Raw genomic sequence first — 57,671 nt, forward strand, 5'->3', positions numbered from 1 at the left:
CGAAGCCCGGCCCTTCAAGTGGGCCAAGACCGCCGACCAGATCCTCGACCGCATCTGCCGCTACTGCGACAGGATCTCCGAACCGGATCACTAGGTCCGATGGCCCTTGTGAACGGCGCATGGCAGTCCCGTTGCATCCCCGCCGCACGCCTTCCCGGGGCGCCCGGACACCCGTACGTTCTTGCCCAGCGCAGCACCAAGGCCGTGTGCCCGAGTGGTTGAGGGACTCGCCTGCAAAGCGAGTTACGCCGGTTCGATTCCGGTCACGGCCTCAGCGAGGCGCGAGGGCCGCCCGGGGGATCTTCCCCGGGCGGCCCTCGCCTTTCAGTCGGCGGCCGGCAGGTCCTCGGCGCGTGCGGGGAGCCCGCCGTCATCCACGCACCGCAGCTCCTTGGCCACGGCGAGGGCTGCGGAGTGGGCGATGGCGAGGTAGTCGGGGCGGAGGACGGTCTCGCCTTTGCTGGCGTCCCATTGTTCGTGGAACAGGATCCTGATCCGCAGGGGAACGTTCTGCGTGGAGCCGACGCGGGGGCTGACGCAGTCGTATTCGAGGTGGACGACCTTGCGTTGACGGGTGGAGACCTGCACGCCCTGATCACTCGCCCCCGGAAAGTCGGACGAGTCCCCGGCGTGCTTGCTGTAAGCCGTGAACCTGATTAGGGCCGTCGCCAGACGAAATGGGACCGGCTGCGCCGCGATCTCGCAGGTCGCCTGGGGCATCTCACGGATCTTCCCGCCGGACCGATAGGCATCCTTCATCGCCTGGGCGACAGCCCGGACGTCTGGATTCCTTGTCTCGTCCCGGAGCAGGAACGTAGCGGATTCGAGGACCCTTTCCAGCGCCTTCCCGCCGTCGGCGGGGAAGAGCCCAGGGCAGACCTGGCCGACGGAAAGCCGTGGCGGCTCGGCGGCCTGCGTCGCCGGTTCCGGGCCGCCGGAAGAACAGCCCGCTCCTGCCGTACCGAGCATCGCCAACCCCGCCAGCGGTAGGCCCACCCGAGCACGGTTCAACTGACGTCCTTCGTCTGCGCCTCGTGGCCCTGCTGCTGGGCAATGGAGTTGCCCCTGGCGTAGCCGATGCGCATCGACTCCTCGAAGTCGTTGCCGAAGGTGCTGTTCGGGTCGATGCAATGGCGCGCCCTGAATGCCTTCATCGGTGCCTCGGCACTGTGCTCACCGGCTCGGAACATCGCCTTGTTGGCATCGTGCGTAGCACCGCCGATCTTGTCCTTGTGCTCCTCCTTGGCCTCGTCCGACCACTCGCCGATGACCTGCCCTGCCGCCTGCTCCACGAGGCCGGTACCCGTATCCACGGCCAAGGGGACGACGACGGCCGCCGCTCCGGCCGCTGCGGCCGTGGCGGGCAGGAAGGCCACACCGGCCGCGATGGCGGCCGTGGTGCCGAACTCGGCCCAGGCGGAGCTCTGCTCGTGAGCCTTCTCGTACACCTCGTGCTTCTTCTCGCCGACCTCCCTGACCTGTCCCGCCCGGGACTCGTCGAGGATGCCCTGCACCTCGGCGCTGGTACGGATCGTCGCGCGGGCCCTTCCCTCGTCGATCGTGCCGTCGTGCACCGCCCGGCCCTCCAGGACGCTCGCAGAGTAGACACGTTCGGCGGCGGAGACGGTGGCATAGGCATCAGGGTGCTGCCCCAGGGCGGCGAGCAGGTCGCGGGCTCCGTCGCGCGCGAACTCCGCGTGTGCTTGCGTGTCGCCTGGCACCGGGGCGAAGACGCTTTGTTTTCCGTCCCCGTTCAACGCTTGGTTGATATCGTCGATATATCCGGCGGTCATGTGTCCCAGGCTGTCCGCAAGGACCTCCTGGTGCTTGAGCAGCCCGGCATCGCCCCCGTACTTCAGCGCTGCCGCCTGCATGACCCTTGCCCCCTCCTCGGTCCGGTGGAGCTCCGGCTTGGGGTCGTCCCAGGCGTGGCCGAGGGTCGCCGCCTCCAGGGCGTGGCCCAGCGCGTCGGGCATGTACTTGTCGACCTTCGCCAGGTCGTCCGGGTTCATGCCCTCCATGTCGATGGTGGAGTGGTACTGCTCGCTGGCGAAGAAGTCGAGGTAGCTCTTGACCGGCTGCCCCTTGGCGTCCTTCCCGAGGTCCGCGACGCCTGCCTTCTCCGTCCCGTCGGCGTTGTAGGCGTGCGGCCCCCGCGACGGGTCGAAGAACTGTGCCGATGCCTCCGGGCTGTGTCCCAGCGCCTCCAGGAAGCTGACCACCGGGTCGTAGCCCGCGCCGTTGATGCCCGACGGGTTCAGCATGTTCCTGCCGTAGCCGTTGAGCTGGCGGGTGCCGCCGAAGAAGTCCGGGTCCTTCGCGTGGATCTGCGTCGCGTGTTCGGCGATCGGGACCAGGAACTTCGGGTCGTAGTTCCCGTAGCGCATGATCCCGCCGAGCAGCTGGTAGCCGTACGGGGGGTTCTGGTCGTTCCGGGCCAGGGGGATCTGCTGGGTGCCGAGCCTGCGCAGCTCCTGCGCGTAGCTGTCGGGCAGGTGCGGCTCGGTGCTGGAGCGGGTGGCGGTGGCCAGGTTGAAGCCCAGGTTCCGCTGGAGTTCCCGGACGTCCTTCAGCCGCTGCTCGTCGAGCTTGCCGTACTCGTACGTGTCGGTCGCCATGGTCCCGAAGAACTGGAGGGCGCCCTCGGGGCCGAGGTTCCGGTAGAAGGCGGTGGAGAACTCCGGGACCCTGGCGTTGTCGGCCAGCAGTTCGTTGAGTTCCACCAGCTCGGCGTGCGAGAGGGCGCGGCCCTTCCTCGCGAGGTCGGTGGCGCGGCCGGCCTGTTCGGCGGTGAGGCCGGCGTACTTCGGGGCGGCGAAATCGTGGTCCTTGGCCACGTTCGCGGCGAGGAGGCGGGCGAGGGACCGGTCGACGTCCTCGCAGGCGTCGATGGCGGCGTCCACCTTGGCCTGCCACAGGGGGCGGTTGACGCGGAGGGACTCCTGGTAGTCCGGGTCGTGGCGGGCCGCCTCGCGGTCCGCTTCGGTGGGGAGGGGCAGCGGCTCCACCTTCCCCCGGGCGTCGACCCGGAAGCCGGCGGCGGGCGCCTCCTCCTCGCTGATCCTCCTCAGGCGCTCGCGGGAGGACCTGAAGGTGTCGTGGCCCTGTGCGAGGGCCTGGTGGATGCCCTTGGCCTCCTTGGCGGCGTCCCCGAACTCCTTGGCCGTCCGGTCGACGAACGGCCGTGCCACGCCCGCCGTGACGCCGCTCCACTCGGCCTTGTCGGACTTGGCCTTCATGCCGTTGCGGGCGGCCTCGGCCAGCTCGTCCAGCTTGGCAGCCAGCACGTGCCAGTCGCGGACGGCGGTGGCGAGTTTGTCGATCGGGGCGTTCAGGACGTTCTCGTACGTCAGCACGGCCGCGCGGCCTTTCCTACGTGAGGTACTGCTCGATCTTGGACGAGGTGAACTCGGCGTAGAGCTGCTGCTCTTCCTTGGCGTGGGAGGAGAGGGAGTAGTTCAGGCCGTTGGAGATCTGGGCGCAGGCGGCGACGAGGGTCTTGACCTGGCTCTCCCAGCGGCTGTTCGCCTTGGCGAGGGCGGACCCGCTGGCGAAGCCCTCCCGGGAGAGGGCGCCGGCGGCTTCGGCGGAGGCGGTGGCGGCGTGCCGGCCGTCGGTCTGGAGGCGGGAGTGGAGGCGGTGGGCCTCGCTGCCGACGGCGCCGATGTGGTCCTGGTTGAGGGCGAGGTCGCTGCCGGTGGCTCCGCCGGTGTGGTCGAGGCGGAGGGAGGCGTTGGCCGTGGCGGTGGCGCGTGCGGCGGCCCATTCCTCGTCGAAGGACATCCCGTGCGCTCCACTCCCGTGCCGGTTCAGGTCAGCGTCTTGCCCTGCGGACGACGACTGCGGTGACGGCTCCGCCGATGAGGACGCAGGCCCCGAGTCCGAGGGCCAGCCAGGGTGGGGTGCCGCCGTCGCCCTTGTCTACCGCAGGGGCGGCCTGTGGCGCCCGTGGCGGGGTGGTCTTTCCCCCGGTCGAGGGAACGGGAGCGTCCCCGGCTGCCGCGGCGGCGAGATCCGGCAGCGGGTACACGTCCGGCGGGCCGGGGTCGCCGGGGGTGGGGAGGGCGATGCGGGGGCGGACCACTCCGTAGCCGACGTAGTCGTTGCGCTCGGCGCCGTCCACGGGCTTGCCGGCGGTGTTCAGGAGGACGCGGAGGATCTGGTTGTTCGTCCAGGTGGGGTGGACGGACCAGAGGAGGGCGGCGGAGGCCGATGCCAGGGCTGTGGCGTCGCTGGTGCCGTGGCTTGTGCAGAGCCCCGTCCCACCTGCACAGGCCGTGACAATGTCCATACCGGGTGCAGCCATATCAACCTGCGGTCCGTGCTGCGATTCTTTGGTAGCGGCACCATCTTTGCTCACGGCTGCCACGCCGACGACCCCGGGCGTTGCAGCCGGATATTCGACCCAGTTGACCGTACCTCCATCATTTCCCACGGCTGCAAAAATCAACTTCCCTTTCAAGATCGCATACTTGACAGCCTCAGCCCGAGCCCGGTCATCCTCGACCGCCCCAGCTTTCCCCAAGGAAATATTGATGACTTTCGCTTCCGAATCTGCGGCATACCGGATGGCGGAAACCCAAGATGGAGTAGATGCGCTCATCTCCTGAGGCACACGAATCGGGAGGATCATCGCTCCCGGCGCCAGCCCATAGGCACCACCACCGCTCGGATGCACGCCAGAACCGGCAATCATCGCCGCGATGCCTGTGCCGTGATTGCTGTAGTCATCGCGCTCGTTCCCCTCATACCCATCCCGACCTGCCGCAAAGTCCCTTCCGGGCAGAACCTGCCCCTCAAGCTCAGGGATCCGGGCAACACCGGTGTCAATCACGGCAACAATGACGCCCTCGCCAGTGCCGGTCTTCCAGATGCCTTCAGCCTTCATTGCATCGAGATGCCACTGCCTGTCCCGGACGTTCTCCGCATGCGCCGTAGCGACAGCGATCCCAGACAGAAGTAAGGCCACCACGAGCGAGGTCGCCTTCCGCATTCGCATCCAGGGCAATGTCCGTTCCACTCAGTCGATCACCGGCGGCACAATACGACGACTGCTCTGCCAAGTCCCCTCGTCCTCGGTGACGTAGTCAGGGCGCTCGCCTCGCCGGCTGCCGCGCCCCCTGCCCGCAGGCGAGGAGACTGCACCCCCATGGCCCACTGGACTGATGCCTGGCGCATTGCGCACAAGGCCGGAGCCACCCTGCGTGAACGACTGGCCGCTAGCGGCCTGGCTGCCGCCGAAACTGCCACCCATCACTCCGGGCATCACACGACTAGCGCCTGCGCGGGGCCCTTCTTCACCGATGACAATGCCGCACGGAACATTGCCTCTGGGCTTTCTCGCGGCGATCGGTGCGCCGCCCACGATCCCGCTATCGCGTGGCGGCAAAACCGGGACCGTCTTGCCACCGATCCCAGCGGGAAACCTCGTTGCGGGCTGCGATCCACCCGGAACCGTCGGCGTACCAACTGATGGAAGGGGCGGCGGGAACGCCCCGCTGGGAGAGTTCCCACCCGAACTGCCCGGCCCGACCCCGATGGGCGTATCGGGAGTCGCGTCTGAGCCTTTGACTGGAAGTCTGGCGACGTGATCAAGGTTCGCGCCCACACCACGGTCCGGCATCACCAGAGAATGCATGGATTCGGCACCACTTGGCGGAGACAGGGAGCTACCGCCTTGAAGTGGGCCGACGACTGAGCCTCCGGGATGGTGCCATGCACCCCCAGGTGCAGTCGCCGCATAACTCGGCCCCCCTGAGGTTCCTAGCCCGGGACGATCAATATAGGTCCCGCCATACCGCTCCTCTCCAGGCTCAAACACTCCCGGCGGTGGCGGGAACGTTGGGATTTGGGTGCGTTCCAGTTGGGTTGTTGATGTGTCGTAGGACTGGGCCAGCTTTGTTAGTTGTTGTACCGCCTGGTGCCGGTCCGCGGTTAGTTTTGCGTGGGCCGTGTGGGCGAGGGGGGTGGCGTCCGGGTCGTTGGGGTGGTGGCGGGTTGCGTCCAGGGTTGCGGCCGCTTGCGTGTCGTAGGCCGGGGTGTTGGCCCTGACCTCCACCATCGTCTGGGCCGCGTGCGTCATCCACCGGCCCGCCGCCTCGCCGTACCGGCCCAGCAGCAGCGTCGCGCTGCCCGCGCGGCTCACCCAGTCCTGGAAGGCGTGGGCGGCCTCGCCCTCCCAGCCCGTCACCCGGTGCCTCTTGAGGCTCTCGCCGATCTCGTCGATCGCCTTCGCCGCCTTCGTCAGCTGTGCGGCGCGCGCCCTGACCGCCTCCGGGTCGAGGGAGGCGATCATCGCGAGCAGCTGTTCGTGCGAGTAGCCCTCGAAGTCCGTCGCCGGCATCAGATCACGCCCTTCGACGTGCTCGGTGACGGCACGGGCGAGGGGGCCTGTCGTGCCAACGGGTCGCGGTCCGGGACGTAGTCCTGCTTGGAGCGGCCGATGAGGGCCCGCATCCTCGCCCGGGTCTCCTCGTCCACTCCCCCGTAGCCCTTGCCCGCCGTCAGGATCGCGATGCCCAGCGCCTCGATCTGGCCCGCCAGCCCCTGCGACAGCTGCTGGAGTCGGCCGTGCACCGTGCCGTAGGCCCTGGACAGCGCCTCCGCCTCCGCGAAGCCCCTGCCGAGGGCGCCGGCGGGGAGGGTGCCGTGGGCGAGTCTGCGGTGGTCCGCCTCCGAGCCGCCCAGGGTCCTCAGCAGGGCGTCGACCCGGTTCTTGCAGGCGGTCAGCGACTCGTACTCGACCTCCAGCGCCCTCGCCTGGAGCCTCAGCGCGTCCGCCACTCCCCCGGCGACACCGGCATTGTCCGCTGCCACGACGTTCTCCCCCGTCCGCACGCGTGCGTGTGTGCACCTTCCGGCATTCTAACGGTCGGTGACGGGGTGGGTGCGGGGAGTAGTCCTAGGAGGTGGGGGCCGCGACCGCCGCCGAGGGACGGATCGGGATCCTGTTGACCGGCCGCCCCGTCGCCGCGCGCACCGCCGAGGCCACCGCCGCCGGGGTCGTCACCACCGGGACCGCGCTCGCGGCCTTCGCGCCGAACGGGGCCACCACGTCCCGCTCCTCCACCAGCCGGACGATCCGCACCGCGGGGGCGTCCAGGGAGGTCGGCAGGGCGTAGCCCGTCAGGTCGGGGTGGCGGACGAGGCCGGCGACCGAGCGGAGGTTCTCCGTCAGGGCCGCGCCCACGCCCTGGGTGACGCCCGCCTCGATACGGGCCTCCAGCTGGCGGGGGTTGAGGATGCGGCCCACGTCCTGCGCGACGGCCAGCTCCACCACCCGGACCGTGCCCAGCTCGATGTCCACGTCGACCACCGCGCGGATCGCACAGAAGGCCAGGCCCACGAAGGCGTCGCCCTGGCCGTGGTCGTCGAGCGGCTCCGTCGGGTGCGGGCGGCACTGGGCCGTGGCCCAGAGCTCCTTGCCCTGTATGGCCTCCGTGACCGGCATGGAGAAGGCGCCGTCGTACGAGGTGATCCGGCCGTCGGCGATCTGGAGGAGTTCGGTCGACATGCCGAGCTTGTGGGCCATCGGCTGGAGCAGCTGGGTGCGGACCATCTTCGCGGCCCGTTCGACGGCCCCGCCCGAGACCCAGGTGTGGCGGCCGTGGGCGGAAGGACCGGCCGGCGGCTGGTCGGTGTCGACGGGGGCGGTGGCCACCTCGTCGACGCCCAGCACCTCCTGGACGATCTGCCGCGCGAGCGTGGCGAAGCCCTGGCCGGTGTCGACGGCCGCGCAGATGACGGTGGCGGTGCCGCCCACCACCTTCACGGTGGCGGTGGACACCTCGTCGGCGCCCTCGGCGCCGAGCATGTGGACCATGCCCACGCCGTACCCGACCCCGCGCCGCACCGCACCGGGCTCGCCCGCGCCCTCGGGGCCGCCGGGCAGCAGCCAGTCCTCCTCCGGGGAGTCCTTCGGGAGGGAGGGCAGCGGGAAGTCGCGTACGGCGCGCAGGAGTTCGGCCACCGGCGCCGGGCAGGTGACCGTCTGGCCGGTGGGGAGCAGGTCGCCGGTGGCGAGGACGTTGCGCAGGCGCAGCTCCGCGCCGTCGATGCCGAGGGCGGCCGCGAGCTTGTCCATCTGGCCCTCGTAGGCCGCGCAGACCTGCATGGCGCCCTCGCCCCGGACGTGGCCCGAGGGGGGGTTGTTCGTACGGACCGCCCAGCCCTCCACGAAGGCGTGCGGGACGACGTACGGGCCGCACGCGAAGGCCACGGCCGCCGCGAGGGACTCGGCGGAGGCGTCGGCGTAGGCGCCCGCGTCCATCAGGATCTGCGCCTCGACCTTGACCAGCCGGCCCTCGGCGTCCGCGTGGTGGCGGTAGCGCAGCAGGGTCGGGTGACGGTGGGCGTGGCCGAGGAAGGACTCCTCGCGGGTGGCGGCCAGCTTGACCGGGCAGCCCGTGCGCAGGGCGAGGAGGCCGAGCGGGAGCTGGAAGGCGGGGTCCTCGCGGTCGGCCGTCGCGCCGGGCACCCCGGTGACGACGACGCGGACGCGGTCCGGGTCGAGGCCGAAGCAGGCGGCGGCGAGGTCGCGGTCGGTGTGCGGGTCGGTGGAGGCGGTGTAGAGCTCGACGCCGCCGTCGGGACGGGGCACGGCGAGGCCGGCCTCGGCCCCGATGGGGGCCGGGTCCTGGCGGCCGATGCGGTAGAGGCCCTCGACGACGACCTCGCCGGTCGCCTCCGGGTCGCCGTAGCGCAGCGGGATGTGCCGGATCAGGTTGCCGTCCGGGTGGAGGGGGGCGGCGCCGAAGGCCTGCTCGGGGTCGGTGACGGCGTCGAGGAGCTCGTACTCGACGGCGATGGCCGCGGCCGCGAGGCGGGCCGTGTCGGGGTGGTCGGCGGCGACGGCGGCGATGGGCTCGCCGTGGTGGCGTACGACGTCGTGGGCGAAGACCGGACGGTCGGCGATGCGGCGGCCGTGGGTGGTGGCGCCGGGGACGTCGGCGTGGGTGATGACGGCGCGTACGCCGGGCATCTCGGCGGCGGCCGAGGTGTCGATGGAGCGGATGCGGGCGTGGGCGTGCGGGGAGCGCAGCACAGCGGCCCACAGCAGGCCTTCGGCCCACAGGTCGGCGGCGTAGGGGAAGGTGCCCTCGGTCTTGGCGCGGGTGTCCGCCGAGGGGACGGAGGCTCCGATTCCGCGCGCGGGGCGCTGCTGCTCGCCGCCGCCGTCACCGTCGCCGTCGGCGCCGACGTTGATCGTCGCCATGGTCATGGTGGTCGTGGTCGTGGTCGTGGTCGTCGCCGTGGCCGCGTCCTGCCCGCTCACGCCATGCCTCCGTTGTGGTGGATCCCGTTGGTGCCGTCGAAGCCGCCGGGGCCGGTGGGGCCGTCGAAGCCGCCGGGGCCGGCATGGCCGGTGTTCACGTCGAAGCCGCCGGTGCCGGGAGTGCCGTCGAAACCGTGCGCGCCCGGGGCGGTCCCGCCGGTGCCGCCGAACGCGTCGAACCCGTGGACACCGTCGAACCCGTTCGTCCCGTTGGTCCCGTTGTTCCCGTTGTTCCCGTCGTACCCGTTGGCCGCCTCGAACCCGTTGACCCCGTTGGCCGCCTCGAACCCGTGGGCCCCGCTGGTCCCGTCGAACCCGGGCGCGCCAGGAGCGGTCGCGCCGGACGCTCCGGTCGCGGCGAACCCGTCGAACCCGTGGGCCGCGGCGGTCCCGTCGGCCATCGGCATCCCGGCAGCCCCGTCGACCGCGCCGGTGGCGTCGAAGCCGTTGCCGCCCAGGGTGCCGTTCGGGCCGGGGGCCGCCGCGGCGAACGCACCGGAGGCGTCGAAGGCGTCGAAGGCGCCGGACGCCTCGAAGCCGTTGCCCCCCAGGGTCCCGTTGGGCCCGGGCGCCGCCGCGTCGAACGCGCCGGAGGTGTCGAACGCACCGGAGGTGTCGAAGGCGCCGGACGCCTCGAAGCCGTTGCCGCCCAGGGTGCCGTTCGGGCCGGGGGCCGCCGCGGCGAACGCGCCGGAGGCGTCGAAGCCGTTGCCGCCGAACGTGCCGTGCGGGCCCGGAGCCGGCGCGTCGAAGGCGTGTACGCCGCCCTCGCCCGGCTGCGCCTGGTGCGGGATGAGCGGCTCCGCGGGGGCCTCGGCCGTCTGCGCCGCGGCGGCCTCGCGCTCCGCGATGACCTCGCGGACCGCCTCGACCACGCCCTTGTAGCCCGAGCAGCGGCAGAGGTTGCCGCACAGCGCCTGCCGGGTCTCCAGCTCGCTGGGGGCGTGGTTGCCCTCCAGCAGGTCATGGATGGTCATGGCCATGCCGGGCACGCAGAACCCGCACTGCACCCCGCCCGACCTGCACAACGCCTGCTGTACGTCCGAGAGTTCCCCGTCCGTGGCCAGGCCCTCGACCGTGCGGACCTCGGACCCGGCCGCCGTCGCCGCCGGGACCAGGCAGGAGGCCACGAGCCGCCCGTCGACCTGGACCGCGCAGGCCCCGCACTCGCCCTGCGAGCAGCCGTCCTTGGCGCCGGCCAGGCCCAGCCGCTCGCGCAGCACGTAGAGCAGGGACTCGCCGATCCAGGCGCCGGTGACGGGCCGGTCGGCGCCGTTGACGCGCAGGACGTACGAAGCCGCCGGGTGCTCGTGGTGGGCGACGGCGGGGTGCCGCTCCTCCTCGTACGCCGCCTCCCCGAGCGGGAACTCCCCGGTGTCGTACGCGGCCGGTGCCGCCACGGCGCCGTCGGCGGCGTCGGCGGCTTCAGCGGCGTCGGCGGCTTCAGCGGCGTCCCCGTCCGGCGCGGGCGCGGCCTCCGCTTCGGCGGAGGCCGCGGCGGGCTCCTCCGCGAAGCCGTGCCCGTGCGCTCCGTCCGGGACCGGGACCGGGGCGGCCCCCGCCTCCGGTGCGGTGTCGGCGTCCTCGGCCTCCGCCGGGCGCGGCCGCTCGTCGCCGGCCGGCGGCTGCGCCGGGCCGTGGCCGTGGGAGGCCTCGATGTCCGGGGCGGCCTCCAGGACGGTCTCGGGCTCCGGCCCGGCCTGGGGGTGGCCCTCCGGCAGCGGGGTCCCGACACCGGGACCGCCGAGCACCCTCGGGCCGCGTCCCGCCGGCCCGTGCGCCCCCGGGGCACCGCTGCCCGGCAGTACGCCGGAGCTCAGCAGCGCCTCGGGCGCCGCCGCAGGGTCCGTACCCGGCCCGGCCGGCGCCCCGGGCGCCGCCCAGGGGGCCGCGGCCCCGCCCGGCAGGGTCACGGGGGCCTGGCCCCAGCCGGCGTCCAGGGCGCCGACCTGGAACTCGCCGGTCCCGCCGGCCATGTCGGCGGCCCCGGCCCCGGCCGCCCCGCCGGCCGGGTCCCCGGCGCCGGTCAGGTCGGCCGGGAGCGTCCAGTGCCCGGTGGCCGCGGGGTCCTCGTCCCGGTGCAGCGCGTCCGGGAACTGCCACTCGGCCGTCGCCCCCGGGTCCGGTTCGGCCTGCGGGTCGGCGTACTGCCGCAGGTGCGGCTCGGCGTGCTGCTCGGCGTGCTGCGCGGCCCCGTGGGCGCCCGCGTGGGAGGCCAGGTGGGGGCTCGGCTGCACGCCCGTGTGGGCGGCGTCGGGCTGGGCGCCGCCGTGGAACTCCGCCTGCGCCTCCGGCTCGGCCGCCGCGAAGGCGGCCGCCACCGACGCCGGGAGCGGGATGGAGGCCGGGATCGGCGCGCGGGCCGGCGCGGCCGCGCCGGGGGCCTGCGCGGGCGCCCCGCCCGCCTCGGGCCACTGGGCCGGCATCGTCCAGGTCCCGGTGGCGCTGGGGTCCGTACTGCCGGACGAACCCAGCGGCATGATCATCGGCGGCGGCACGAACCCGTGCCCGGGCGCCGCCAGGGGCTCGCCGGTGTCGAGCGCGTCCAGCATGTCCTGCGGCAGCTGTACGAAGGCGGTCGCGTCGGAGTCGTAGTCGCCCCCGTGCGGTACCGGCTCCCAGCCCCAGCCGGCCCCCGCGGCGCCGCCGTTCCCCGTGTTCCCCGTGTCCCCGGTCGTTCCGCTCACGTTCTCGTTCTCACTCATGAGGTCAGCGCCCTCCCCAGGGCCCTGCGCGCCAGCACGGCGACGGTCCGCCGCAGATGCAGTACTCCGGCGGAGACCTGCTGCCCCTGGTCGGGCACGCACGCCGCCGCGACGTACTCGCCGAAGGCCTCCAGGGCCTCCGGGGCCAGGCTCCGGTCCCCGTCCCAGTCGATCAGCGAGGCCACCCACTGCTCGGCCTCCAGCGGCCGCAGCGGCATCGGGGCCACCGCGCCGATCGCGCACCGCACGCCCCGGCGCGCGGGATCCAGCACGAGCCCCACGGACGCCACCGCCCGCCCCGGCCCGGTACGCCCCGTGGCCTTCAGGAAGACCTGCGGCGCGTGCAGCAGCGGCACCCGGACGAAGCCGATCAGCTCGCCCGGCCGCAGCATGTCCCGCCCGGCCAGCAGGTGGGAGACGGGGATCTCGCGCTGCGAGCCGCCGGGGCCGACGATGACCAGCACCGCCTCCAGCGCGGCCAGCACGGGCAGCGCGTCACCGGTCGGCGCGGCCGTCGCGATGTTGCCGCCCAGGGTGCCGGCGTTGCGGATCTGCGGCGGGCCGGCCGCCCGCGCGGCCGCGGCCAGCGCCGGGATCAGAGCGGCGAAATCCGGCCGCCCCATCCGGGCGTGCGTCAGACCGGCGCCGAGCAGCGCGTGCCCGTCCTGGTACTGCCAGCCGCGGATCTCGCTGATGCGCCCGAGGCCCACCAGCGCGGCGGGCCGCAGCAGTCCGGCGTTGACGGCGGCCATGAGGTCGGTGCCGCCGGCCACCGGGACGGCCGCGGGCATGGCGGCGAGCGCCGCGACGGCCTCGTCGAGCGAGGCCGGCAGCATCACGGACTGCGCCGCCTGCCCCGGCGACGCGTGCGGGGTGTGCGGCCCCTGAGCCGAATGCGGTGTGTGCGGTGCGTGCGTGGTCAACCCAGCTGCCCCTTCCCGATGTCCCGGTCCTGGCGCTCACGCCTGTCCGCCGTACGGTACGTGCTCACCGCCGGGACGTGGCAACTCTGGCACATCTTCGGGAGCGCCCGGCGCGAGGGTCTCCCGCGCACCACCGGTCCGGCGGGGCGCGGGCCCGGCGGCGGTGCGGCCGGTCCACCTCCCGTACGCCCTCGGTTCACGCCCGTCACACCCCGTCCGAGCCCCCGGCGCACTCCGCCCGGCACCGGCCGGAACCCGTTCCCGGCGCCTTCGTACGACCTCGGCCCGAACGCCCGTTTTCCCCCGTATCGGCCATGTTCGAGCGACAGTTCCAAAGGTTTCCGAAGAGTTCCGCTTCCGGTCGCCCGAGGCGCGGGCGGGTGCGCACGCACCCCCGTGCGCCCGGGTCACACGATCGGAGGCGCGCCCTCGGCCGGGCGCCCCCGCACCCCCGGGCGCCGCTGCCACGGCAGCGGTCCTCCCGGTGGCCGGTACTCGACCCCGAGGGCGTCCAGACGCGCCCGGTGGGCCCGCTCGCGCGCCTCGAAGCCGGCCCAGTCCCGGGATTCCGGTTCGGGCAGCCTCGACCACACCACCTCCGCGAAGGCCGCCAGCCGGGGGAACACCTGGTAGTCGACCCGCCCCTGGTACTCCATCACCTCGGTCCACACGTTGGCCTGGGCTCCCATCACGTGCGCGGCGGCCTCCGGCGACAGCTTCGGCGGCACCGGCTCGAAGCGGTAGACGTCCTCCAGCGTGCGCACGTACCCGATGGGCACCGGCTCGTCGGGGCCGTCCGCCTGACGGTGGTCCAGGTACACGTGCTGCTCGGGGCACATCACCACGTCGTGCCCGGCCTCGGCGGCGGCGGTCCCGCCCGCGTAGCCGCGCCAGGAGGAGACGGCCGCGCCGTCCGCGAGCCCGCCCTCCAGGATCTCGTCCCAGCCGATGAGCCGGCGGCCCCGGTCGGCGAGCCAGCGGTCGAAGTGCCGGACGAACCACGACTGGAGGCCGTCCTCCCCGTCCACGCCCAGCTCCCGGATGCGCGCCTGCGCCGCCGCCGAGGCCCGCCACTGCGCCTTCGGGCACTCGTCGCCGCCCACGTGCACGAACGGCGAGACCTCGGGCGGGAACAGCTCCAGCAGCTCCTCGAAGACCCCCTCGTAGAAGCGCAGGACCTCCTCGGTCGGCGCGAGCACGTTCTCGCTGATGCCCCAGTCGTCCCACACGCCCAGGGCGGCGGTGTCCACGACGTCCGTGTTGCCCAGCCAGGGGTAGGCGGCGATCGCGGCCTGGGAGTGCCCGGGGATGTCGATCTCGGGGACGATCCGCACGTGCCGCTCGGCCGCGTAGGCGACGATCTCGCGGAGGTCGTCCCGGCTGTAGAAGCCGCCGTGCGGGGTCTCGTTCCACAGCGGGGACGCCCGGTGCCCCCACCGGCTGCGGGGCCGCCAGGAGCCGGTCCGCGTGAGGTTCGGGTGGCGCCGGATCTCGACGCGCCAGCCCTGGTCGTCCGTCAGGTGCAGGTGGAGCACGTTGAGCTTGTGCGCGGCCAGCAGGTCGATGTAGCGCAGCACCCCGTCCTTGGGCATGAAGTGCCGGGCCACGTCCAGCATCAGCCCGCGCCAGCCGAAGCGCGGGGCGTCGGCGATGCGGGCGTACGGCAGGTCCCAGGTCCGGCCGGGCCGCAGCGGCGCGCGCCGGTACGCGTCGGGGCCGAGCAGCTGACGCAGCGTCTGGGCCGCCCAGAACAGCCCGGCCGCGTCCCCGCCGGTCAGCTCGACGCCGTCGGCGCCGATCTCCAGCCGGTACGCCTCGGACCCCGCACCGTCCGGGGCGGCGGCGGGGTCCACCCGCAGCCGTACGTCGCCCCGCGCGCCCGCCGCGGCCGGCGGCAGCGCCCATCCGGTGGCGGCGCCGAGCTCCCGGCGCAGCCAGCGCGCCACGCCCTCGGCGCCCGGGCCGACGTCGAGCAGCGGCTCCGGCCCGAAGGCGTAGCGGCGGCCCTGCGGGTCGGGAACGGCCGTCCGGGGTACGGGGATCAGGTCCATGCGTCAGCCCCTCACAGCAGAGCGCTCGTCGCCGCCGACCCTAGCCGCGCCGCCCGGGCCCGCAAAAGGCCCCCGGGGCGCGCACGCGCGCTCCCGGGGGCCTTCCCGGCGGTGTACCGGACCCGGCTACTGGTCCTTGCCGCCCTTGTCCTTGTCGCCGCCGGCGCCCATGGAGTCGTAGATCTCCTTGCACATGGGGCAGACGGGGTACTTCTTCGGGTCGCGGCCCGGCACCCAGACCTTGCCGCAGAGCGCGACGACGGGGGTCCCGTCGAGGGCGCTCGCCATGATCTTGTCCTTCTGGACGTAGTGGGCGAAGCGCTCGTGGTCGCCGTCGCCGTGGGACACCACCGGCGTCGGCTCTACGAGGGTCCCCGTACCAGTCCCGCGCTCGGGCTCAAGAGTGCTCATAAAAACCAGGGTACTGAACCCCGCCGGGGTCAGTTCAGCGACGGGTCGTCCAGATAGGTGGCGACCATCGCGAGCTCGCTGCGCTGGCGGCGCAGCACCGCGCGCCACAGCCGTTCGGGGTCGGGGAAGGAGACGTCGCCGGGCTCGGAGTCCACGACGTACCAGGCGCCGTCGCCCAGCTCCGCCTCCAGCTGGCCGGGCCCCCAGCCGGAGTACCCGGCGAAGATGCGCAGGCCCCCGAGGGCGGCGGCGAGCAGTTCCGGCGGGGTCTCCAGGTCGACGAGCCCGATGGCCCCGTGCACCCTGCGCCAGCCGAGGGGGCCCTCCTCGCCGGGTATCACCGCGACCCCCAGGGCCGAGTCCAGGGCGACCGGGCCGCCCTGGAACACCACGCCGGGGTCGCCGGCGAGCGGGGCCCAGGGCAGCAGGATGTCGCGGACGTCCACGGGGGTGGGCCGGTTGAGGACCACGCCGAGCGAGCCCTGCTCGTCGTGGTCGAGCAGCAGCACCACCGCGCGGTCGAAGTTCGGATCCGCGAGGGCGGGGGTGGCCACGAGCAGCCGCCCTGTGAGGGAGGACACCTCGGTCATGGGCACATGATCTCGCACAATCGCCCTCCGGGGGGAGCGGGCGGCCGGATCGGACCCGGCACCGCCCGGGGCGCACGGCTGCAGAGGGGAGCGCGCGCCGCCCCATCCGCCGGAACGCAACACTCCGCTACCTGGCGGACACCGTACGTGGTGTACCGAATTCATGACAGTCCTACGGCCCCGTCACCCATACAAACAAGGGGGTGGTGGCCCTTACCCTTACGTCTGGTCCCCTGCCCATCCACTCCGGAACGCGAGATCCATGACCGGCAACGATGTCCTGCTTGTCCACGGCGGAACCCCGCTCGAGGGCGAGATCCGTGTCCGCGGTGCGAAGAACCTCGTGCCGAAGGCCATGGTGGCCGCCCTGCTCGGCAGTGAGCCGAGCCGGCTGCGCAATGTTCCCGACATCCGTGACGTGCGGGTCGTGCGCGGTCTGCTCCAGCTGCACGGCGTGACCGTGCGCCCCGGCGAGGAGCCGGGCGAGCTGGTCCTCGACCCCTCGCACGTCGAGAGCGCGAACGTCGCCGACATCGACGCGCACGCGGGCTCCTCCCGCATCCCGATCCTCTTCTGCGGCCCGCTGCTGCACCGCCTCGGCCACGCCTTCATCCCGGGCCTGGGCGGCTGCGACATCGGCGGCCGGCCGATCGACTTCCACTTCGAGGTGCTCCGCCAGTTCGGCGCGACCATCGAGAAGCGCGAGGGCGGCCAGTACCTGGAGGCCCCGCAGCGCCTTCGCGGATGCAAGATCCGCCTGCCCTACCCGTCGGTCGGCTCGACCGAGCAGGTCCTGCTGACGGCCGTGCTGGCCGAGGGCGTGACCGAGCTCAGCAACGCCGCCGTCGAGCCCGAGATCGAGGACCTCATCTGCGTGCTGCAGAAGATGGGCGCGATCATCTCCATGGACACCGACCGGACCATCCGGATCACCGGTGTCGACCGCCTGAGCGGCTACAACCACAAGGCGCTCCCGGACCGCCTGGAGGCGGCGTCCTGGGCGTCCGCGGCCCTGGCGACCGGCGGCAACATCTACGTCCGCGGGGCGCAGCAGCGCTCGATGATGACCTTCCTGAACACCTTCCGGAAGGTCGGCGGCGCCTTCGAGATCGACGACGAGGGCATCCGCTTCTGGCACCCGGGCGGCCCGCTCAACGCGATCGCGCTGGAGACGGACGTCCACCCCGGCTTCCAGACCGACTGGCAGCAGCCGCTGGTCGTGGCCCTGACGCAGGCCTCCGGCCTGTCGATCGTCCACGAGACGGTCTACGAGTCCCGCCTCGGCTTCACCTCGGCGCTCAACCAGATGGGTGCGCACATCCAGCTGTACCGCGAGTGCCTGGGCGGCAGCGCCTGCCGCTTCGGCCAGCGCAACTTCCTGCACTCGGCGGTCGTCTCCGGCCCCACCAAGCTGCAGGGCGCCGACCTGGTCATCCCCGACCTGCGCGGCGGGTTCTCGTACCTGATCGCGGCGCTGGCGGCCGAGGGCACCTCGCGCGTCCACGGCATCGACCTGATCAACCGCGGCTACGAGAACTTCATGGAGAAGCTCGTCGAGCTGGGCGCCAAGGTCGAGCTGCCCAACGGCGACCTGGTCTGACACCCCGTCCCGGTGATCGGGAACGATCACCGGGGCCCCTCCGTCCGGATCTTCCCCTCCCGGGGCCCACAAGGCCCCTGGGAGGGCCTGGAAGGCCCGGGAAAGGCCTGAGGGCGGCCACCCCACCGGGGTGGCCGCCCTCGGCCGTTCTACGTACCACTGCCGTCCCGAGGGCCTGTGCGGCCCTCGGCACAAGGGCGGTACTACTTGCCCTTGGCGGCTTCCTTGAGCTTGGAGCCCGCGGAGACCTTCACGCTGTAGCCGGCCGGGATCTGGATGGGGTCGCCGGTCTGCGGGTTGCGCGCGGTGCGAGCGGCACGGTGGGTGCGCTCGAAGGTCAGGAAGCCGGGGATGGTGACCTTCTCGTCGCCCTTGGCGACGATCTCGCCGACGGTCTCGGCGAGCGCGGCCAGAACGGCGTCGGCGTCCTTGCGGGTCACCTCGGCGCGCTCGGACAGAGCGGCCACCAGCTCACTGCGGTTCATGTTGTACTCCCGTGTTCAACTTGCCTTAGAGGCGTGAGATCGAAGCCGATGCTGCCAGGGCCCTAGGACAGTCCCCGGACCCGGGTCTGAACGTCAGACCCTCTCGCCCGGTTACGCATCCTGCCCCCACCAGCGGCGGGAAAGCCAATCCGGCACCCGCCAGGGTCACACGAAAAGCGCCACAGTCACGCCGCAGTGACGCTCCGTCGCACCCGAGGCTCCGATGCCGATGCGGACCGCGCACAGCGCGGGCATCCCCGCAACCCTAGAGGCGCCCCGCCGGGCCCGCATCCCGCGACGCGCCGGTATCAGGCCGTGGGGCCCGTCACAGCGCCCTTCTCGGCACCGGCCTGCGCCGCCTTGCGGACGGCGCCGGCGACGGCGCCCGCGACCTTGTCGTTGAAGACGGACGGGATGATGTAGTTCGCGTTCAGCTCGTCCCGGCCGACGACGTCGGCGAGGGCGGTGGCGGCGGCCAGCATCATGTCGGTGTTCACGGTCCGGGACTGGGCGTCCAGGAGGCCGCGGAAGACGCCGGGGAAGACCAGCACGTTGTTGATCTGGTTCGGGAAGTCCGAGCGGCCGGTGGCCACGACGGCGGCGGTCTGGCGCGCGACGGCCGGGTCCACCTCCGGGTCCGGGTTCGCGAGCGCGAACACGATGGCGCCCTCGGCCATGGCGGCGACGTCCTCGCCGGAGAGCACGTTGGGGGCGGAGACGCCGATGAAGACGTCGGCGCCGACCACGGCCTCCTTGAGGGTGCCGGTGTAGCCCTCGGGGTTGGTGTTGTCGGCGATCCAGCGCAGCGGGGAGTCCGGCGCGGCGTCGACCAGGTCGGGGCGGCCGGCGTGCACGACGCCGTGGATGTCGGCGCTGACGGCGTTCTTCACGCCGGCGGCGAGGAGCAGCTTGAGGATGGCCGTACCGGCGGCGCCGGCGCCCGACATGACGACCTTGACGTCCTCAACTGCCTTGCCCACGACGCGCAGTGCGTTGGTGAGGGCGGCGAGGACGACGATGGCGGTGCCGTGCTGGTCGTCGTGGAAGACGGGGATGTCGAGGGCCTCGCGCAGCCGGGCCTCGATCTCGAAGCAGCGGGGCGCGGAGATGTCCTCCAGGTTGATGCCGGCGAAGCCGGGGGCGATCGCCTTGACGATGGCCACGATCTCGTCGGTGTCCTGGGTGTCCAGGCAGATCGGCCACGCGTCGATGCCCGCGAAGCGCTTGAAGAGGGCCGCCTTGCCCTCCATGACGGGCAGCGCGGCCATCGGGCCGATGTTGCCCAGGCCCAGGACGGCGGAGCCGTCGGTCACGACTGCGACGGAGTTGCGCTTGATGGTCAGGCGGCGCGCGTCCTCGGGGTTCTCGGCGATGGCCGTGCACACGCGGGCGACGCCCGGGGTGTAGATCATCGAGAGGTCGTCACGGTTGCGGATGGGGTGCTTGGACGACATCTCGATCTTGCCGCCGAGGTGCATCAGGAAGGTGCGGTCGGAGACCTTCCCGAGGCTCACGCCCTCGATGCCGCGCAGCTTCTCGACGATCTCGTCGGCGTGGGCGGTGGAGGTGGCGGCGATGGTGACGTCGATGCGGAGCTTCTCGTGGCCGGAGGCGGTCACGTCGAGGCCGGTGACCGAGCCGCCGGAAGACTCCACGGCGGTGGTGAGCTGGGAGACCGCGGTTCCGCTCGCGGGCACTTCCAGGCGGACCGTCATCGAATACGAGACGCTGGGCGCCGTTGCCATGGCCGTGTTCCTCTTCTGTCCCTGGTTCTTCTGTAAGCACAGGGTCCCGCGCGGCGCCACCCGTTCGATGGCAGGTTCGGCAGGACCTGTTGTCCGATCGTCCCACCTACCAGCCGGTACAAGGTAACCAGCTACAAATTTCGGAAGAACACTTCCACCATACGAGAGAACTCCGGGTGTTGGAATGGTGGGTACACACAAAACAGGTCCGCGCCCTCCTTGAACGGAGGGCGCGGACCTGGTGTTCCGACTAAGACACCGACCCGCCATGCTCGCCTCGCGGCAAGTGGTCGCTCTAAGCGACGAAGGTTGGGCCCGGGGGCTTGGATCGAGCCGGTGTCGTACCCAGGCTAACAAAGGATCGCCGGAAGCGATCCCCCCTCCCGCGAGTTGGACGGCGCCGTCACGCTCCCGGCCGCGGGCCGTTCGGCCGCGGGCCCGGATCAGGGGCGCAGGAGCTCCGGCACCCCGTTCCCGTCCGGGGAGTCGGCCTCCGCCGAGACCACCGTCAGCTGCTGCGTGGCACGCGTCAGCGCCACGTACAGCACCCGCAGGCCCGCCGGGGACTCCGCCGCGATCTCCGCCGGTGAGACCACCACCGTCGCGTCGTACTCCAGGCCCTTCGCCTCCAGGCTGCCCAGCGCCACCGCCCGCTCGCCCAGGTCGGCGAGCCAGCCCGCCGCCTCGGCGCGCCGGTCCATGGCCACGACCACGCCGACCGTGCCGTCCACCTGGCCCAGCAGCCGCCGGGTCTCCTCCCGCACCGCCGCCCCGAGGTCCTCTGCGGCCGTCGTGAAGCGGGGCTCCAGGCCCGTCGAGCGCACCGCCGTCGGCGGCTCCATCCCCGGCATCGCCAGCTCCAGCACCCGCGAGGCCACCTCGGCGACCTCGGCCGGGTTGCGGTAGTTCACCGTCAGCGTGAACCGCCGGCGCGGCCGGCTTCCCAGCGCCTCGTCACGGGCGGCGGCCGCCTCGTCGGGGTCCGTCCAGGAGGACTGCGCCGGGTCGCCGACCACCGTCCAGGTGCCCGTACGGCCCCGCCGGCCCACCATCCGCCACTGCATCGGCGTCAGGTCCTGGGCCTCGTCCACGATCACGTGCGCGTACTCGGTCCGCTCCGCCGCGATCCGCTCGGCCCGCTCCCAGGTGGTCTCCTCCCGGGTCGGCATCAGCTCCTCCAGCCCGCTGAGCTGGTCCAACGGGTCCATCTCCCGCTTGCGCTTCGGCCGCGCGGGCGCGCCGAGGAGCTGCTGGAGCTCGTCGAGCAGCGCCACGTCGTGCACCGAGAGGGGCCCGGAGCCGTCCGCCCCGACCCGGCGCAGCGAACGCGCCAGCTGGCGGGTCTCGCGCGGGTTCAGGTCCCGGCGCGACCAGCGGCCCAGGCGCCGCTCGTCGGCCATGGCGGCCAGCACCCGGCGCGGGGTGAGCTCCGGCCACCAGGCGTTCAGGAAGCCGAGGAAGTCGTCCTCGGTGGAGATGTCCTCGTCGAAGGCGCTGCGCAGCTCGGCGGCCAGCTCCGGGTCGCTGTGCCGGCCGGACCCGCCGGTCTTCGCGTACAGGGCGTCCAGCAGCAGCTTGCGGGCGCGCGGGCGCAGCAGGTTCACGGGGGCGGTGCCGCCGAGCACGTTCTGCCGGATCCGGTTCAGCTCCGGGGCCTCCAGCTCGACGCGGCGGCCGAAGGCCACCACGCGCAGCCGCTCCGGGGCGTCGCCCAGCTCCAGCGCTCCGCGCACCGCCTTGCGGAGCACCTTGAGCATGCGGGAGGAGCCCTTGATCCGGGCCACGGGGGGCTCGTCGTACGTGCTCGCCTCGGCGCCGTCGACGAGGGAGCCGAGCGCGCGGATCGCGACCTGGCCCTCCTCGCCGAGCGAGGGCAGCACGCCCTCGGTGTAGGCGACGAGCAGCGGGGTCGGCGAGACGATCAGGATGCCGCCGGAGTAGCGGCGGCGGTCCTGGTACAGGAGGTAGGCGGCGCGGTGCAGGGCGACGGCGGTCTTGCCGGTGCCCGGCCCGCCCGCGACCTCCGCGACGGAGGCGGCGGGGGCGCGGATGACCAGGTCCTGCTCGGCCTGGATGGACGAGACGATGTCCCGCATGGTGTGCGTACGGGCCCGCCCGAGGGCGGCCATCAGCGCACCGTCGCCGATGGCCGGCAGCTCCCGGCCGCCGAGGCTGGCGGTGATCTCGGGACGCATCAGGTCGTCCTCGACCCCGAGCACCTTGCGGCCCTTGGAGCGGATCACCCGGCGGCGGATCACCCGGCCGGGGTCCTTGGGCGTCGAGCGGTAGAACGGCGCGGCGGCCGGGGCGCGCCAGTCGATGACGAGCGGCGCGTAGTCGCTGTCGAGCACGCCGATGCGCCCGATGTGCAGGGTCTCGGCGATCTCGGCGGTCAGGTCCGGCCTGATCGCGTCCTCCGCGGGCTGGACGGAGGTGTAGGCGCCGTCGGGCCCCCGCTCCCCGTCCTTCCCGAGCACGAGGTCGATCCGCCCGAAGAGGAAGTCCTCGAACTCGTTGTTGAGCCGGTTGAGGTGGATCCCGGCGCGGAAGACCTGCGCGTCCCGCTCGGCGAGCGCGCCGGGCGTGCCCACCTGGCCGCGCTGGGCGGCGTCGTTCATGAGGAACTCGGCCTCGTGGATCTTCTCCTCAAGGCGTCGGTACACCTGATCGAGATGCGTCTGCTCGACCGCGATCTCCCGATCGCGGACGGAATCCGCCGTGCTGTCGACAGCGGCATTCTGCGCGGCCACCAAGGCCCCCTTCTGACGTGCGTGGGCGACCGTCAACCGTACGCGAACCAGCCCCCACTCCGCACGCCCGGTCCGCGCGGCGGGCCGTCGGGTGCCGTTTTCGCCCCGCGCGACGCGCCGGACCGCCTACGCCACCGCGCCCCGGACCCGGCGCCGGTGCCGGGCCACGCGCTCCCGGTTGCCGCAGACCTCGCTGGAGCACCAGCGGCGGCGGTGGCCGCGGGAGGTGTCCAGGTAGAGGCGGGCGCAGCCGTCGCCGCCGCAGGAGCGGAGCAGGGCCAGGTCGCCGGGGTCGGTGAGGAGCTCCACCGCGTCCCGGGCCACCGTGGCCAGCAGGCCCGCGCATTCGACGCCGCCGCACAGCTCCCGCACCAGGTGTCCCTCCCGGTCCCGTACCGCGCACACTCCCGGCGGGGGTCCCGCGGCGGCGGCGTTGACGCGGGCCAGGGCGTCCTCCTCCGGGCCCGCGCCGGCCAGTTCGGCCCGGACGAGGCGGTCGACGTCGCGGCGCAGCAGGCGGAAGGCCTCGACCCAGTCGGGCCCGAGCCGGCCGAGCGGGGTGCGGTCGGGCACCAGCCCGGCGCCGACCAGCCACAGGCGCAGCTCGTCGCCGTCGCGGAGGGCCTCGGCCCCCCGGGGGTTGCGGGTCGCCAGCAGGTCCAGACAGACCCGCCCGGAATCGAACCACATGCCCGTCACCGCCTCGGTCGCCGTGGGACGCCCTCCCAGAGTGCCGTCGCCGCAGGCGGAGCGGAAGCCCCCGTGCGGGGGGCCGTCGCGGCTACGGCGCGGGCGGCGGGTCGTCGTGCAGCACGCGCTGGAAGAGCCGGTGGTCGCGCCAGGCGCCGTTGATGTGGAGGTAGCGGGGTGCGAGCCCGCACTCGGTGAAGCCCGCCTTGGCCAGGACCCTCATCGAGGCGGTGTTGTCGACCAGGGTCTGGGCCTCGACCCGGTGCAGCCCGAGCTCGTCGCGGGCCGTGCGGCAGACCTGCTCCACGGCGGCGGTGATCAGCCCGCGGCCCTGGCGGTCCTGGTCGATCCAGTAGCCGACGCCGCCGCTGAGCAGGGGCCCGCGGACGATGTTGCCGAGGTTGATCGCCCCGATGACCGCGCCGCCCGCCGGCTCGACGAGCAGGTACGCGGCCAGCCGCCCGGCCTCCTGCTCGGCGAGCATGCCCTCGATGCGGGCCCGCTGGGCGGCCTCGGTGTAGTACTCCTCGGGCCGCCAGGGGTCGTAGGGCGCCATGTACGCCCGGTTGCGTATCAGTACCTCGGTCAGCGCGGCGGCGTCGTCGACGGCCGGGCTCCTCATCTCCACCCCGTTGATGATCACGTGGGCACGCTAGCGGACGGTCCCCGCCGCGCTCCAGCCCTCGCCGTCACCGGGATCCAGGGAGAGCCGGTAGCCGCGCTTGACCACCGTCTGGATCAGGTTCGGCGCCCCGAGGGCGGCCCGGAGCCGGGCCATCGCCGTCTCGACGGCGTGCTCGTCGCGCCCGGAACCGGGCAGGGCGCCCAGCAGGTCCGCCCGGGACACCACCCAGCCGGGCCGCCGGGCCAGCGCCGCCAGCAGGGCCATCCCGGCCGGCGGCACGGGGCGCAGCCGGTCGTCGACGACCGCGGCGTGCCCCCGGATCTCCAGCCGGTGCCCCGCGACGGGCAGGACCCGCGCCCGGCCGGGGAGTTCCTGGCAGAGGAGCTGCACCAGCGGCCCGAGGCGGAAGCGCTCCGGCTGGACGGTGGAGACCGCCTCGCCCTGGAGCGGCAGCGCGGTCACCGGGCCCACGCAGGCCGCGAGCACCGGCCCCCGCAGCGCCTCCAGCACCGCCTCGCGCAGCCCCCGTTCCCCGGCCCGGGAGAGCAGGGAGGCGGCGGCGGGCGCGGAGGTGAAGGTGACGGCGTCCACCGCCCCGACGGCCACCGCGTCCAGCAGCCGGTCCAGCGGCGCGAGGTCCTCCGGCGGCATCCACCGGTACACCGGCACCGGCACCACCTCGGCCCCGCCGTCCCGCAGCGCCTCCACGAACCCGGGCAGCGGCTCGCCGTGCAGCTGGAGCGCGATGCGCCGCCCGGCGACGGAGCCGGCCAGCAGCCGGTCCAGTACCTCGGCCAGGGACTCGGACCGCGGGGACCAGGACTCGACCAGCCCGGCGGCCCGTACGGCGCCCTTGACCTTCGGCCCGCGGGCGAGGAGTTCGGTGGCGCGCAGCCGCTCCAGGAGCCGCTCGCCGATCCCCCACCCGTCGGCGGCCTCGATCCAGCCGCGGAAGCCGATCGCGGTGGTGGCGACGACGGCGTCGGGCGGGTTGTCGACGAGGTCCCGGGTGGCGGCCAGCAGCTCGCCGTCGTCGGCGAGCGGAACGATCCGCAGCGCGGGCGCGTGCACGACCGCGGCGCCGCGCCGGCGCAGCAGGGCGATCAGCTCGTCCGCGCGGCGCGCGGCGGTGACTCCGACGGTGAACCCCGCGAGGGGGCCGTGCGTAGCGTCGTCCATCGTGGTGACCTGCCTTGCCCAGTACGTCCGTCCCTGAAGCCGACGCCGGCGTCGGCCGGCCTCGGCATGGCGGTAACCGAGCCTGCCAACCGGTCGTGTCGGGCTCGGTTCCGTCGTATTTCCGTGCCGTTAAGCGCCTTTGGCGCTCCCGGCCGCCCTCATACGGAGGTGAGCTGGGGTTTCGCCCCGCTGCCGGCCGCCTCGGGGCCGGTGTGCGGGGCGGCGGGCCGGCGAATGTATACCGCCCAGGTGACGGCGCAGCACACGGCGTAGAAGCCGAGGAAGGCGACGAAGGCCGTGGTGCCCTCCCCCGAGGCCGCGAAGGCCTCGCGGAAGGCCAGGTTGATGCCGAGTCCGCCGAGCGCGCCGACCGCGCCGATCAGGCCCATGGCGGCCCCGGACAGCCGACGCCCGTGGGCGGCGGCCTCCTCGCCGCCGAGCCCGCGGGCGAGCGCCTGGGCCTGGAAGATGCCGGGGATCATCTTGTACGTGGAGCCGTTGCCCAGCCCGCTGAGCGCGAACAGGGCGGTGAAGCCGGCGAGGAACACCGGCAGGGACTCCCGTACGGAGGCCAGGACGACCACCCCGGTCGCCGCGGCCATCGCCACGAACGCCCCCAGGGTGATCCTCGCCCCGCCGAACCGGTCGGCGAGCGCCCCTCCGACGGGCCGGACGAGGGAGCCGAGCAGCGGGCCGACGAAGGTGAGGGACGCGGCCTGGAGCGGGGTGCGCCCGAACTGGGTCTGGAGGACGAGCCCGAAGGCGAAGCTGTAGCCGATGAAGGAGCCGAAGCAGCCGACGTAGAGCAGGGCCATGATCCAGGTGTGCGGCTCGCGGACGGCTTCCCGGACCGCGCCCGCGTCGCCCCGGACGGGGGCCAGGTTGTCCATGCGGGCCAGGGCCAGCGCGGCGGCGGCCACGATCAGCGGGAGGTACGCGGCGAGCAGCAGCCGGGGGTGTCCGGCGCCGGCGGTGGCGATGACGAGCAGCGCGGCGAGCTGGACGACCGGGACGCCGATGTTGCCGCCGCCGGCGTTGAGGCCGAGGGCCCAGCCCTTCTTCCGGAGGGGGAAGAAGGCGTTGATGTTGGTCATGGAGGAGGCGAAGTTGCCGCCGCCCACCCCGGTCAGCGCGGCGACGGCGAGGAAGGTGGCGTACGGGGTGCCGGGTTCCATGACGACCAGTGCGGCCGTGGTCGGCGCGAGCAGCAGCAGGGCGCTGACGACGGTCCAGTTGCGGCCGCCGAAGCGGGCGACGGCGAAGGTGTACGGGACCCGGACCAGGCCGCCGACGGCGGTGGCGGTGGCGATGAGGAAGAACTTCCCGGCGGGGTCGATCCCGTAGGCGGGGCCCATGAAGAGCACCATCACGGACCACAGCGACCAGATGGAGAAGCCGATGTGCTCGGAGAAGACGGAGTAGAGGAGGTTGCGGCGGGCCGTGCGCTCGCCGGTCTCCCGCCAGAAGGCCTCGTCCTCGGGGTCCCAGCGCTCGATCCAGCGGCCTCCCCGGCGGCGCGGGCCGTCCCCCCGGCTGCCGCGCGGGCCGTCCCCCGGGCCGCCGCCCCCTTCGTGCGGTGCGGTCGTCGTCGTAGCGGTCATCACACGCCTCCACAGCTGTCGCGTCCGTGGTGACGACGCTAGGAACGGCGCGTTTCGGCCCCGGTCCCCGCCGGATGACCGGGGGGAAACCTTGCTCTCACCCGCCGCGGGCGCCGGATGTGAGCCCTGCCGGGAGCCAGCCGTCCGGGGGGAGTTCCAGCCAGCGGTGGGCGTCCTGGAGTTCGGCGGCGGCGCGGGCGAGGGCCTCCAGGCCGGGGTGGCGCAGCCCCTCGCGCCAGACCATGGACAGCGGGGAGAGCGGTACGGGGTCCACGAGGGGGCGTTTGACGCAGCCGGGCACGTCGAGGAAGCCGACGGTGACCAGGACCGGGTTGCGGGTCTTGGTCATGACTCGCATGAACTCCTCCTTGCCCATCGCCACCGGCGCGGGCGGCGCGAGCGCGACGCCCCGCCCGGCGAACAGCTCGCGGGCCAGCCCGGTCCACTCCAGGGTGCGCGGGTTGCCGGCCCCGGCGTAGACGGTCTCCCCGGCGAGCGCGGCGAGGGGTACGGATTCCAGCGCGGCCAGCGGATGCTCCTCGGGCAGCAGCACGGCGAGGGGTTCGTGGCGCACGGGCAGGTGCGCGAGCCGGGCCCGCAGGGCGGGGTCCAGGCCGGCGACGTAGCCGAAGGAGACGTCGAGCCGCCCGGCGGCGATCTCGGCGGCGGCATGGGTGAGGCCGCTCTCGAAGCGGGCCATCAGCTCGTGGCCGGGGGCGAGTTCGCGGGCCCGTTCCAGGACGAGGCGGGCGGTGGTGGGGCCGTCGGTGTTGAGGTCGACGAGGAGGGCGGGGGGCGGTCCGGCGAAGGCGGCGGCCAGCTCCTCGTGGGCGCGGAGCACCTCGCGGGCGTGGGGCAGCAGGCGCACGCCGTCGGCGGTCAGCTCGACGGCCCGGGTGGTGCGGGTGAACAAGGGCGTGCCCAGGACCCGTTCGAGCCGGCGGACGTCACGGCTGAGGGCCTGCTGGGCCACGTAGAGGCGGGCGGCGGCGCGGGTGAAGTGCAGCTCCTCGGCGACGGCGAGGAAGCCGCGCAGCAGCCGGGGGTCCACGTCGGGGGAGGTCACCCGGAGAGATTAACAACGGGACCGCGTGAATGGCCCCGGAACAGGTGTTGGACCGCCGACGGGGGCGGGCCGCAGGCTCGTGGCATGCCGCAGGAAACCCCGCTCATGGCCGTCACGGGCACCACCCTCGTCCTGGCCGCCCCGCCCCCGCCCCCGGCCGGAACCCGCACCCGGACCGCCGCCGCGACCCCGCAGCAGGGCACCGCCCCGGCCGGAACCCGCGCCCTGACCGGCCCCACGCCCCCACCGCGGGCCACCGCCCCGGGCCCGGAGGACGCCGGCCCCCGGGCCCGGTCCCGCTTCCTCGGCCCCTACGCCCGGCTCTTCGCCGTCCCCGGGGCCCGCGGGTTCACCGCCGGGAACCTGCTCGCCCGGCTCCCCATGGGCATGTTCGGGATCAGCGCCGTGATGATGATCGCCGGGCAGCGCGGCTCGTACGCCCTCGCCGGCGCGGTCACCGCGACCGGCATGGCCGCCACCGCCGTCGTCGGGCCGTGGACGGCCCGCCTCGTCGACCGGTACGGGCAGGCCCGGATCGCCGTGCCGGCCACGCTGGTCGCGGTGCTCGGCTCGCTCTCCCTCGTCCTGTGCGTCCGTACGCACGCCCCCGCCTGGACCCTGTTCGCCTCCTACGCGGCCACCGCCACCACCCCCAACACCGGCGGCATGTCCCGGGCCCGCTGGACGCACCTGCTGCCCCGCTCCGCGCACCACACCGCGATGTCCTTCGAACAGGCCGCCGACGAACTGTGCTTCATGCTCGGCCCGGTCCTCGCCGCCTTCCTGTGCACCGCCGCCTTCCCGGAGGCGGGCACCCTCACCGGGGCGGCGCTGCTGCTGACCGGCATGCTGGTGTTCACCGCGCACCGCGCCACCGAGCCCCCGGCCGGCGGGACGCCGAAGGCCGCGGCCGGCCGGTCCCCGCTGCGCGCCCTGCTCCCCCTCCTCGGCCTCTTCCTCGCCACCGGCCTGGTCTTCGGCTCGATGGAGGTCACCTCGATCGCCCACCTCTCCGCCCTGGGCCTCGGCGGCGCGTCCGGCCCGGTGCTCGCGCTCCAGGCGGCGGGCTCCTGCGCCGCCGGCCTGCTGTACGGGGCGCGGCGCCCGAGGAGCCTGCGGACCTGCCTGGTCGCGCTGGCCGGGGCGATGGCCCTGCCGTGGGCGGCGGCCGCCACCGGCTCCCTCGTCCCGCTGGCCCTGGCCCTCCTGCTGGCCGGGATGTCCACGGCGCCGGTGATGGTCACCGCGATGGGCCTGGTCCAGTCCCGCACCCCCGAGGGCCGCCTCAACGAGGGCATGACGCTGGCCGTCACCGCGATCCTCGCCGGCATCGCGGCCGGATCCGCCACGGCGGGCCTGGCCGTCGACCGCCTCGGCACGGGGACGGCGTACCTCCTGCCGGCCGCCGCGGCACTGGCCGCACTGCTCATCGGACCGGCGACTCCACGACCGGGCCGTTGATCGGGATTTCATCCGGCTGCCGGGTGACGCCACCGCGTGGGGCGCACCCTTCCCCGCCGTGATCGGCCATAACACCGACCCGCGGGGCCCCGAGGGCGACCACCACGGCAAGGGTGGCAAGGACGGCAAGGGCGGCAAGGACGGCAAGGGCGGCAAGGACGACCACGGCAAGGGCGAGCACCACGGCGAGGGCGGCCCGAAGGCCCGTATCGTCCCCTCCGGCCAGGGCCTCGGCATCCGCTCCGGCCCCGGCACGGGCTACGGGAAGACCGGCAGGACGCTGCGCACTGAACCTCAACAAGGTCCCGTACTGCTCCTGACCGCTCCCCGACCGCCCGCTCCACCCGTCACACGGGCTTCGCCCACTCCTCGCGCAGCATCCCGAAGAGCACGCGGTCGTAGCGCTCCCCCGCCACCAGCACGGCCGCCCTCAGGCGCCCCTCCTCGCGGAAGCCGAGCCCCGAAAACGCCCGCACGGCACGCTCGTTGCCGCTCCAGGTGTCCAGCTCCAGCCGGTGCAGCCCGTACGCGCCGAACAGGTGGTCCACGAGCACCCGCGTCGCGTCACGGCCGTGGCCGCGGCCCCAGAACTCCCGCTCGCCGATGGTGACGCCCAGCGTGGCCACCCCGAGGTAGGGGTCGAGGTCGCGGTAGTCGGCCATGCCGATGACCCGCCCGCTCTCCAGGTCCTCGACCGTGAACACGGCCGACTCCCTCGGCACGAGCCGCAGCATCCGCTCGAACGCCAGCCCGACCGCCTCGGCGGTGACCGGCCCGAAACAGGGATCGCCGGCCGAGGCCAGGCGCACGACCTCCGGATCGTTGCGCCAGCGCAGGTGGTGCTCGGCGTCTTCGGCGCGCAGTGCGCGCAGTCTCACCAGGTTTCCTTCGAACATCGCGCCACCTTAATCGATCATGAAAGCCGGTCAAGGGCCCGCGCACCCCGAGGCGCCGCACATGACGAAGGCCCCGCAGCCAACGGCTGCGGGGCCTTCGCCCACATGGGATGAGTGGAGATGGCGGGAATCGAACCCGCGTCCAACGGTGCAGAAGCAGGGCTTCTCCGAGCGCAGTCCGCTGCGCTTTTCTCGGCCCCGGAGATCACACGGACAAGTCTCCGACGGGCTCAGTCACTGTTTGGTTTCCCTCCAACCCCCGTGACCGGGGCTAGAGGTTTAGATCCCTTGTTGACGCCAGGATCCGGACCGGGACCACTTCCGGGCTGACGCTCCTCACAGAGGCTTCAGCTCACTGTTATTAGGCAGCGAGGGTGAAGCGGGAGTTATCGCTCTTGGAGTTGGCGATTATTTTTTGCGACATGTGGTTAGCGAGATCATTGCCGCTTCCTCGGCTCGCTTCCCCTGCATCGACATCCGCTGTCGAAACCGATCATCCCCATGTTGTCACTCTTGAGTTGTGTACTGCTCAAGCTGCGCCGCCCCCTGGGGGGTGGTGCTGACGCCATGGTACGCGAAGCGGACCACCGCGTGCCAGGAGATTAAACCGTGCCCCGCTGCTTGCGGCGGATCGCGGAGATCGTCCGCTGGGTCTCGCGCGTGTCCTGCTTCTCGCGCAGGGTCTGGCGCTTGTCGTACTCCTTCTTGCCCTTCGCCAGCGCGATCTCGACCTTCGCGCGGCCGTCCTTGAAGTACAGGGCCAGGGGCACGACCGTGTGACCCGACTCCTCCGCCTTGCGCTCCAGCTTGTCGATCTCCTCGCGGTGCATGAGGAGCTTGCGCTTGCGGCGGGCGCTGTGGTTGGTCCAGGTGCCCTGGCTGTACTCCGGGACGTGGACGTTGTACATCCACACCTCGCCGCTCTCGACCGACACGAAGCCGTCGACCAGCGAGGCCCGGCCCTGGCGCAGGGACTTGACCTCGGTGCCCGTGAGCACGATGCCGCACTCGTAGGTGTCGATGATCGCGTAGTCGTGCCGCGCCTTCTTGTTCTGGGCGATCAGCTTGCGCCCTTTTTCCTTAGCCATAGTGCGGTCATTTTCGCACTACGACCCCACCCCGAGGCCACCCAATACCGCCCGCGCCCGCTCCTCGGCCCCGTCGCCCACGGCCAGGTCCGGGGTGATGCCCCCGCCGTCGAGGCTGCGGCCCGCCGGAGTGCGGTACGTGCCGACCGTCAGCTCCGCCACCGCGCCGCCCGGGAGCTGGGTCGGCATCTGCACGGAGCCCTTGCCGAAGGTGCGGGTGCCCACCGCCACCGCGCGGCCGCGGTCCTGGAGCGCGCCGGTGACCAGCTCGGCCGCGCTCATCGTGCCGCCGTCCACGAGGGTCACCAGGGGGCGGGCCGTGTCCCCGCCGGGGGCCGCGTACAGGGCGCGCTCGGAGCCGCGCACGTCGTACGTCGCCACGAGCCCGCCGTCCAGGAAGGCGGAGGCCGCGGCGACCGCCTCGGCGACCAGCCCGCCCGGGTTGCCCCGCAGGTCCAGCATCACCCCGCCGCCCGGCGGGGCCTCGCGGACGGCCTCCTTGACGCGCTCGCCCGAACCCCGGGTGAAGGAGGCCACCTTGATCACGGTGATGCCGCCCGCGAGGCGTCGCACGGTCACCGGGTCGGCGCGCAGCTCCTCCCGGCGGACGGTCTCGGTGAGGACGGCGCCGTCCCGGCCGAGGCCGAGGACCACCGGGGTGCCGGCCTCCCCGCGCAGCCGGGCCACCACGTCGGCGACGGGCAGGCCGCTGACCTCGCGGCCGTCGACGCTCAGCAGCCGGTCGCCGGCGCGCAGGCCGGCCCGGGCGGCGGGGCTGCCGGGCTGGACCCGGTCGACCTCGATGCGGCCGTCGGCGCGGCGCCCGGTCCAGAGGCCGACGCCGGTCCAGCGGCCGTCGAGGTCCTCGGCGAAGGCGGCGTACTCGCCCTGGTCGTAGACGGTGCCCCAGCGGTCGCCGCTGCGGCTGACCACCTCCTGGGCGGCCTTCTTCCCGGACTTGCCCTCGGCGACGGCCTCGGCGGCGGCGCGGGCGACGGCCTCCCGGTCGGCGGTGCCGGGAGCCGGTGGCAGCCCCCGCTCCGGCTCCGCGGCGCTGGCGGAGGCGGGACGGGCCCCGTCCGCCTCGGGTGACCCCCAGCACCCGGTGGCCGCCGCGGCGCCCACGGAGACGGCGAACAGCAGCGTTAAGAAGGCCCCGCGACGCAGGTCGCGGGGCCGGAGACAGAGAGCGGGCAGACCCGGCATGCGGCCGAGTCTAGGACAAGCCCCGCCGCCGCAAGCGGGGTTGACCGCACGCGCCGGAGGGCGCTCGTCACACCTTCAGGTACTTGCGCAGCGCGACGAAGGCCGCCAGGGAGGGCATCAGGAGGCCGATGACCAGGACCAGCGGGAGCTTGGTGAGGACCGCGTCCCAGCCGATGAAGTTGATCAGCTGGAGCTTGTCGCGGAGCCCGATGCCGTGGTCGATCACGAAGTACTGGCCCGCGCCGAGCATGGCGCAGGCGAAGCCGGCGCCGATGAGGCCGGCCACGGCCGCCTCCATGATGAACGGCACCTGGATGTAGAAGCCGGAGGCGCCGACCAGGCGCATGATGCCGGTCTCCCGCCGACGGCTGAACGCCGAGACGCGCACGGTGTTGACGATCAGCAGCAGTGCCACGATCAGCATGATCATCATGATGCCGAGGGCGGCCCAGTTGAGGGTGCCCAGCAGGGCGAAGAGGTTGTCGAGCTCGGTGGACTGGTCAGCCACCGACTGGACCCCGTCGCGCCCGGCGAAGGCGGAGGTGATGACGTCGTACTTCTCGGGGTTCTTCAGCTTGACCCGGAAGGAGTCGGGCATCTGGTCGGGGGTGACGACGGAGGCCAGGGCGGTGTGCCCGAAGCGCTCCTTGTAGTGCTTGTAGGCCTCGTCCGAGGACTCGTACATGACGGTCTGGACGAGGTCCATCTTCTTGAGCTCGCGCTCGATGCCCTGCTTCTGCTCGGGCGTGACGGCGCCCTTGGAGCAGGGCTTGCCGTTCCCGGCGGCGGGTGCGGCGGGGGCGCCCGGCGCGCCGGCCGCCGCCGGGGCGCTGCCCGCGGCGGCGTCGATGGCGTCGTTCTTGGTGCAGAGGTAGACGGTGACGTTGACCTTGTCGTACCAGTACCCCTTCATGGCGCTGACCTGGTCCCGCATGAGCAGGGAGCCCCCGAAGAGGGCCAGCGACAGGGCCACGGAGATGATGACCGCGAAGGTCATGGTGAGATTGCGGCGGAGGCCGACGCCGATCTCCGACATGACGAACTGGGCGCGCATGGCGTCTCAGGTGCCTTTCAGTGCTGGTAGCCGTAGACGCCGCGCGACTGGTCGCGTACGAGTCGGCCCTGTTCGAGTTCGATGACGCGCTTGCGCATCTGGTCCACGATCTGCTGGTCGTGCGTGGCCATGATGACCGTGGTGCCGGTCCGGTTGATCCGGTCCAGCAGCTTCATGATCCCGACGGAGGTCTGCGGGTCGAGGTTGCCCGTCGGCTCGTCGGCGATCAGCAGGGCGGGGCGGTTGACGAAGGCGCGGGCGATGGCCACGCGCTGCTGCTCGCCGCCGGACAGCTCGCCCGGCATCCGCCCCTCCTTGCCGCCGAGGCCGACCAGCTCCAGCACCTGCGGGACGGCCTTGCGGATCTCGCCGCGCGGTTTGCCGATGACCTCCTGGGCGAAGGCGACGTTCTCGGCCACCGTCTTGTTGGGCAGGAGCCGGAAGTCCTGGAAGACGGTCCCCAGCTGGCGCCGCATGTGCGGGACCTTCCAGTTGGAGAGCTTCGCGAGGTCCTTTCCCAGGACGTGCACCTGCCCGTGGCTCGCCCGTTCCTCGCGCAGGACCAGCCGCAGGAAGGTGGACTTGCCGGAGCCGGAGGAGCCGACCAGGAAGACGAACTCGCCCTTGGCGATGTCGAGGGAGACATCTCTGAGTGCGGGCCGGGTTTGCTTCGGGTAGGACTTGGAGACGTTGTCGAATCGGATCACGGGTGCACCACGGTCGCCGGGAGTAGGTGTGCGTGACCATACGCGAACGGGCGCGGGGTGGGGACCCGGCATCCTGAGTTGCCCCATTTATCCCCGGCTCCCGGGGGAGTCGGACCGCCCGTGCCCGGACGGGCCGCGCCGAATGTCGGCGGAGCTGGCAGAGTGGTAGGGGGAACGGACTCGGTCCCCCTGCCGTTATGCGTCACGAGGGGACGAGAGGAGGAGCGCATGACAATTGACCGGCTCGTGTGCGCGAACTGCGCGGCACCTGTCAGCCAGGGCCGCTGCCCGGTGTGCCGGGCGAACCGGGAGCGCCTCCAGCAGGAAGGCCCCTTCGCAGGGCTGAATCCGATGGCGCTCATCGTGCTCATGGTGGTGCTGGTGGCCGCGCTGGCACTGGTGGCCCGGACCGCGTAGGCCGCGCCGCGTCCCGATCGCAGGCGGTTCACAGGCGAAGGGGAAGGGCCCGGACACCCACGGTGTCCGGGCCCTTCCCCGCTGTTCTGCCGCGCGTCGTCCTGTTCGCGCGTCGCCGCCGTCGGCTAGGCGGTCTGCTCCTGCTGCTTGCGCCAGCGGATGCCGGCCTCCAGGAAGCCGTCGATCTCGCCGTCGAGGACCGCCTGCGGGTTGCCGACCTCGAACTCCGTCCGCAGGTCCTTGACCATCTGGTACGGGTGCAGGACGTAGGAGCGCATCTGGTTGCCCCAGGAGCTGCCGCCGTCCTTGAGGGCGTCCATCCTGGCCTGCTCCTCCTGGCGGCGCCGCTCCAGCAGCTTGGCCTGGAGCACGTTCATCGCGCTGGCCTTGTTCTGGATCTGGGAGCGCTCGTTCTGGCAGGAGACCACGATGCCGGTCGGGATGTGGGTGATGCGCACGGCGGAGTCGGTCGTGTTGACGCCCTGGCCGCCGGGGCCGGAGGCGCGGTACACGTCGATGCGCAGCTCGGACTCGTCGATCTCGACGTGGTCGCTGGTCTCGACGACCGGCAGCACCTCGACGCCCGCGAAGGAGGTCTGGCGGCGGCCCTGGTTGTCGAAGGGCGAGATGCGGACCAAGCGGTGGGTGCCCTGCTCGACGGAGAGGGTGCCGTACGCGTACGGGGCCTTGACCACGAAGGTGGTCGACTTGATGCCGGCCTCTTCCGCGTAGGAGGTCTCGTAGATCTCCGTCGGGTAGCCGTGGCGCTCGGCCCAGCGCAGGTACATGCGCTGGAGGCGCTCGGCGAAGTCGGAGGCGTCGACGCCGCCGGCCTCGGCGCGGATGTTGACCAGGGCCTCGCGCTCGGCGTACTCGCCGGAGAGCAGGGTCCGGACCTCCATCTCGTCCAGCGCCTTGCGGACGGACACCAGCTCGGCCTCGGCCTCGGCCAGGGTGTCGGCGTCCTCCATCTCCTGCGCGAGCTCGAAGAGCACCGCGAGGTCGTCGATGCGGCCGCGCAGCGTCTCGGTCTTGCGGACCTCGGCCTGGAGGTGCGAAAGCTTGCTCGTGATCTTCTGGGCGGCGTCCGGGTCGTCCCACAGGGACGGCGCGGCGGCCTGCTCCTCGAGCACGGCGATTTCTGCCCTCAGCTTGTCGAGGTCCAGGACGGCCTCGATCGACCCCATGGTCGAGGAGAGGGACTTCAGCTCTTCGGAAACATCGACGACTGCCACGGGTCCAGCGTAGCCGGTCCGCGGACGGCCATCTCCGGCCAGGCCTGATGAACGTGTTCGGAGGAGGGTGGGTACGGGCGTACGCTCACCGTATGACCGTTCTACTCGTGAAGCGCCGCCATGTGGACCACATGCGTGTCACCACCACGAGCTGTCTGCCGCCGGACCTCGCACAAGCCTGATCAACCCCGATCCGACTTCGGTCCTGTACGCGGCCGCGCCCGCCCGGCGCCATCCCTGCCGGCGGTCCGTTCCACGCTGCCCGCCGCCCCGCCATCTTTGGGGCACAGGACCCCGTGACATCCGAAACGGAGCCGTCATGCCGTCCGCGCACCCCTCCTCCAGCCCCTCCTCCTCTTCCCTCGCCGTGATCGACCTGTCCCGGGCCGACGACCCCGCGGAGCGGGACGACTTCCTCAAGCAGCTGCACGCCGCCGCCCGCGACACGGGCTTCCTGTACCTGACCGGGCACGGCATCACGGAGGCCGAGACGGCCCGCATCCTGGAGCTGACCAGGGCCTTCTTCGCACTCCCGGAGGCCGACCGGCTGTCCGTGAGCAATCTGAACTCCCCGCACTTCCGGGGCTACACCCGCATCGGGCACGAGCTGACCGGCGGGGCCTCCGACTGGCGGGACCAGCTGGACGTCGGCGCGGAGCGGCCCGCACCGGAGCTCGGACCGGAAGACCCCGCGTACCTGTGGCTGGAGGGCCCGAACCAGTGGCCGGCGGCGCTGCCGGAGCTGCGGGAGGCGGTGCTGGACTGGCAGCAGCGGCTGGCGGGGGTGGCGCACCGGCTGCTGCGGGAGCTGCTGACCGCGATCGGGGCGCCCGCGGACTTCTTCGACGCGGCCTTCGCGGACCGGCCGCACCTGCACACGAAGCTGATCCGCTACCCCGGGTCCGCCCCGTCGGGCGCGGACCAGGGGGTGGGCGCGCACAAGGACTACGGCTTCCTGACGCTGCTGCTGCAGGACGGGGTGGGCGGGCTCCAGGTCGTCCGGGACGGCGGCTTCGTGGACATCCCGCCGATGCCCGGGGCGTTCGTGGTGAACCTGGGCGAGCTGCTGGAGATCGCCACGGAGGGGTACCTGGTGGCCACCGACCACCGGGTGGTCAGCCCGCCGGGGGCGGTGGAGCGGTTCTCGGTGCCGTTCTTCTACAACCCGCGACTGGACGCGGTGGTCGACACCGTGCCCGGGGAGTACCTGCGGTCCGCGCCCGGGGTCGCGCACGACGCCTCGAACCCGCTGCACGCGGAGTACGGCCGCAACGAGCTGAAGGGCTGGGTCCGGGCCCACCCGGCCGTGGCGCGGCGCTGGCACCCGTCGCTCGTCACGGCGGCGTAGCCGAGCCCCGGGCGGGTCCGGGGGGGGCGCCGCCGTGCGGAGCCGCCCCCGGCCCCCGCGCAACGGGCTGCGCGCCGGGCTGGACCCGGCCCGATCCGAAAGGCGCGGCCTAGCGCCGGGCCGGAGTGGTGTGGGAGGGGACGGGAGGCCGGGGGGCCGGGTCCTCGCCGGAGGCGGCGAGCCAGCCGCCGACCCCGACGGCCGCGGCCAGCGCCACCGCGGACGCCGAGAGGACCAGCCGGCGCTTGCGCACCGCCTCGGACCGGTGCCGGGCGGATCCCGGCTTGTGCCCGCCGGCCGGCCGCGGCACGCGGGCGGTGCCCAGGGCCCCGCCCGCGAGCTCGTCCGGCGTCGGCACGCGCATGGAGGTGTGCGTGTCCCGGTTGGAGTCCGTCGCGGACCCGGGGACCAGCGGCACCACGCCCCGCCGCCGCACCGGATCCGGGGCGGCCGACTCCTCGGCGGCGGCCGGGGCCTCCTGTTCCGGCTCCGCGTCGTCCGGCTCGTCCACGTCCAGCGGCGGCAGCCCGGCCAGCAGCGGGAGCAGCTCCCGCAGCCGTACGGACAGCTCCGAGGCGCGCAGCCGCGAGGCCGGCGCCTTGGCCAGGCACTGGACGATCAGCTGCCACAGCTCCTCGGGGATCCCCGGCAGCGGGACCACGGTCTCCGTGACGTGCCGGCGCAGCACCGCTCCCGGGTGTCCCCCGCCGAAGGGGGTGAACCCGGCCAGCAGCTCGTACAGGACCGTGGCGAGGGCGTATATGTCGACGGCCGCCCGCGGGGGCAGGCCCTCCACTATCTCGGGGGCGAGGTAGTCCGGCGTCCCGATGATCCGCGTGGTCGCCGCCGCCGTGCGGGCGCCGGGCGGCGCGGGGGTCCGGCGGGGGTGGTCGATGAGCTTGGCCACGCCGAAGTCGGTGAGCAGCGCGGGGTGCGCGCCGCCCGGCCCGAGCGGGCCCTGCATGTCGAGCAGGACGTTCTCCGGCTTCACGTCCCGGTGGACGACGCCCGCGGCGTGCGCCGCGGCCAGCGCGTCGGCCACGTCCGCGACGATGGCCACGGCCGCCTCGGGGGCCAGCCGCCGCTCGCGGTCGAGGCGGGTGCGCAGGTCCGTGCCGCGGACGAGGTCCATGACGAGGGCCAGGTCGTTGCCGTCGACGACCATGTCCCGGACGGAGACGATGTGCGGGTGTTCCAGGCCGAGCAGCGCGCTGCGCTCCTGGACGAACCGTCCGACCAGTTCCTGGTCGGAGGCGAGGTCCTCGCGCAGGAGCTTGACGGCGACGGGCCCGTCCGGCCCTTCTCCCAGCCACACCGTGCCCGCGCTGCCGCGCCCCAGGATCTGGTGCGCTGTGTACCGGCTGCCGATCTTCCGTGCCACGACTGCTCCCTCAGCGGCTGGCGTAACGCCCCAAAGTTACGCGGCCGAATGGGTGCCCGGCGCTCCGGATCGCGGTGACCTTCACTTCTGCGGGCGAAATCACGCCCTGGATGTCGACAAATCCACGAAGTCGGCGCCGCGCGGGGTGAAAAAGGCCCCGCGCGGCGCCGTCCGAAGGCTGCCGTGCCGTCAGGAACCGGCGCTGCCGCCGCCGTTCGCCTTGTCGCCGATCGAGGTGACGAAGTCCACGGCGTCGCTTCCCCAGCTCCACACCTGGTCCCACCAGCCCTTGCCGGTGCCGATCCACTCCTGGAGCGGCGTCAGTTCCCAGATCAGCCAGCCGCCCACGAAGAGCAGCAGGAGCAGGACGAAGCAGCCCTTGAGGCAGCCGAGGCCCGGGATGCGGACGGGGTTCGCGCTGCGGCGGCGGGGCTCGCGCGGCGGGCGGGGCTCGCGCGGGGGCTGCTGCCGGGGCGGGCGCTGCGGCTGCTGCTGCACCGGCGGCTGCACCGGCTGCCGGTACGGCGCCTGCTGCTGCGGGGGCGGCGGGGGCTGGTACGCCTGCGGCTGCTGGTACGGCTGGGGCTGCGGGGCGTACTGGGGCGGCTGCTGGTACTGCTGCTGCGGCGGCGGGGCCGGGCGGTACTGCGGCTGCTGGTGCTGCTGCGGCTGGTGCTGCTGCGGCTGGTGCTGCGGGGGCGGCGGCACGGGCGGGGCCTGGCGCTGCGGACGGCGGCGCAGGGGGTCCTCGGCCGGGTCGAGGTAGTGCATCTGCGTCTGCTCGTTGCGGTCCCGCGCGGCCCGCATCTGCGACTGCCACGGGTGCGGGGCGTCGGGCCGCTGCACGGGCGGCATCACGGAGGTCGGGTCGGGGGCGCCCTGGGCCCCGCCGCCGGGCCCGCCGGTGACGGGCGGCAGCACGGTGGTGGCGTCCGCCCCGTCGACCGGCGGCAGGACGCTGGTCATGGCGTTCGGGTCGTAGTCCCCCGCCGCCACGGGCGTCGCCTGCGTCGGCGCGGTGCTCCCGGGCAGCTGCGGGGCGGCGGCCGGGACCGGCGCGGGCGAGGGGTCGGGGGCGAGCAGCGCGCCGACGCCGAGCGCCGCCTCGACCTCGTCGGGCGAGGAGTGGACGCGGATGCCGGCGGCGACCACGCGCAGGCCGCGGGCCAGGCTCTCGGCGCTCGGGCGCTCGTCGGGCTCCTTGCGCAGGCAGCGCTCGACGACGATCCACAGCGCCTCCGGCATGGAGGCGGGCCGCTGCGGGTCCTCGCTGAGGTGGCGGTGGAGCACTTCGAGCGCGGTGCCGCCGGCGAAGGGCGGGCGGCCGGTGAGCAGCTCGTACAGGAGGATGCCGGCGCCGTAGATGTCGACGGCGGAGGTCTGCGGGCGACCCTCGGCGGACTCGGGGGCGACGTAGGCGGGGGTGCCGACGAACTCGTGGGTGCGGGTGAGGCCCGGGGAGTCGGCGAGGCGCGCGATGCCGAAGTCGGTGAGCATCGGCTTCATCTGCCCGTTGCTCTCGTCGAGCAGGACGTTGGCCGGCTTCAGGTCGCGGTGGACGACGCCGTCGGCGTGGCTGGCGGCGAGCGCGTCCGCGATCTGCGCGGTCAGCAGGGCCGCGGCGACCGGGCTGAAGGGGCCGTTCTGCCGGATGTACTTGTGCAGGTCCGGGCCGTCGATCAGGTCCATGACGAGGGCGAGGAGGTCGCCCTCGACGACGAGGTCGCGGGTGCGGACGATGTTGGGGTGCGTCAGGCGCAGCAGGACGGAGCGTTCGCGCAGGAAGCGCATGACGATGTCCGCGTCCTGGGCCAGCTCCTCCTTGAGGACCTTGATGGCCACGGTCTCGCCGGGCTGGCCGGCGACGGCGGCCTCCGCGCCGGCGGCCTCCCTCTGGCGGGCACGCCAGACGGTGCCCGTGGCGCCGCGTCCGAGCGGCTCCTCGAGCAGGTACTTGCTGCCGACTGGCCGCACGTCTCGCGCTCCCCTGCTGTCGTTTTCCGGCTGATTCCGCCGAGTGGGTTTCCCGATGGGCTCCGGATGGGTTTCCGGCCCAACTCTAGGGGGTGTCTCCGTGGAGGACGCGGGTCACAGGAGGTTGGTTGCCGCACATTTGTGCGAAGGGTGAGTTTTGCGGCCTATGCCTGAGGGTCTTTTCCCCGGAATCACCTCGGCATTCGCTCGATCGGGTGGCCGAATCCTTGCGGTGATCGGAGGCGGCCGTCGTCGATCAAGATCATTTGTTGGCGGGTGCCGGGCGTGTTGCGGGTGACAGGTGCGAGGATGCACCCGTACGGAACGGCCGGGACGGGAGCCCTGCCTTCCGGCTGACCTGAACGGACGAAACGTCCGTGCCGGGCGGGGGGTTGACCGGGCAGACATGTCCCGCCGCACCCCGCCGGGCGCCCCGCACCGCGCACTGCGCTCCGCGCAGAAGGGACCGCTGACGGCGATGCAGATCCGGCTGACCGTCCTCGGGTCGCGCGGCGGCCACCAGGCCGCCGCCGCGCCCGCCGGCTGTGACGTGCTCGTCACCGCACCCGCCGGTACCGCGCTGGCCGCGGTGGCCTCCGGGCTCGCGGCGACCGTCGGCGGCCCCGACACGGGCGGGACCGTGGTGCTGTACGCCGGGTCGCGCCGCCTCGACCTCCAGCGCACCGTACTGGGCGAGCCGCCGCTGGTGGACGGGGCCGTGCTGACGCTCCACGTCCCGGCGCCGGACGTCGGCGCGCTGGGGGACGACGGGCTCGGCGCCCCGCAGCTGCACGTGGTGGCCGGCCCCGACGCGGGCGGCGTGCACCTGCTGCACCCCGGGTCGGTGCGGATCGGGCGCTCGGCCGACGCGGACGTCCCGCTGGACGACCCGGACGTGTCGCGGCTGCACTGCACCGTGACCGTGATGCCGGACGGGCGCGTGGCGGTGGCCGACCTCGGCTCGACGAACGGCACGACGCTGGACGGCGCCGAGGTGGGGGTCCGGGCGGTCGCGCTGGCGCCCGGGGCGCTGCTGCGGATCGGCGAGTCCACGCTGCGGCTGGCCGGGGGCGGCGGCGACCGCCTCCCGGTCACCCCGGACCTGGAGGGCCACCTCGCCCTGCCGACCGCCCCGGGCGACGGCACGGGTACCGGCGGTGGCGCGGTCGCCCCCGGCGGTACGGGCCGCTTCGCCGCGGGCGGTACGGGCCGGGACTCCGGCCCGGGCACCTCCGGCGGTACGGGCCGGTTCACCGCCGCCGCTACGGACCGGGACTCCGGCACGGGCGCCACGAGCGACACAGGCCCCTTCGGCGGCGCCACCGGCACCGGCACGGGCGCCACGGGCGGCACGGACCCCTTCGGCGGCGCCACCGGCACCGGCACGGGCGCCACGGGCGGCACAGGCCCCTTCGGCGGCGCCACCGGCACCGGCACGGGCGCCACGGGCGGCACGGGAACCTTCGGCGGCGCCGCGGGTACCGGCGCGGGCGCCCTGGGCGCCGCGGCACCCGGCGCCCAGGCGGCCCCCCACCACCCCCCGTCCCCGGGCGCGGGGCCGTACCCCGCGCCCGGCGGCGCGGGCCGTCCGGGTGCGCCCGCCGCGTACCCCGGCTCCCCCGGGGCTCCCGAGCCGCAGCCGGAGGAGGCCCCGCGGCGCAGGCTCGGGGGCATCGGGGCCTGGGCCCGGAAGTGGGTCCGGGGCGAGGAGGAGGCCGTCGTCGAGGCCGTGGAGGCGGCGGAGCCCGCTCCGGCCGCCCCCGACGCCGACGACCCCGCCGCGCTGCTGCTCGCGGCGCTCGGGCCCACCGGGCGGCTGTGGTCGCGGGAGGCCGGGCACCCCGCGTTCCTGGAGGTGGGCCTCGGGGCCGGCAGCCGGGTGGCGCTGCGCGAGAGCGGCGCGCTCGGGGTGGCGGGCCCGCGGACCCGGCTGATGGGCGTGGCGCGGTCCGTCGTGGCGCAGCTCGCCGGGCTGCACGCGCCCGCCCGGCTGGAGATCGTGCTGCTGGCCGCCGACCGCGCCCGGCCCCTCCAGGAGCGGCGCCGCGACTGGGCCTGGCTCGGCTGGCTGCCCCACGTACGCCCCGCGCACGGCCAGGACTGCCGGCTGCTCCTGGCGTACGACCGCGACCAGGCGGCCGCCCGCACCGCCGAGCTGACCCGGCGGCTGGACGACGGTCCGCTGGGCGCCGGCTGGGCGAACGCGGAGCCGTCGGCCGTGCGCCGGGCGGCCGGCGCGTACGAGGGCCCCCGCACCCTGGTGGTCCTCGACGGCGACCCCGGCACCGCCTCCCTGCGCGACCTCACCGGCCGGCTGGCCTCGCACGGCGCCGCCGCCGGCATCCACGTCCTCGCGCTCGCCGAGGCACCGGCCGCCACCCCCGCCTCCCCGGTGGGGCAGACGTACGACACCGCCTGCGCGGGCACCCCCGCCTTCCGGGACTGCGCCGCCGTCGCCCTGCTCAGCGGGGACGTCGCGACCGCCGTGCGGACCTTCGCGGTCAGCGGCGGCAAGCCCGTCCCGCCGGGTGCCACCGCCGTCGCGGACGGGGTCTCCGCCGCCTGGGCGGAGCGGTTCGCCCGTGCCCTGGCCCCGCTGCGCGCCGACGCCCCGCGGGCGGACGGCCACGGCGGCCACCGCACGGCCGCCAGCCTGCCCGCGGCGGCCCGGCTGCTGGACGAGCTCGGGCTGGCGCGCGCCACCCCCGCGTCCCTGATGGCCCGCTGGGCCGCCGCGGCCGACCAGGGCCGGGCCGTGGGCGGGCTGGCCGACGTCGTCCTCGGGGCCGGCCGGCGCGGGCCGGTCGGCGCCGAGCTGGTCCACGACGGCCCGCACCTGTTCGTCGAGGGCCCCGCCGGCAGCGGCCGTACGGAGCTGCTGCGCTCCCTCGCCGCCTCCCTGGCGGCCGGGTCCCGCCCGGACCACCTGGGCCTGCTCCTCCTCGACGGCGCCGGCGGCGAACGCGGCGACGGACTCCTGCCCTGCACGGAGCTGCCGCACGTGTCGGCCCACCTCGTGGCCTCCGACCCGCTGCGGATGCGGGAGTTCGCGCAGGCCCTCGCCACCGAGCTCAAGCGCCGCCACGAGCTGCTGGACGGCGTGCCGTTCGCCGACTGGCACGGCCGGCGCAGCCTGTCCGACGGGATGGTCTCGCCCCGCGACCCGGGTCCGGGCGAGCACCGCGGCGACCTCGATCCGCAGCGCACCGGCACCCTGCGGCTGCGGGCCTCGGGGCCGCGCACCGATCCGGCGGCCGGCCCGAGCCCGCTGCCCCGGCTGGTGCTGCTGGTGGACGACTTCGACGCGCTGGTCGCGCCGGCGCTGGGCAGCCCAGGGCGGCCCGCCGCGGGTTCACTCGTACGGATCCTGGAGGGGGTGGCCCGTGAGGGCGCCCGCCTCGGTGTGCACCTGATCGCCGCCACCGCCCGCCCGGACCGCACCGCGGAGACCGAGCCGGCCCGGCGGGCGGCGCTGCGGATCGAGCTGGAGGGGCCGGACCGGCCGGGCCCCGGCCGGGGCCGGCTGCTGTACGCCGACGGGCGGGCGGTCCCGTTCCAGGCGGGCCGGGTCACCGGGCGGATCCCGCGCACCGCGACCCTGAGGCCGACCGTGGTCCCGGTGGAGTGGGAGCGGATGGGCGACCCGCCGGCCCGACGGCCGGTGCGCGAGCTGGGCAACGGGCCGACCGACCTCGCCCTCCTGGCCAGCGCCCTCGACCGGGCCTCGCACCTGGTCTCGGCCATACCGGTGCTGTTCCCGGCGGCCCCCTGACGCCCCGCCGCTCCGTGCGACGCGGTATTGCGGGGGTGCGCGGCGCGGCGTAGACCTGGTGGCACGGAGCACACCACGGCCACACGGCATCGGGGGCGGCACCATGCGCGGACAGCACGGACGGTACGGATCGAGCCAGGCGAGAAGCCTGGCGGGGAGCCGGACGAGAGGCCCGGCGGGGACGCGGGCGCGGGCCTGGACGGCCCTCGCCGCCGCGGGCGCGCTCGCCCTCACGGCGTGCGGGGGCGGCGGTGGCGGCGGCAGCGCCGGCAGCACCCCGTCCACGGGCGGGGAGCAGGCCCCCACCGTCGCCTTACCGAAGCTCCCGGGCGAGAAGCTGGAGGTCTCGGCGGTCTGGACGGGGCCCGAGCAGGCCAACTTCACCAAGGTGCTCAAGGAGTTCGAGAAGCGGACGGGCGCGACCGTCACCTTCGTCCCGGCCCAGGACCCCATCGTCACCTTCCTCGGCACCAAGATCGCGGGCGGTCAGCCCCCGGACGTGGCGCTGCTCCCGCAGGTCGGGGCGCTGACCGCGGCGGTGCGGAACAAGTGGGCGCAGCCGGTGGGCCCGGAGGCCCGGGCGCAGCTCGACGCCAACTACTCGCCGGGCTGGCGGCAGCTGGGGGCGGTCGACGGCACCCAGTACGGCGTCTACTACAAGGCGGCGAACAAGTCGCTGGTCTGGTACAACGCGAAGGCCTTCGAGGCGGCGGGCGTCAAGCCGCCGAAGACGTGGAAGGAGCTGCTGGCCGCGGCCGACACCCTCTCGGCCTCCGGCACCGCGCCGGTCTCGGTGGCGGGCGCGGACGGCTGGACGCTGACGGACTGGTTCGAGAACGTCTACCTCTCGCAGGCGGGCCCGCAGAAGTACGACCAGCTGGCGAAGCACCAGATCAAGTGGACGGACGACAGCGTCAAGCAGGCGCTGACCACCCTCGGCGAGCTGTTCGGCCGCAAGGACTTCCTGGCGGGCGGCACGGCGGGGGCGCTGGCGACGGAGTTCCCGAAGTCGGTGACGCAGGTGTTCACCGGGGGCGACCGGCCGGCGGCGGCGATGGTCTTCGAGGGCGACTTCGTGGCGGTGAACATCGGCCAGACGGAGGCGAAGGTCGGCAAGGACGCCCTGGTCTTCCCGTTCCCGGCGGTCGGTGCGAAGGCCCCGGTGGTCTCGGGCGGTGACGTGGCGGTGGCGCTGAAGCCGTCGAAGGGGGCGCAGGCCCTGCTGACGTTCCTGGCGTCGGCGGACGCGGCGCGGATCCAGGCCGGGGAGGGCGGTTTCGTCTCCCCGAACAAGGCGGTGGACTTCGCGGCGTACCCGAACGACATCCAGCGGGGCATCGCGAAGGCGCTGATCGCGGCGGGCGACGACTTCCGCTTCGACATGTCGGACCAGGCACCGGCCGCGTTCGGCGGGACTCCGGGCGCGGGTGAGTGGAAGGCGCTCCAGGACTTCCTGGCGAACCCGTCGGACGTGGCGGGCACCCAGGCGAGGCTGGAGGCGGACGCGGCCAAGGCGTACGGAGAGTAGGCGGTGACGACCACACGGGCGGCCCGGCCCGGCGCGCCGGGCCGCCGGGCGGCCGTGCGGCGGCGGCTGGTCGCGGCGGCGTTCCTGCTGCCGGCGCTGGTCCTGCTGGGCGCGCTGGTGGTGCAGCCCATCGGGTTCTCGCTCTACCGCAGCCTCTTCGACCGTTCCGGGGACGCCTTCGTCGGCGCCGCCAACTACGAGGCGATCGTGCGCGATCCGGCGATCCGCACCGCCCTGCGCAACACGGCGGTGTGGGTGGCGGTGGCCCCGGCCCTGGCCACCGCCCTCGGCCTGGTCTTCGCGGTGCTGACCGAGCGGGTCCGCTGGGGGACGGCGTTCAAGCTGCTGGTGTTCATGCCGATGGCCATCTCGATGCTGGCGGCGGGGATCATCTTCCGGCTGGTGTACGACCACGACCCGCACCGGGGCGTGGCCAACGCGGTGGCGGTCGGGGTGCACGACACCTTCGCCCCGGCCTCGGCGTTCCCGAAGGCCCGGCCGGGCCGGGACTCGCCGCTGGAGCCCGCCGCGGGCGGTGCGTTCGTGACGCGCGAGCCGGTACGGGCGGGGGTGCCGGCGCTGCTGCCGCTGGTCGGGGTGGCCCCGGAGGCCCTGCCCGCGGGGGCCCGTGCGGCGCGGGCCGCGCAGGCGGTGCCGGGGAAGGTGACGGGCACGGTCTGGCAGGACTTCACCCGGGGCGGGGGCGGCGCGGTGAACGCGGTCGACCCGACGGAGACGGGCCTGTCGGGGATGCGGATCGAGGCGGTGCGCGGCGGCCGGGTGGTGGCGGCGGCCACGGCCCGGGCGGACGGCACGTTCGCCCTGCCCGGCTCCGCGGACGGCGCCCTGCTGCGGCTGCCGGCGTCGAACTTCCGGGCGGCGTACGCGGGCGTGGAGTGGCTGGGCCCGGTCCTGGTGACCCCGGCGGTGATCGGGGCGTACGTGTGGATGTGGGCGGGGTTCGCGATGGTGCTGATCGGGGCCGGGCTGGCGGCGGTGCCGCGGGAGCTGCTGGAGGCGGCCCGGGTGGACGGGGCGGGCGAGTGGCAGGTGTTCCGGCGGATCACCGTGCCGCTGCTGTCACCGGTGCTGGTGGTGGTCCTGGTGACCCTCGTCATCAACGTCATGAAGATCTTCGACCTGGTCTTCGTGATCGCGCCGGGCGCGGTGCAGGACGACGCGAACGTGCTCGCGCTCCAGCTGTACCGGACCTCCTTCGGCACGGACGCCGACCAGGGGCTGGGCAGCGCCATCGCGGTCCTGCTGCTGGTGCTGGTGGTGCCGGTGATGCTGCTGAATATCCGCCGGATACGGAAGGAGGCCTCGCGGTGAGCGTCGTCCGGCGTCTCGCGGGGAGCGTGCTGCTGCGCGCCTTCCTCGTGCTGGCCGCGCTGTTCTGGCTGGTGCCCACCCTCGGCCTGCTGGTCTCCTCCTTCCTGTCCCCGGGCGATCTCAACCGGGGCGGCTGGTGGCAGGCGCTGACCGCGCCCTCGCGGCTGACGGCGTCCAACTACGCGCAGCTGCTGGCGAACGACACGATCACCGGCTCCCTGCTGAGCACGGTCCTGATCGCGGTGCCGGCGACCCTGCTGGTCCTGACCCTGGGCGCGCTCGCCGGATACGCCTTCGCCTGGCTGGAGTTCCCCGGCCGGGACTGGCTGTTCCTGGTCGTGGTGGGGCTGCTGGTCGTCCCCGTACAGGTGGCGCTGATCCCCGTCTCCGAACTCTTCGGCGCGATCGGGCTGTTCGAGACGACCGCCGGGGTGGTCCTGTTCCACACCGCGTTCGGGCTGCCCTTCGCGGTGTTCCTGCTGCGGAACTTCTTCGCGGAGATCCCGCGCGAGCTACTGGAGGCGGCGCGGCTGGACGGGGCCGGTGAACTGCGGCTGTTCTGGCAGGTGGTGCTGCCGCTGGGCGGTCCGGCGATCGCCTCGCTCGGCATCTTCCAGTTCCTGTGGGTGTGGAACGACATGCTGGTGGCGCTGGTCTTCGCCGACTCGGCGCACCCGCCGGTGACGGTGGCGCTCCAGCAGCAGGTTCGGCAGTTCGGGAACAACATCGACGTGCTGGCGCCCGGCGCCTTCCTGTCGATGGTCGTGCCGCTCGCCGTGTTCTTCGCCTTCCAGCGGCAGTTCGTCACGGGGGTGATGGCCGGAGCGGTCAAATAGCCTGAAAGCCCTCGTGATCATGCCGTTGACGTGCTGCGTTGACGCCGGGTAACCCGAATGCCGCAGGGCGCGTAACCCGATCGCCGCGAGGGCGTTCCAGGGGGCACCTCCAGCGGCGGCTGGGGGAGGAACATGCCCGCGCCGACCCCTGGATGTGCCGTGCCCCGGTTCAGCGTCATCGTGCCCGCGTACAAGGTTCAGGCGTACCTCCAGGAGAGTCTGGACTCGGTCCTGTCGCAGTCCTGCCCGGACGTGGAACTGATCGCGGTCGACGACGCCTCGCCGGACGCCTGCGGCTCGATCATCGACGAGTACGCGGCGCGCGACCCCCGGGTCACCGCCGTGCACCTGGCGCACAACCTCGGCCTGGGCCCGGCCCGCAACGCGGGCCTGGCCCGGGCCACCGGCGACTACCTGCTCTTCCTCGACGGCGACGACACCCTCGCCCCGGGCGCCCTCCAGGCCATCACCGACCGGCTGAAGGCCACCGGCTCCCCCGACGTCCTCGTCTACGACTACGCCCGCGCCTTCTGGACCGGCGAGGTGGTCCGCAACCGCCTCGCCGACCGGCTGTCCGAGGAGGGCCCGGCCAGCTTCCGGCTCGCCGACCGCCCGGCCCTGCTGGGCATGCTGATGGTGGTGTGGAACAAGGCGTACCGCCGCGAGTACGTGGAGCGCGAGGGCCTGGAGTTCCCGCCCGGCTTCTACGAGGACACCCCCTGGACCTACCCGGCGCTGCTGGCCGCCGAGTCCGTGGCCGTCCTCGACCGGGTCTGCGTGCACTACCGCCAGCGGCGCACCGGGTCGATCCTGACCACCACCAGCCGCCGCCACCTCGACGTCCTCGACCAGTACGACCGGGTCTTCGGCTGGCTCGCCCAGCGCCCCGAGCTGGAGCGCTGGCGCCCGGCGGTGCACCGGCGGATGGCCGAGCACTTCTGCGCCCTGTACGCCGACCCCCGGCGCCTCCCGCGCTCCGGCCGCGCCGAGTTCTTCGCCCGCGCCTGCGCCCTGCTGCGCCGCCACCGCCCCCCGGGCGGCGCGGGCGTCCTGCCGCCGGCGCCGAGCCGCACCGACCGGCTGCGGCACACCCTGATGCGCCTCGGCGCCCGCCGCGCCTACGGGCTCGCCTCGGCGGCCCGGGCGTCGGGCCTGGCCGCGGCCCGGGCGGGCTCGGCGCTGTGGCGGGGGCTGCGCGAGTGCGCCCTGCGCACGCACTACCGGATCCAGCGGCTGCTGCCCCTGCGGCCCGAACTCGCGGTGTTCTCCGCTTACTGGCACGGCGGCTACGCCTGCAACCCGGCGGCCGTCGAGGCCAAGCTGCGCGAGCTCGCCCCGCGGATGCGCACGGCGTGGATCTGCGACCCGCGGCACGCGGCGACCCTGCCCCCGGAGACGACGCCGCTGCGCCCGGGCTCGGCCGCGTACTGGACGGCCCTGGCCCGGGCCACGTACCTGACCACCAACGTCAACTTCGACCGGGCCCTGGTCAAACGGCCGGGCCAGGTCCTGCTCCAGACCCAGCACGGCACCCCGCTCAAGCGGGTCGGCCTCGACCTCCAGGACCGCCCGGCCGCCGCCCCCACCACGGACTTCGAGGGCCTGCTGCGCGGCGCCGACCAGTGGGACTTCCTGCTCTCCTCGAACCGGCACTCCACCCTGGTCTGGGAGAAGGCCGTCCCCGCCTCCTACACCACCCTGGAGTACGGCTACCCGCGCAACGACCCCTTCCACCGGGCCACCCGGGCCGAGGTCCTCGCCCTGCGCGAACGCCTCGGCATCGCGCCGGGCACCACCGCGATCCTGTACGCGCCCACCCACCGCGACTACCGGCGCAGCCGCCCCGAGCACCTGGACTTCGAGCGGGTCCTGCGGGACCTGGGCCCGCGCTTCACGGTCCTCACCCGCACCCACCTCACGTACGCGGGCACCGGGCCCGCCCACGACCCGCACCCGAGACTGCTGGACGTCTCCCGCCACCCGTCGGTCGAGGAGCTCTGCCTGGCCTCGGACGCGCTGGTCACCGACTACTCCTCCCTGATGTTCGACTACGCGTCCCTGGACCGGCCGATCGTGATCCACGCGGACGACTGGGAGGCGTACGAGGCCGCCCGCGGCACCTACTTCGACCTGCGGTCCTGCCCTCCGGGGGCGATCGCCCGGACCGAGGACGAGCTCGTCGACATCTTCGCCACCGGCCACTGGCAGGGCTCCCGCTCGGCCCAGCTGCGCGCCGCGTTCCGCTCGCGGTTCTGCTCGTACGACGACGGGTACGCGGCCGAACGCGTGGTGCGCCGGGTCTTCCTGGGGCAGCAGACCCCGCTGCCGGCCGTCACCCCGCTGGAGGACCGCCGTCCCGCGCCGGCGGCGGCCTCCGCGGCGGCCGCGGCCCGCGCGCCGCTGACGGCGGGACTGTGGCCGTAGGGGGCGCCGGTCAGCGCAGGGTGAGCGGGGTCTCGGACAGGACGTGGGTCAGCTTCTCGGGGTTGCGGACGTAGTAGAGGCCGCTGATGCGGCCGTCCTCGATCCGCATCGCCATGACCCCGTCGAGCTCGCCGTCCAGGTGGGCGACCAGTGCCGGGGTCCCGTTGACCAGGGTGGGGGTGAGGGTGAGCGGGAGCCTGGTCTTGCCGAGGCCGCCGAGCAGGAAGCGGGCCACCTTGTCGGCGCCGCCGATCGGCCGCAGCGCGGCCTGCTTGAACCCGCCGCCGTCGCCGATCAGGACCACGTCGGGGGCGAGCACGTCGAGGAGGGTCTGCGGGTCGCCGGTCTCGACGGCCCGCAGGAAGGACTCCACCGCCGCGGATGCGGCGCTGCGGGGGACCGCCTGGCGCGGGCGGCGGGCGTCCACGTGCTTGCGGGCCCGGTGCGCGATCTGGCGCACGGCGGCGGGCGTCTTGTCGACGGCGGCGGCGATCTCCTCGTAGCCGAAGTCGAAGGCCTCGCGCAGGACGAAGACGGCGCGCTCGGTGGGCGAGAGGGTCTCCAGGACGAGCATCATCGCCATCGACACGCTCTCGGCGAGCTCGACGTCCTCGGCGACGTCGGGCGCGGTGAGCAGCGGTTCGGGCAGCCACTGGCCGACGTAGGCCTCCTTGCGGCGCTGGAGGCTGCGCAGCCGGTTGAGGGCCTGGCGGGTGGTGATCCGGACCAGGTAGGCGCGCTGCTCGCGGACCTGGGCCAGGTCGACGCCGACCCAGCGCAGCCAGGTCTCCTGGAGGACGTCCTCGGCGTCGGCGGCCGATCCGAGCATCTCGTAGGCGACGGTGAAGAGCAGGTTGCGGTGGGCGACGAACGCGTCGGTCGCCGGGTCGGCGGGTTCGGTGGTCATGTGGCGGTGCCTCTCCTCGACCGCCGGCGCGGGCCGGCGGCGGTCTGGGGACGGACGCCTCCTGCGAGGTCGTCCCGTTCGGGGGGCCGGGCCCGCGGCCGGCGCCCCGGCCGGGGCGGCCGCGCGGGGCCCCCGGTCACGCCGTCCGCTCGGCGGTCGCCGGCGCCCCGGCGCCGCGGGCGTCCAGCAGCTTGCGGCGGGTGGCTCCCGAGACGCGGTGCAGCTTGTACCCGCCGGGCTCGCGGGCCTCTCCGGCCAGGTGCTTGAGGACGCCCCGGCAGACGAGCTCCTTGAGCCGGGCGCCGGGGCGGCCGCCGACGTGGAACGGGACGGCGGTGTCCGACCGCTTCGCGAACTGGAAGATGCCCGCGTGCCGGCCCAGGCTGATGCACTGGCCGGCGAAGGCCTGGCTCAGGGGCTCGGGCCGTTCGCCGGCGATCCGGCTGAGGACGGTGTCGGCGGCCCGGGCGCCCAGGGGGACCGCGGCCTGGCAGCTCATCCGCGGCGGCAGGTCCGAGGGGGCCGCCGAGTCCCCGGCGGCGACGATGCGGGCGTCGTCCACGCTGGTCAGCGTCTCGTCGGTGAGCAGGCGGCCGAGGGCGTCGGTGCTCAGCCCGCTGCGTGCGGCCAGGTCGGGGACGGCGAAGCCGGTGGTCCAGACGGTCACCCCGCCGGGCAGGGTGCGGCCGTCGGCGAGGCGGACCGTGTCGGCGGTCACCGCCGACACCCGGGTGCCGGGGCCGTCCAGGACGGTCACGCCGAGCGCCGCGAGCCGCCGGGCCACCGAGCGGCGGCCGCGGGCGTGGAGGTAGGGGCCGAGGACCCCGCCGCAGACCAGGGTGACGGCGCGGCCCTCCTCGGCGAGTTCGGCGGCGGTCTCGATGCCGGTCGGGCCGGCGCCGACCACCGTCACCGGGGCCTGCGCGGGCGCGGCCTCCAGGACCGGGCGGAGCCGCCGCGCCTCCTCCAGGGTGGCGAGGGGGAAGGCGTGCTCGGCCGCTCCGGGCACGCGGGGGTCGGCGCTGCCGCTGCCCACCGCGTAGACGAGGTAGTCGTAGCCCCGCGCGCCGCCGCCCGCCAGCTCCACGCGGCGTGCGGCGGCGTCGATCCGCTCCACGGTGTCGACCACCAGCCGTACGCCTGCGGCCAGGACCTCCTGGTAGCCGACGACCGCCGGGTCGGTGCCGCCGACCAGCTGGTGCAGGCGGACGCGGTGGACGAAGTCCGGGCGCGGGTTGACCAGCGTCACACTCACGTCGTCGCGCCGCGTCAGGCGGTTGGCCGCCATGACGCCCGCGTATCCGCCGCCGATGACGAGGACTTCGGTGTTCTGCGCGCTCATGGTGTCTCCTCCGGCTCCAGGGGTTCGACCACAGGACACCGGGGGCCGGCCGAACGTGACATCGTGTGCGCCGGATCACACCGGCGGCTCACTTCGGTGGCTCACACCGGCGGCTCACTTCGGCGGATCTTCGGCGGATCACTTGGCGGCCGTCGCGGCGGATCGGGCGGCGAGCCGTCGCGGCCGACCGGGCGGCGGGGCGCCTCGGCCGACCGGGCCGCCGGCCGGGACCGCCGGGGGGGCGGTCGGGAGGTCAGTCGGCCTTCAGTCCGGCGACCACGGAGCGGGCGAGCCCGTCCAGGTAGGCGGCCGGTACGGCGTCGCCCACCACCACCTGGCGCCAGTACAGCGGCCCGATCGCCAGGTCCAGGGCCCGCTCCGGGGAGGCCGACTCCCCCAGCTCGCCGCGCGCGACGGCTTCCGCGACGATCCCCTCGGCGAGGCGGCGCTGGCCGTCGAGCAGGGCTCCGCGCACCGCGTCGGCGATCTCCGGGTTCCGCGCGGCCTCCACCAGCAGGTCGGGGATCACAGCCGAGGCCACCGGGTGCCGCAGCACGTGCGTCATGACCTCCAGCAGCGCCCGTACGTCCCCGTAGAGGGAGCCGGTGGCCGGGACGGGGAGGCCGTCGGTGGCGAAGGCTCCGATCAGGTCGAGGACCAGGTGCAGCTTGGACTTCCAGCGCCGGTACACCGCCGTCTTGCCGACTCCGGCCCGCCGGGCGATGCCCTCGATGGACATCCGGGCGAAGCCGACCTCGGCCAGCTCCGCGAGCACCGCGCCGCGGATCGCCTCTGTGACGTCCTCGCGCAGGACGGCCGCCCCGGCGGGGGCGCGGCGGGCCGGGGCGGGGGCGGGCACGGGGGCGGCGGTCGCGGCGGCGGGCTCGTTGGTCATGGACAGAGCATAGCCGCGGACGCCGCCACCGACCCGTCACGACGATACGGTTGCGTTCCGACCCGGGGCGGCCTAACCTCGCCGTAGCGACGATACGGACCCGTCCCGTCGCCCGGCTCCCCCCTCCGGACCCTCCGGACCCCCTCCGGGGCCCGGCCGGCGGCGCCCCGACCCCGTCGAAAGCGAAGCCCGTGACCCGAGCGACCACCGCGCCACCCGCCGCGGCCCCCGCCACCCCCGCGGAACTGGCGGCGGCCCACGGCCTGACCCTCAGCGGCGCCCGTCCCTCCCTGCCCCGCTACGTCGCGCAGCTCTGGGACCGCCGCCACTTCGTGATCGCGTACGCCACCGCGCGCATGCACGCCACGTACAGCACGGCCAAGCTCGGCCAGGTCTGGCACCTGATGACCCCGCTGCTGAACGCGGCCGTCTACTACTTCATCTTCGGCATCGTGATGCACGCCAGCCACGGCGTGCCCGACTACGTGCCGTTCCTGATCACCGGCGTGTTCGTCTGGGACTTCATCGGCAGCTCGATCAACGCCGGCACCCGCGCCGTCCACAGCAACCTCGGCCTGGTCCGGGCCCTGCACTTCCCCCGCGCCAGCCTGCCCCTGTCCACGGTGGTCCAGCTCTTCCAGCAGCTGCTGGTCACCATGGGCGCCCTGGTCATCCTGCTGCTGGCCTTCGGCCAGATGCCCTCCCCGTCCTGGCTGCTCGCCGCCCCGGCCCTCTTCCTGATGGCCGTCTTCTGCGCGGGCTGCGCGATGGTCATGGCCCGCATCGGCAGCAAGAACCCGGACGTCAGCCAGCTGATGCCGTTCGTCCTGCGGACCTGGATGTACTCCTCGGGCGTGATGTGGTCCATCGACGCCATGCTGCGGTCGGACCACCTGCCGCACTGGGTCACGATCATGCTCAAGCTCAACCCCGCGGCCGTCTACATCGACCTGATGCGCTTCGCCCTGATCGACAGCTTCAAGGCCTCGCAGCTCCCCCACCACGTCTGGCCGATCGCCATCGGCTGGGCCCTGCTCGCCGGCATCGGCGGCTTCGTCTACTTCTGGAAGGCAGAGGAGGAGTACGGCCGTGGCTGACACCCTGACCCGCACCGGCGGCGACACCGCCGCCGCCACCGACACCCGTGTCCCGACCGTCATCGCCGACGAGGTGCACGTCATCTACAAGGTGAACTCCGGCGGCCGCAAGGGCGGGGCCACCGCCGCGCTCAGCCGCATCTTCTCCCGCAAGCCCGCCCCCGGCGTCCGCGAGGTGCACGCCGTCCGGGGCGTCAGCTTCACCGCCTACAAGGGCGAGGCCATCGGCCTCATCGGCACCAACGGCTCGGGCAAGTCCACCCTCCTCAAGGCCATCGCCGGCCTCCAGCCCGTGGCACGCGGCGCCGTCTACTCGCACGGCCAGCCCTCCCTCCTCGGGGTGAACGCCGCCCTGATGAACGACCTCACCGGCGAGCGGAACGTGGTCCTCGGCGGACTGGCGATGGGCATGACCAAGCAGCAGATCCGCGAGCGCTACCAGGACATCGTCGACTTCTCCGGCATCAACGAGAAGGGCGACTTCATCTCCCTGCCCATGCGCACCTACTCCTCCGGCATGGGCGCCCGGCTGCGCTTCTCCATCGCCGCCGCCAAGGACCACGACGTCCTGATGATCGACGAGGCCCTCGCCACCGGCGACGCCGCCTTCCAGCGCCGCAGCCAGGCCCGCATCGAGGAACTCCGCGCCCAGGCCGGCACCGTCTTCCTGGTCAGCCACTCCATCGGCACGGTCCGCGACACCTGCGACCGGGCGATCTGGCTGGAGTCCGGCGTCATCCGCATGGACGGCCCCTCCAAGGAGGTCTGCGACGCCTACGAGGCCTTCACCCGGGGCTGACCCCGCCCACCAGGCCGAACGGGCCGGGCCCGGAACCCCGAAGGGTTCCGGGCCCGGCCCGTTTCCGTGCGCCCGCGCGACTAGCCGTGCACCCGCAGCAGCGACCGCATCGTGCGCATCGCCACCGACAGGTTCGCCAGGTCGAAGTCGTCCGAGCCCCGGATCTCGTCCAGGGTCGTCCGCGCCCGGCCGATCAGCGCCGCGTTCTTCTCCTCCCACGCCTTGAAGCGCTCCTCGGGAGTCGAGTCCCCGTTGCCCACCGACAGCACGTCCGCCGTCAGCGCCGCGTGCGCCGCGAACAGGTCCTCGCGGATCGAGGCGCGGGCCATCGACTGCCAGCGGTCCGACCGCGGCAGCTCGATGATCCGGTCCATCAGCTGCGTGATGTCCAGCCGGTCGGCGAGGTCGTAGTACACCTCGGCGACGGCCAGCGGGTCCACGCCCGTACGGTCGGCGGTGGCCACGATGTCCAGCGTCGGGAAGGCCGACGAGAACCCGGCCACCTTCGCCGCGAGCTCCGAGGGCACGCCCTCGCCGGTGAGCTCGTCCATCACCGACTGGTACCACTCCAGGTCCGCACCGCGCACCAGCTTCGGCAGCTCGGCCCACACCTGCGCCACCCGCGCGCTGAACAGCTCCACGGTCTCGGTGATCTGGAGCGGCTGCGGCCGGTTGTTCAGCAGCCAGCGCGTACCGCGCTCCACCAGACGCCGCGAGTGCAGCCGGATCCGGGTCTGGACGTCGGCCGCGACCCGGTTGTCCAGGGCCTCGACGGCGTCCCACACCTCGGCCATGCCGAAGATCTCGCGGGCCGACAGCTGCGCCCGGACGATCTCCTCCAGCGAGGCCCCGGTCTCCTCCCGCAGACGGTGCAGGAAGGTCGAACCGCCGGAGTTGACGGTGTCGTTGACCAGGAGGGTGGTGATGATCTCCCGGCGCAGGGCGTGCGCGTCGACCTGCTCCGGGAACTTCGCCACCAGGGCGCCCGGGAAGTAGGCGTGCAGCAGACGGCGCAGGTACGGGTCGTCCGGCAGCTCGGTGTGGATGAGCTCGTCCGCCACCGTGATCTTGGTGTAGGCGAACAGGACGGCCAGCTCCGGCTGCGTCAGGCCGCGGCCGGTGTTCAGCAGCTCGCGGATCTGCCGGTCGTTGGGCAGGAACTCCAGCTGGCGGTCCAGCTGCCCGTCACGGCCCAGGCGGCGCATGAAGCGCTGCTGGGCGTGGAGCAGGCTCGACGCCTGGGCGGAGCCGTTGGCCAGGGCCACGTTCTGCGCGTAGTTGTTGCGCAGCACCAGGCGGCCGACCTCGTCCGTCATCTCGGCGAGCAGCTTGTTGCGCTGCTTGACCGTCATGTCGCCCTCGGTGACCAGCGCGTTGAGCAGGATCTTGATGTTCACCTCGTGGTCGGAGGTGTCCACGCCCGCGCTGTTGTCGATGGCGTCGGTGTTGACCTTGCCGCCCTCGCCGCCGGCGCCGCTGCGGGCGAACTCGATGCGGCCCAGCTGGGTCAGGCCCAGGTTGCCGCCCTCGCCGATGACCTTCGCGCGGACGTCCGAGCCGTTGACGCGGATGGCGTCGTTGGCCTTGTCGCCGACGTCGGCGTGCGTCTCGGCCGTCGCCTTGACGTACGTGCCGATGCCGCCGTTCCACAGCAGGTCCACCGGGGACTGCAGGATCGCCTGCATCAGGTCGGCCGGGGTCATCTTGGTGACGCCCGCCTCGATGCCCAGGGCCGCCCGCATCTGCGCGTTGACCGGGATCGCCTTGGCGGAACGCGGGTGGATGCCGCCGCCCGCCGACAGCAGCTCCGTGTCGTAGTCCGCCCACGAGGAGCGCGGCAGCTCGAACAGGCGCCGGCGCTCGGCGTACGAGACGGCCGCGTCCGGGGTCGGGTCGATGAAGATGTGCCGGTGGTCGAAGGCGGCGACCAGGCGGATGTGCTCGGACAGCAGCATGCCGTTGCCGAAGACGTCGCCGGACATGTCGCCGACGCCGACGACGGTGAAGTCCTCGTTCTGGGTGTCGTGGCCCAGCTCGCGGAAGTGCCGCTTGACGGACTCCCAGGCACCGCGGGCCGTGATGCCCATGCCCTTGTGGTCGTAGCCGGCCGAGCCGCCCGACGCGAAGGCGTCGCCCAGCCAGAACCCGTACGACTCGGCGACGCCGTTGGCGATGTCGGAGAAGGTGGCCGTGCCCTTGTCGGCGGCGACGACCAGGTAGGTGTCGTCCCCGTCGTGGCGGACCACGCCCTTGGGCGGCACGACCTCGCCCGCGACC

General features: G+C 73.8%; 43 protein-coding genes, 1 tRNA gene and 1 other RNA gene (1 of these 45 running past the window's edge). 13 read left to right on the forward strand and 32 right to left on the reverse strand.

From position 1 onward, the window contains the following. The first annotated feature begins 200 nt into the window (after positions 1 to 200). A tRNA-Cys gene (locus tag ACIRBY_RS36205) sits at positions 201 to 272 on the forward strand. Between the two features lie 52 nt (positions 273 to 324). On the opposite strand, the gene ACIRBY_RS36210 is transcribed toward ACIRBY_RS36205, so the two are convergent. Genes ACIRBY_RS36210 through mycP form a run of 4 tightly spaced genes read right to left on the reverse strand, consistent with a single transcriptional unit; the run spans position 325 to position 4,999 of the window. Continuing rightward, positions 325 to 996 (reverse strand): hypothetical protein, encoded by a 672-nt coding sequence (locus tag ACIRBY_RS36210; protein WP_403908855.1) that lies wholly within the window; start codon positions 994 to 996, stop codon positions 325 to 327. Positions 997 to 1,007: 11 nt separating this feature from the next. Beyond that, the gene (locus tag ACIRBY_RS36215; RefSeq protein WP_403908858.1) at positions 1,008 to 3,356 is read right to left on the reverse strand and encodes a hypothetical protein; all 2,349 of its coding nucleotides are present in this window, start codon (positions 3,354 to 3,356) and stop codon (positions 1,008 to 1,010) included. 16 nt (positions 3,357 to 3,372) lie between these two features. Next, the gene (locus ACIRBY_RS36220; protein WP_403908862.1) at positions 3,373 to 3,783 is read right to left on the reverse strand and encodes a hypothetical protein; all 411 of its coding nucleotides are present in this window, start codon (positions 3,781 to 3,783) and stop codon (positions 3,373 to 3,375) included. Between the two features lie 31 nt (positions 3,784 to 3,814). Continuing rightward, positions 3,815 to 4,999 (reverse strand): type VII secretion-associated serine protease mycosin, encoded by a 1,185-nt coding sequence (gene mycP / locus ACIRBY_RS36225; protein ID WP_403908865.1) that lies wholly within the window; start codon positions 4,997 to 4,999, stop codon positions 3,815 to 3,817. A 1,042-nt stretch (positions 5,000 to 6,041) separates the two neighbouring features. Between mycP and ACIRBY_RS36230 the strand changes: the two genes are divergently transcribed. Further along, positions 6,042 to 6,320 (forward strand): hypothetical protein, encoded by a 279-nt coding sequence (locus ACIRBY_RS36230; RefSeq protein ID WP_403908868.1) that lies wholly within the window; start codon positions 6,042 to 6,044, stop codon positions 6,318 to 6,320. Between the two features lie 22 nt (positions 6,321 to 6,342). Here ACIRBY_RS36230 and ACIRBY_RS36235 read toward each other — a convergent pair whose 3' ends face one another. From ACIRBY_RS36235 to ACIRBY_RS36265, 7 genes are all read right to left on the reverse strand, one after another. Beyond that, the gene (locus tag ACIRBY_RS36235; RefSeq protein ID WP_403908871.1) at positions 6,343 to 6,816 is read right to left on the reverse strand and encodes a hypothetical protein; all 474 of its coding nucleotides are present in this window, start codon (positions 6,814 to 6,816) and stop codon (positions 6,343 to 6,345) included. 85 nt (positions 6,817 to 6,901) lie between these two features. Next, positions 6,902 to 9,214 carry a xanthine dehydrogenase family protein molybdopterin-binding subunit gene (locus ACIRBY_RS36240; protein ID WP_403908973.1) on the reverse strand — a complete coding sequence of 771 codons (2,313 nt, stop codon included), beginning with the start codon at positions 9,212 to 9,214 and terminating at the stop codon, positions 6,902 to 6,904. Between the two features lie 56 nt (positions 9,215 to 9,270). Then, positions 9,271 to 11,979 carry a (2Fe-2S)-binding protein gene (locus tag ACIRBY_RS36245; RefSeq protein WP_403908874.1) on the reverse strand — a complete coding sequence of 903 codons (2,709 nt, stop codon included), beginning with the start codon at positions 11,977 to 11,979 and terminating at the stop codon, positions 9,271 to 9,273. Further along, positions 11,976 to 12,902: an FAD binding domain-containing protein gene (locus ACIRBY_RS36250; RefSeq protein ID WP_403908877.1), complete on the reverse strand. Its 927-nt coding sequence runs from the start codon at positions 12,900 to 12,902 to the stop codon at positions 11,976 to 11,978. Before ACIRBY_RS36250 ends, ACIRBY_RS36245 begins: the two co-directional genes overlap by 4 nt. Positions 12,903 to 13,309: 407 nt before the next feature. Further along, positions 13,310 to 14,953, reverse strand: coding sequence for a beta-N-acetylhexosaminidase (locus tag ACIRBY_RS36255; protein ID WP_403908880.1), 1,644 nt, complete (start codon positions 14,951 to 14,953; stop codon positions 13,310 to 13,312). Between the two features lie 126 nt (positions 14,954 to 15,079). After that, a complete protein-coding gene (locus tag ACIRBY_RS36260; protein ID WP_042817018.1) occupies positions 15,080 to 15,364 on the reverse strand; it encodes a DUF3039 domain-containing protein in 285 nt (94 codons plus the stop codon). Positions 15,365 to 15,393: 29 nt separating this feature from the next. Continuing rightward, the gene (locus ACIRBY_RS36265; RefSeq protein ID WP_266577096.1) at positions 15,394 to 15,954 is read right to left on the reverse strand and encodes a YqgE/AlgH family protein; all 561 of its coding nucleotides are present in this window, start codon (positions 15,952 to 15,954) and stop codon (positions 15,394 to 15,396) included. A 262-nt stretch (positions 15,955 to 16,216) separates the two neighbouring features. Here ACIRBY_RS36265 and murA point away from each other — a divergent pair, with 262 nt between their 5' ends. After that, positions 16,217 to 17,554 carry a UDP-N-acetylglucosamine 1-carboxyvinyltransferase gene (gene murA, locus ACIRBY_RS36270; RefSeq protein ID WP_403908884.1) on the forward strand — a complete coding sequence of 446 codons (1,338 nt, stop codon included), beginning with the start codon at positions 16,217 to 16,219 and terminating at the stop codon, positions 17,552 to 17,554. Between the two features lie 203 nt (positions 17,555 to 17,757). Here murA and ACIRBY_RS36275 read toward each other — a convergent pair whose 3' ends face one another. The 8 genes from ACIRBY_RS36275 to ACIRBY_RS36310 all read right to left on the reverse strand — a co-directional run bounded on the left by ACIRBY_RS36275 (position 17,758) and on the right by ACIRBY_RS36310 (position 27,695). After that, positions 17,758 to 18,039, reverse strand: a complete 282-nt coding sequence (locus ACIRBY_RS36275; RefSeq protein WP_007264399.1) for an HU family DNA-binding protein — start codon at positions 18,037 to 18,039, stop codon at positions 17,758 to 17,760. 308 nt (positions 18,040 to 18,347) lie between these two features. After that, positions 18,348 to 19,784, reverse strand: a complete 1,437-nt coding sequence (locus tag ACIRBY_RS36280; protein ID WP_403908887.1) for an NAD-dependent malic enzyme — start codon at positions 19,782 to 19,784, stop codon at positions 18,348 to 18,350. Positions 19,785 to 20,227: 443 nt separating this feature from the next. After that, complete coding sequence (locus ACIRBY_RS36285) at positions 20,228 to 22,534, reverse strand: HelD family protein (RefSeq protein WP_403908890.1); 2,307 nt, start codon at positions 22,532 to 22,534, stop codon at positions 20,228 to 20,230. Positions 22,535 to 22,660: 126 nt separating this feature from the next. After that, positions 22,661 to 23,224, reverse strand: a complete 564-nt coding sequence (locus ACIRBY_RS36290; protein ID WP_403908893.1) for a CGNR zinc finger domain-containing protein — start codon at positions 23,222 to 23,224, stop codon at positions 22,661 to 22,663. A gap of 91 nt (positions 23,225 to 23,315) precedes the next feature. Continuing rightward, positions 23,316 to 23,867, reverse strand: a complete 552-nt coding sequence (locus ACIRBY_RS36295; protein ID WP_403908896.1) for a GNAT family N-acetyltransferase — start codon at positions 23,865 to 23,867, stop codon at positions 23,316 to 23,318. A gap of 9 nt (positions 23,868 to 23,876) precedes the next feature. Further along, positions 23,877 to 25,028, reverse strand: a complete 1,152-nt coding sequence (locus ACIRBY_RS36300; RefSeq protein WP_403908899.1) for a uroporphyrinogen-III synthase — start codon at positions 25,026 to 25,028, stop codon at positions 23,877 to 23,879. A gap of 158 nt (positions 25,029 to 25,186) precedes the next feature. Continuing rightward, entirely contained in the window at positions 25,187 to 26,629 is a 1,443-nt protein-coding gene (locus tag ACIRBY_RS36305; protein WP_403908902.1) for a nitrate/nitrite transporter, read from the reverse strand. A 97-nt stretch (positions 26,630 to 26,726) separates the two neighbouring features. Further along, complete coding sequence (locus tag ACIRBY_RS36310) at positions 26,727 to 27,695, reverse strand: LysR family transcriptional regulator (RefSeq protein WP_403908905.1); 969 nt, start codon at positions 27,693 to 27,695, stop codon at positions 26,727 to 26,729. Positions 27,696 to 27,779: 84 nt separating this feature from the next. On the opposite strand from ACIRBY_RS36310, the gene ACIRBY_RS36315 reads away from it, so the two are divergent. Continuing rightward, positions 27,780 to 29,156: an MFS transporter gene (locus ACIRBY_RS36315; protein ID WP_403908908.1), complete on the forward strand. Its 1,377-nt coding sequence runs from the start codon at positions 27,780 to 27,782 to the stop codon at positions 29,154 to 29,156. Between the two features lie 347 nt (positions 29,157 to 29,503). Here ACIRBY_RS36315 and ACIRBY_RS36320 read toward each other — a convergent pair whose 3' ends face one another. The 6 genes from ACIRBY_RS36320 to ftsE form a co-directional block, all read right to left on the reverse strand. Further along, the gene (locus ACIRBY_RS36320; RefSeq protein WP_403908911.1) at positions 29,504 to 30,052 is read right to left on the reverse strand and encodes a GNAT family N-acetyltransferase; all 549 of its coding nucleotides are present in this window, start codon (positions 30,050 to 30,052) and stop codon (positions 29,504 to 29,506) included. Positions 30,053 to 30,164: 112 nt separating this feature from the next. Further along, positions 30,165 to 30,553: a transfer-messenger RNA gene (gene ssrA, locus ACIRBY_RS36325) on the reverse strand. Positions 30,554 to 30,654: 101 nt separating this feature from the next. Next, positions 30,655 to 31,140 (reverse strand): SsrA-binding protein SmpB, encoded by a 486-nt coding sequence (gene smpB, locus ACIRBY_RS36330; protein WP_390687528.1) that lies wholly within the window; start codon positions 31,138 to 31,140, stop codon positions 30,655 to 30,657. A gap of 18 nt (positions 31,141 to 31,158) precedes the next feature. After that, positions 31,159 to 32,346 carry a S41 family peptidase gene (locus tag ACIRBY_RS36335; RefSeq protein WP_403908915.1) on the reverse strand — a complete coding sequence of 396 codons (1,188 nt, stop codon included), beginning with the start codon at positions 32,344 to 32,346 and terminating at the stop codon, positions 31,159 to 31,161. A 67-nt stretch (positions 32,347 to 32,413) separates the two neighbouring features. Next, complete coding sequence (gene ftsX, locus ACIRBY_RS36340; protein WP_403908918.1) at positions 32,414 to 33,400, reverse strand: permease-like cell division protein FtsX; 987 nt, start codon at positions 33,398 to 33,400, stop codon at positions 32,414 to 32,416. 17 nt (positions 33,401 to 33,417) lie between these two features. Beyond that, the gene (gene ftsE / locus ACIRBY_RS36345; protein ID WP_042810247.1) at positions 33,418 to 34,107 is read right to left on the reverse strand and encodes a cell division ATP-binding protein FtsE; all 690 of its coding nucleotides are present in this window, start codon (positions 34,105 to 34,107) and stop codon (positions 33,418 to 33,420) included. 228 nt (positions 34,108 to 34,335) lie between these two features. On the opposite strand from ftsE, the gene ACIRBY_RS36350 reads away from it, so the two are divergent. Next, on the forward strand, positions 34,336 to 34,524 hold the full coding sequence (locus ACIRBY_RS36350; RefSeq protein WP_403908921.1) for a hypothetical protein: 189 nt from the start codon (positions 34,336 to 34,338) through the stop codon (positions 34,522 to 34,524). 125 nt (positions 34,525 to 34,649) lie between these two features. Here the strand turns inward: ACIRBY_RS36350 and prfB are convergent, their stop codons facing one another. Beyond that, positions 34,650 to 35,759 carry a peptide chain release factor 2 gene (prfB, locus tag ACIRBY_RS36355; protein WP_403908923.1) on the reverse strand — a complete coding sequence of 370 codons (1,110 nt, stop codon included), beginning with the start codon at positions 35,757 to 35,759 and terminating at the stop codon, positions 34,650 to 34,652. A gap of 319 nt (positions 35,760 to 36,078) precedes the next feature. Here prfB and ACIRBY_RS36360 point away from each other — a divergent pair, with 319 nt between their 5' ends. Further along, positions 36,079 to 37,107 (forward strand): isopenicillin N synthase family dioxygenase, encoded by a 1,029-nt coding sequence (locus ACIRBY_RS36360; protein ID WP_403908926.1) that lies wholly within the window; start codon positions 36,079 to 36,081, stop codon positions 37,105 to 37,107. Between the two features lie 109 nt (positions 37,108 to 37,216). Here the strand turns inward: ACIRBY_RS36360 and ACIRBY_RS36365 are convergent, their stop codons facing one another. Together ACIRBY_RS36365 and ACIRBY_RS36370 are read right to left on the reverse strand one after the other, a co-directional pair. After that, positions 37,217 to 38,488, reverse strand: a complete 1,272-nt coding sequence (locus ACIRBY_RS36365) for a serine/threonine-protein kinase (RefSeq protein ID WP_403908929.1) — start codon at positions 38,486 to 38,488, stop codon at positions 37,217 to 37,219. A 189-nt stretch (positions 38,489 to 38,677) separates the two neighbouring features. Further along, positions 38,678 to 40,462 carry a serine/threonine-protein kinase gene (locus tag ACIRBY_RS36370; RefSeq protein WP_403908932.1) on the reverse strand — a complete coding sequence of 595 codons (1,785 nt, stop codon included), beginning with the start codon at positions 40,460 to 40,462 and terminating at the stop codon, positions 38,678 to 38,680. A 478-nt stretch (positions 40,463 to 40,940) separates the two neighbouring features. Between ACIRBY_RS36370 and ACIRBY_RS36375 the strand changes: the two genes are divergently transcribed. From ACIRBY_RS36375 to ACIRBY_RS36395, 5 genes are all read left to right on the forward strand, one after another. After that, positions 40,941 to 44,234 (forward strand): FHA domain-containing protein, encoded by a 3,294-nt coding sequence (locus tag ACIRBY_RS36375; protein WP_403908976.1) that lies wholly within the window; start codon positions 40,941 to 40,943, stop codon positions 44,232 to 44,234. A gap of 103 nt (positions 44,235 to 44,337) precedes the next feature. Further along, positions 44,338 to 45,762, forward strand: a complete 1,425-nt coding sequence (locus ACIRBY_RS36380; RefSeq protein WP_403908935.1) for an ABC transporter substrate-binding protein — start codon at positions 44,338 to 44,340, stop codon at positions 45,760 to 45,762. A gap of 3 nt (positions 45,763 to 45,765) precedes the next feature. Continuing rightward, complete coding sequence (locus tag ACIRBY_RS36385) at positions 45,766 to 47,094, forward strand: carbohydrate ABC transporter permease (protein WP_403908938.1); 1,329 nt, start codon at positions 45,766 to 45,768, stop codon at positions 47,092 to 47,094. Beyond that, a complete protein-coding gene (locus ACIRBY_RS36390) occupies positions 47,091 to 47,930 on the forward strand; it encodes a carbohydrate ABC transporter permease (RefSeq protein ID WP_403908940.1) in 840 nt (279 codons plus the stop codon). Before ACIRBY_RS36385 ends, ACIRBY_RS36390 begins: the two co-directional genes overlap by 4 nt. A gap of 159 nt (positions 47,931 to 48,089) precedes the next feature. Beyond that, positions 48,090 to 50,354 (forward strand): CDP-glycerol glycerophosphotransferase family protein, encoded by a 2,265-nt coding sequence (locus tag ACIRBY_RS36395; RefSeq protein ID WP_403908943.1) that lies wholly within the window; start codon positions 48,090 to 48,092, stop codon positions 50,352 to 50,354. A gap of 10 nt (positions 50,355 to 50,364) precedes the next feature. Here ACIRBY_RS36395 and ACIRBY_RS36400 read toward each other — a convergent pair whose 3' ends face one another. The 3 genes from ACIRBY_RS36400 to ACIRBY_RS36410 form a co-directional block, all read right to left on the reverse strand. Beyond that, positions 50,365 to 51,261, reverse strand: a complete 897-nt coding sequence (locus ACIRBY_RS36400; protein WP_403908946.1) for an RNA polymerase sigma-70 factor — start codon at positions 51,259 to 51,261, stop codon at positions 50,365 to 50,367. Between the two features lie 136 nt (positions 51,262 to 51,397). Further along, positions 51,398 to 52,603 carry an NAD(P)/FAD-dependent oxidoreductase gene (locus ACIRBY_RS36405; RefSeq protein ID WP_403908949.1) on the reverse strand — a complete coding sequence of 402 codons (1,206 nt, stop codon included), beginning with the start codon at positions 52,601 to 52,603 and terminating at the stop codon, positions 51,398 to 51,400. A gap of 253 nt (positions 52,604 to 52,856) precedes the next feature. After that, positions 52,857 to 53,498: a TetR/AcrR family transcriptional regulator gene (locus ACIRBY_RS36410; RefSeq protein WP_403908952.1), complete on the reverse strand. Its 642-nt coding sequence runs from the start codon at positions 53,496 to 53,498 to the stop codon at positions 52,857 to 52,859. Between the two features lie 191 nt (positions 53,499 to 53,689). Between ACIRBY_RS36410 and ACIRBY_RS36415 the strand changes: the two genes are divergently transcribed. After that, positions 53,690 to 54,595 (forward strand): ABC transporter permease, encoded by a 906-nt coding sequence (locus tag ACIRBY_RS36415; RefSeq protein ID WP_403908955.1) that lies wholly within the window; start codon positions 53,690 to 53,692, stop codon positions 54,593 to 54,595. Next, positions 54,588 to 55,394 (forward strand): ABC transporter ATP-binding protein, encoded by an 807-nt coding sequence (locus ACIRBY_RS36420; RefSeq protein WP_403908958.1) that lies wholly within the window; start codon positions 54,588 to 54,590, stop codon positions 55,392 to 55,394. Before ACIRBY_RS36415 ends, ACIRBY_RS36420 begins: the two co-directional genes overlap by 8 nt. An 80-nt stretch (positions 55,395 to 55,474) precedes the next feature. Here ACIRBY_RS36420 and ACIRBY_RS36425 read toward each other — a convergent pair whose 3' ends face one another. Beyond that, positions 55,475 to 57,671 carry the 3' end of an NAD-glutamate dehydrogenase gene (locus ACIRBY_RS36425; RefSeq protein ID WP_403908961.1) on the reverse strand. Its footprint extends 2,771 nt past the window's final position, so 2,197 of the gene's 4,968 nt are visible here — the last part of the coding sequence; its start codon lies beyond the right edge, outside the window — the gene reads right to left on this strand; it ends in the stop codon at positions 55,475 to 55,477.

This window comes from Streptomyces sp. NPDC096136, assembly GCF_044763325.1.
Taxonomy (GTDB): domain Bacteria; phylum Actinomycetota; class Actinomycetes; order Streptomycetales; family Streptomycetaceae; genus Streptomyces.

Coding starts and splice junctions, on each gene's coding strand:
- ACIRBY_RS36320 (WP_403908911.1), bottom strand. CDS start 30,052: ATGTTCGAAGGAAACCTGGTGAGACTGCGCGCACTGCGCGCCGAAGAC.
- ACIRBY_RS36375 (WP_403908976.1), top strand. CDS start 40,941: ATGCAGATCCGGCTGACCGTCCTCGGGTCGCGCGGCGGCCACCAGGCC.
- ACIRBY_RS36280 (WP_403908887.1), bottom strand. CDS start 19,784: ATGGCAACGGCGCCCAGCGTCTCGTATTCGATGACGGTCCGCCTGGAA.
- ACIRBY_RS36400 (WP_403908946.1), bottom strand. CDS start 51,261: ATGACCACCGAACCCGCCGACCCGGCGACCGACGCGTTCGTCGCCCAC.
- ACIRBY_RS36300 (WP_403908899.1), bottom strand. CDS start 25,028: ATGGACGACGCTACGCACGGCCCCCTCGCGGGGTTCACCGTCGGAGTC.
- ftsX (WP_403908918.1), bottom strand. CDS start 33,400: ATGCGCGCCCAGTTCGTCATGTCGGAGATCGGCGTCGGCCTCCGCCGC.
- ACIRBY_RS36305 (WP_403908902.1), bottom strand. CDS start 26,629: ATGACCGCTACGACGACGACCGCACCGCACGAAGGGGGCGGCGGCCCG.
- ACIRBY_RS36245 (WP_403908874.1), bottom strand. CDS start 11,979: ATGAGTGAGAACGAGAACGTGAGCGGAACGACCGGGGACACGGGGAAC.
- ACIRBY_RS36405 (WP_403908949.1), bottom strand. CDS start 52,603: ATGAGCGCGCAGAACACCGAAGTCCTCGTCATCGGCGGCGGATACGCG.
- ACIRBY_RS36275 (WP_007264399.1), bottom strand. CDS start 18,039: ATGAACCGCAGTGAGCTGGTGGCCGCTCTGTCCGAGCGCGCCGAGGTG.
- ACIRBY_RS36290 (WP_403908893.1), bottom strand. CDS start 23,224: ATGTGGTTCGATTCCGGGCGGGTCTGTCTGGACCTGCTGGCGACCCGC.
- ACIRBY_RS36350 (WP_403908921.1), top strand. CDS start 34,336: ATGACAATTGACCGGCTCGTGTGCGCGAACTGCGCGGCACCTGTCAGC.
- ACIRBY_RS36410 (WP_403908952.1), bottom strand. CDS start 53,498: ATGACCAACGAGCCCGCCGCCGCGACCGCCGCCCCCGTGCCCGCCCCC.
- ACIRBY_RS36380 (WP_403908935.1), top strand. CDS start 44,338: ATGCGCGGACAGCACGGACGGTACGGATCGAGCCAGGCGAGAAGCCTG.
- ACIRBY_RS36360 (WP_403908926.1), top strand. CDS start 36,079: ATGCCGTCCGCGCACCCCTCCTCCAGCCCCTCCTCCTCTTCCCTCGCC.
- ACIRBY_RS36255 (WP_403908880.1), bottom strand. CDS start 14,953: ATGGACCTGATCCCCGTACCCCGGACGGCCGTTCCCGACCCGCAGGGC.
- ACIRBY_RS36265 (WP_266577096.1), bottom strand. CDS start 15,954: ATGACCGAGGTGTCCTCCCTCACAGGGCGGCTGCTCGTGGCCACCCCC.
- murA (WP_403908884.1), top strand. CDS start 16,217: ATGACCGGCAACGATGTCCTGCTTGTCCACGGCGGAACCCCGCTCGAG.
- ACIRBY_RS36315 (WP_403908908.1), top strand. CDS start 27,780: ATGCCGCAGGAAACCCCGCTCATGGCCGTCACGGGCACCACCCTCGTC.
- ACIRBY_RS36260 (WP_042817018.1), bottom strand. CDS start 15,364: ATGAGCACTCTTGAGCCCGAGCGCGGGACTGGTACGGGGACCCTCGTA.
- mycP (WP_403908865.1), bottom strand. CDS start 4,999: ATGCGAATGCGGAAGGCGACCTCGCTCGTGGTGGCCTTACTTCTGTCT.
- smpB (WP_390687528.1), bottom strand. CDS start 31,140: ATGGCTAAGGAAAAAGGGCGCAAGCTGATCGCCCAGAACAAGAAGGCG.
- ACIRBY_RS36335 (WP_403908915.1), bottom strand. CDS start 32,346: ATGCCGGGTCTGCCCGCTCTCTGTCTCCGGCCCCGCGACCTGCGTCGC.
- ACIRBY_RS36220 (WP_403908862.1), bottom strand. CDS start 3,783: ATGTCCTTCGACGAGGAATGGGCCGCCGCACGCGCCACCGCCACGGCC.
- ACIRBY_RS36240 (WP_403908973.1), bottom strand. CDS start 9,214: ATGGCGACGATCAACGTCGGCGCCGACGGCGACGGTGACGGCGGCGGC.